Here is a 57,671-nt window from a genome sequence, read left to right on the forward strand (position 1 = left end):
TAAGTAAAAAATATAACATTCCGGTAGCTTCCATTCTCAAAAAAAATAACTTAAGCGATCCTTCAAAGATAAAAATAGGACAAAAAATCATTATTCCTGTAGAAAAACCGGGCAAAAATAATTCGGAAGATTATATCAGCCATGTTATTCAAAAAGGCGATACCCTTTATGCCTTGGCAAAAAAATTCGGAGTTAGTTTTTCGGATATATTAAAATTAAACGGCATCACCCAAAAATCACCCTTAAAAGTAGGCAAAATTTTAAAGATACCTAAGGCTTTTGAACAAGGCAAAGAGCAAGGGAAAAAACAAACCGCAAAACCCAGCACTTCTACAAAACAAGCGGATGCAAAACTTCTTTGGCCTGTCCCGGCCTCAAAAGTTGCGTACTTGTCAGGAAAAATTACCGGAGTCGTTATAGATTCCGTAAAAGGACAAGCCGTAAAAGCCGTCAGTTCAGGAAAAGTGGTATCCACAGGCCCGCACCGAGGCTTTGGACAAGTCGTATTTATTCAATCCAAAACAAAACACATCTATGTTTACGGCGGAATGGAAAAACTTATCGTAAAAAAAGGCGACACAATAGCCGTAGGCCAAAAACTTGGGGAACTAGGGGTTGAGTTATTTACCGGAAAGGCAAAACTTTATTTTATGGTCTACGATAAGAATAAACCCATTGACCCTGCAAAAGCCCCCCGCGGCCTTTAAAAATTTTAATACAAATCTTTTTTATAATTTTATCATTTATTTGAATTTAATGCTCGACTTTTCGGCAAAAGTGTAGTATCCTATAAGTACAATAAAATTGTGCGGAGGAAATTATGAACATTAATATTCAAGCAGTAAAATTTACGATGGACGAGGATCAAAAAAAATACCTTGATCAAAAGTTTAAAAGAATTGAATATGCGGATAATCTTATTACCGATATCCAATGCTTTATCAAACTGGATAAAAAGTTTATCTACGACACAACAATTAACTTCAGGTGGGGAAGCTCTGCCCATGTTTCAACCGAAAACTATGAGTTTGAGGCCGGCGTCAACAAAATGATGGATATTGCCGACCAAAAAGTCAAAAAAGAGAAGGATAAGGTTCAAGAAAAAAAATAAACTTGGATTTAAATTTTTAATTTCTGAGGAGGTTTAATCCGTCATGTTATTACATTGAACAGATTAACCCTCCTTTTTTATTGTTAAATTTTAAATTGAAAAGAAGCAAAAATTCTGCAAACTCGGGTTTACAAAAAAGCCTTAAACGTGTATAGTACAAGATATGGCTAATATAAGCTTTTCGGTGCTCAACCTTTTGGAATTGGACCTTAAAAAACATGACTCCCTTGAATTAACCTGTGTATCGGGACGAATGGGACTTTCCAATAAGATTATAGAACCCAACATAAACCGTCCCGGTCTGGCTCTTTCAGGCTTTTTCGATTCATTTGCAAATGAAAGAGTACAGCTTTTCGGACGCGGAGAATATGCCTATCTTGCCACCCTTACGGAAAAAAAAGACCTATCCACGATCGAAAAAATGTTTTCTTTTAAAATTCCATGCTGCGTTTTTTCGAACGATTTAAAACCGCCTAAAGAATTTTTAGAAATAAGCGATAAGCATAATTGCCCCATTTTAACATCAACCCTTTCTTCAAACGAATTAGCCTTACGTCTTTTAAGAATCTTATCAAATACCTTTGCACCCAAAATTTCAATCCACGGAGTCTTGGTTGAAGTTTTCGGCCTCGGCATCCTAATTATGGGAAGTTCAGGCGTCGGAAAAAGCGAAACAGCCCTTGAGCTCATCGAAAGAGGACACCGGTTGGTTGCCGATGATGTAGTCGAGATTTCCTGCATCAACGGAAACACTCTCGTAGGACGGGGAGCAAACAAGATTATAGGCCACCACATGGAAATAAGGGGTTTAGGGATTATAAACATACGCCAGCTTTACGGAATAGGAGCCATAAGAGAGGTAAAACAAATTCAGCTGGTTGCAAAACTTGAAGAATGGGATGCCGAAAAAGTGTATGACAGATTAGGAACAGAAGAACTTACAACCGAAATTCTTGATGTAAAGATTCCTATGTTGGAAATCCCCGTAAAGCCGGGAAGAAATGTGCCGATTATTTTGGAAACGGCAGCTAAAAATGAAAGATTAAAAAGTATGGGATATTTTTCTGCAAGAGAATTCAGCAGAAATGTGCTCAAATGGATTGAAACCGATTCTGCAAGAGCCCCCTACTACACCGATGATGATACATACTAGGGTAATTTTAAAAACCTTGTTGGTTTTTAAAATTACCCGACGAGTTTTTCATAAGTCCTTATAAATTCAGAAGACTTATGAAAAACATCGCAAATAAATCTAAGGAAAGTCTCTAAAAACTGATGTTTTTAGAGACTTCCGGTAAAAGGAATGATTATGATTTCAAAAACCATTAAGGTTCAAAATCGGGCAGGAATACACGCCCGCCCGGCAGCACTCATTGCACAAAAATCGAACAACTTTTCTTCGGAGATTTTTTTATGCAGGGAAGATGCAAAAATCAATGCTAAGTCGGTAATAGGAATTATTACAATGGCAGCAGCTTACGGCACGGAACTCACTTTAACCTGTGACGGCCCCGATGAAAACGAAGCCTGCGAAGCCATTGAAACTATTTTTAACAATAAATTTGAAGAAGAATAAAATTTTTTACTTTTTATGGAGGAAAAACATGCAATATGATGATTTAAAACGGCATGAACGGCTTTTTTCGGAATACACGGAACTTAGAATTCAAGAAAACACGGCTATGGCGGTAACGGCAGTAAACGGCGATCTTGTAAACAATGTTCAAAGCAAAAAAGCCGGAGTTTGTGCCCGCTCTTTTAAAGACGGAGTATGGGGCTTTGCCTCATCACCTGAACAAACGGATGAAGCAATTGCCTCATCCATAAAATCGGCAAACGAAAACGTCACCTTTTTAGCCAAAAAAGCAGGAACAAATCAAAAAAAACTTCCGGCTTTTACCGGACAAGGAAAGTACGGCAAATATGATTCTGCCAAAGATGCAGACCAAAAAGAAGTTATCGAATTTATAAAAGATCTTGAAAATTATACGGTAAAAAAATATCCTGAGCTGCAATCAAGAACTTTCAGCCTCGGCGCAAACGGCACCGAAAGATACCTTATTACTTCCGATAAGGCCGATGCTCACACCTATATTTCAAGAGCAAACTTATTTATTCAATTGAAGTTAATCTCGGAAGGGCAGCCTGTGGGGCTTTATGAAGTTTTCGGAGGTTACGGCCAGTTTAAAGACCTTTTCGATAAACCTTCTCTTTATTATTCAAAGATAGATAAAATTGTCGAAAACCTAAAACAAAAAGCGGAAGGAGTCTATGCCCTCCCCGGTTTTCACGATGTAGTGCTGGGGCCTGACCTTGCAGGCATTCTCGCTCATGAAGCCATCGGCCACACAACGGAATCCGACTTTGTAATGTCGGGCTCTGTTGCAGCTGATTTTATGAATAAAGAAGTAGCAACGCCTCTTGTTACCCTTGTAGACTTTGCCTATGAGTACAACGGCAATCTCTGCCCTGTTCCGATTTGGATAGATGATGAGGGAGTTGCCGCAAAAGATGCGGTAATCATCAAAGACGGAATTTTGCGCTCCTACATGCATAACAAACAGTCGGCAGCAATCTTCAAAGTAGATCCGACAGGCAATGCCAGAGCAAACGAGTTCTCCGATGAGCCTTTAGTCCGCATGAGAAATACAGCCATTCTCCCCGGAAAGGACAAACTGGAGGACATGATAGCGAGCATTGAAGACGGCTACTATTTTGTACGCTCTTCAAACGGACAAGCCGATTCTACAAGCGAATTTATGTTCGGCGTAGTACTCGGTTATGAAATCAAAAACGGAAAAATCGGCAAAGCAGTAAAGGACTGCACAATAGCGGGAGTTGCCTTCGATATGCTGAAAACCGTAACTATGGTAAGTGACGATATGAGTTGGAGCAATGCCGGCATGTGCGGAAAAAAGCAGCTCATCAATGTAGGAATGGGCGGGCCTGCAATCAAGTGTAAAATCGGAGTAGGAGGACGTGAATAATGAACGGATTTGACGGAATAAAACATGCGGAATTTATCTTGGACGCCCTTAAAAAAGAAGGTGCCGATAAGGCAGCAACAAGGGTTTCAAAAAGCGTAAAAAGCGAAATGAATATTGATGCAGGCCGTTTAAGCCTTTACAGGAGTACTACGGATATTTCCGTTTCGATGACCTCTCTTGTAGAAAGCAAAAAGGGCTATATCGCAGGGAACGACTTAAGCGAAAAGGCTTTAAAAGAAAACGCTGCAAAGGCAGTTTCCCTTTCACGCTCTTCCGAAAAGGATGATGGAAACGATATTTCTCCTATGCAAAAGGGAGAAACTCTTTCTTACGGAGATACGCAGCCCAATAACGAAAAAATGTATGAGAGGCTGAAAGAGTTTTTGGATTATACAAAATCGGCCTATCCTAATTTACAATTAAACCAATGCGTTTTGGATTTTACAAGAAGAGAACAAAACTTTGCAAACTCAAACGGTGTGCGTTTTACTCAAAGCTCAGGCATATATAATTTTTCTGCAATGTTCTTTGCAAAAAATGCAAAGGGAACAAGCAGCTTTAACTATAGCGGAGCCGCTCACCTTAACTTGAATAAGCCTTTAAAGGACTGGGGAAACCTCGATGAGATTATGAGGGAAAACTGCGGACAAACAGTGACCAATCCTCTTTCAGGTTCTTTTGAAGGAGACATAGTAATAACACCGCCCAGCTTTATGGGCTTCGTTGAAATGATGTTAGGGCTTTTTATGAGCGACATGCCTCTCATTACCGGCACGTCTATTTGGAAGGATAAATTAAACCAAAAAGTATTATCGGATTTATTTACCCTCCATTCATTTCCGCGAAAGCCGGGTACCGAACTTGAAAGCCTTTACACGCAAGACGGCTTTAAGGCCGAAAACGAAACCCTCATCGAAAAAGGAGTTTTAAAAGACTTTGTTTTAGGGCTTTACGGCTCCAAAAAAACCGGACTTCCCCGCTGCGTCTCGGGAGGAGAGGGTTTAATAATAGAAGGCGGAAATACGGCAAAGGCCGATATGATTAAGAAAGTCAAAAAGGGAATTTTACTCGGCCGTTTTTCAGGCGGAAGCCCTGCCGCAAACGGAGACTTTTCCGGTGTTGCAAAAAACTCCTACCTTATCGAAAACGGCGAAATTACAAAACCTCTTTCCGAAACGATGATAGCCGGAAACATCGTAAAAATGTTCAGCGATATAATTTCGGTTTCAAAAGAAAAAGTAGACTATGGAAATGCAATAGTTCCGTGGATGCATTCTACGGGAATTACTATTTCAGGAAAGTAAAACGATAAAAAATGTTACCTTCTAAAGAAGAAGCAGAAAGATTACTTGAAGAGGCTTGTTTAAAAAATCCCGGACCTTGGCGGGAACACTCCATCGTTGCAGGCAAGTGCGCACAAAAAATCGCTTCAGCCTGTAAGGACTTGGATCCCGTCAAGGCTTATATCTTGGGACTTCTCCACGATATAGGACGGCAAGAGGGCGTAACCGCCCTAGCCCATGTGATAGACGGCTATGAATATCTTATGAAATTAGGCTATGATGAAGCCGCCCGAGTATGTATAACTCATTCCTTTTCCATAAAAGATATAGAAACCTACATAGGCAAAAATGATGTCGGCCCGGAAGCTTATAAAAAAATAAAAAAGCTTATCGACGAATACGAATATGATGATTACGACAGACTCATCCAGCTATGCGACAGCATCGCCCTGCCTCAAGGCTCCGCAAAAATAGAAGAAAGGATGAGCGACGTCAAAAAACGCCACGGCTATTATCCCCAAGATAAATGGAACAAACATATCGAACTAAAAAAATACTTTGAACAAAAATCCGGCTTGGATATAGATAATCTCGGAATCGGCCCGGAATATAAATTTTAATTTCTTCTTAACTCCCTGTGCCTTCATATTTTTTTATGCTTTTCATAAAGAATAGATAACCGATTATAAATATAATTATGGAATACATCGGTAAAAGAATAAATTTAATATTAAATGAATATTTATGCAAGCTAAAAGCCGCAGGATAAAATGCTATCATTGAGACAGGAAATATGTATGTTAAAATAAACTTGATAAACGCATTATAAATAGATATGGGGTATTGAGCAAAATCGAGCATATCCATTAGGGGCGAAAAAGCTTCTTCTATTTTAGGATATTTTATAGAAAAAGATGAGACTATCAAAAATATGCCGATAATACCGAAAGTTCCTGCAATTAAAAATAAGAATAAGGATAAGATGGTTATTATGCCTAAATTTAAAGTATAAGCCGAATATATAAAAATTGATAAACCTGTAACAATTCCAAAAACTTCAGATAAGGCAAAGTTATCAAAAGTGATGTACAAAAAAGGATTAACCGGAAGAGTTAATACCAAACTTAATTTACCTTGCAGTATATAAGTATTTGAATACCAAAGAGTCCAAGCAAAAAAACAATAAAACACATCAACTGAAATTGTATATAAAGAATAAATCAGCAAACATTCTTCTCTGTTAAACCCTTTTATTTCAAGAGTTTTATTGAAAATAAAAACAAGAACCAATATTCCCATTATAGAATTTAAGACCCTAACAACTAACCATAAAACAGAATCGTTTTTAAAAGAAAGCTGTTCTTTTATTTTTAAGACCAAAAGTTTATAACAATAATTCATCTAGCCGCCCATTATCTCTATTTTTTTTATTGCCCTTCTATGAAAAATACAGGTAAACACCAAAAGTAAAAATATCCAATATAATTGCCTTGATATTAAACTAAATGATTTTAAATTAGTGCTGTTTAAAACCTCAATAGGAATTTGATACAGCACTCGAAACGGTAGATAATTTAAGATTTTTTGTAAAGTTTTAGGAAAAAAATCAAAAGGAATCAAGGAACCTGAAAAAAATAAAAATAAAATATTTTTAATTTGAATAAACCCCTCATTATTACCGTAAAAGAAAACGCACAAACCGACAATATAAGCCGTAAACCAATTAAATAAATATGCACAAAAAGCTGAAAAAATAAATAAACTTAAATTTAGGGCACCGTAATAGATGTTCACGTCAAAAAATAAAATTAAAACTATAAGCAAAGGCAGAGATTTTAATATAAACCTTGCAGTAGCTGCCGCAAAATCTTTTAAAAAGATATTAAGACCGAAATTAATAGGTCTTAATAAAAGAAAAGAAATAGAACCGGTTTGATAGATAGTTTGAAAATATCTATCGGTATTTACACCGATAAAAGAACCGACTATAGTTATAATTGCAAAATAAGAAATATAATCCGTATTTCCTATTTGCGACCAAATTGAAGATTTTATTAAAAATAAAAACAACAAGGAAAATATAGAAAAAATGGCCGATATTTTAAAATACAAGTGCTGTTTAATATTTAAAGAAATAATTCCAAGTAAATATTTCATTCCGGTTTTTTATCCTTGTAAGCCCTGTAATAGTTTAATAAAATTTTAGAAAAATCTTCATTTTCAATTTTTATATCATAAATATTTTCTTTATCATCTAAAGAATTAAAAATTTCTTCCATTGTAACCTGTTTATCAACTTCAAATGAAATACTGTTTTTTTGAAAATCTTTTTCTCTTATATTAAAATTGTTTTGTAGTTTTTCGGTTAAATCAATATTCTTTTTATATAAAAGTGTAACAATTTTAGACTTATCATAATTTTCTATAAATTCATGAGTTCTTATATCTTCTTGTAATTTTCCGTTGTTTAAAACCAATAATCTTTCAGACAGATTGATTATATCATCGGAATTATGAGAAATTAAAATTAAAATAATATCATTATATTGTTTATAAGTTTTTATCAGATTATAAAATTGCTCTTTTACTTCAAGATCCAAACCTATTGTCGGTTCATCTAAAAGAAGGATTTTAGGATTATGAAATAAAACCAAAGCAATTTCACACTTCATTTTTTGTCCTAAAGACATTTCTCTAATGGGCTTTTTTAAAAGGTTTTCAAGCTTAAACAAATCGATAAGACTGTCGAGCCTTTTATTTGCTTCATCTTTTTCGATTTTATAAATAAGCCTAAAAAGCTCTAAAGATTCTCTAAAAATCATATTTTGGTAGAGCTGACTTCTTTGACCGAAGATAACACCTATATTCCGTTTGTATTCTTTTTGATTTTCATAGATATTTTTTTGATTAAATAAAACTTCTCCGCTCGTAGGCCGCAAAATACCCGAAATAATTTTTATCAAGGTAGATTTCCCTGAACCGTTTTTGCCGACTATCGCAACATTTTCATTATTTTCAATCTTAAAAGAAATATCCGTTAAAGCCTTAACCTCAGAATAATCGGCCTTAAACATATCTTTTACGATACCTAAAAGTCCGAATCTTCTTTCTTGAGTTTTATATGTTTTACTAATATTTTTAAGTTTCAGCATAAGTTTACCGCCAATAATTTACAGTATATTTACTGCAAACCCGATACGAATTATATGTATTATGACATATAAAATTTAATCGGTCAAGAGTGAAGGAACATTTGATTTTTATCTTACCAAAGAAAACAAAATAGAATCTTCTAAATTTTCACTATAAAATGTAAGGACATTATATATGTTTTCGGTTTCAAGTAAACTGTTATCTAAAAAAGCAAAACTATAGGGTAAAAAATGCTTTATTACATCCCCCTCTTTTATTTTCGGTTCAGGTTCGGATATAATAATTTTGAAGCCGTTATAATCAATTTCACCCATACAGGGTAAAAATTCTACAGCTTCATTAGTCAAAGGATCTTTTTTATAAGAAACAGAACCTTTGTTACTACAGTTTTGCATAATAGAATCCAACATTTCTAAAAAAAGTATGTCTGTCGGTGTACCAAAAGCATATCCGATTGCTTCCCACCCTGTATATTCAGAGTTAATTAATTCTTTTAAAAAACTTATACCGCCCTTATCAATTAGGTTAACCTTATTATCAACATCCCAATCCATGCCGCCTTTTTTCCAAAAACACCATGATAAAAAAAGAGTCATTGCTCCTCGTTGCCCGGCAGAATCGCTTAAACCGGCAGCACTATTTTTACAAAAAGAATAAGCAACCGTATCTTTTAAGAATTTATTAAAAAATTTTATATTTCCTCCGCTAAACCCGTATCCGATTAAATTTTCAGATAAATGGCTTAATCCTTCATCAAGAAAAATATCCATCCTAGCTGCTTCTAAATTTCCTTCGATTATACGTGAATATGTTTTTGCCGTAAAACTGACAGCATGAGTAAGTTCATGTCCTATTGTTGCGGCTATTGCTTTATAATAATAATTATCGGAAGAATTTCCTGAAGGTATTGCTGCATATATAATATCCGCCTCGTTGCTTGACGGATTATATAAAACAGAATCTTTATCTTTATTATTCTTAAAGAAATCAGCAGAATTGAAAAAACCTAAAGCTTTTTTTTCATCATTTATGGTTTTGCTAAAAATAATGGTTATCTTGCCGTTTTTATCGATATCGGCAGCTTTTCCAAAAATTGTAAAAATTCGATTCAAAATAACATCTTCAACTTCATTAATGCACAAATCAAAAAAACTTGTATTATTTAAAGTATCTTTTGGAATCCAAACATCAATATTGCCGGAACTATAATATTTTTTAAAGGAAATATAATGAGGTTCCTCAATCTGATTTTTAGTATTAACAATATAAAATTTTTTTTCACTTTTATCTTCAATTATATTTTGTAAATATTGAAAAATCGAAATATTCGGCACAAAAGATGTTAAATTAACATTATCCGGACATCGAAATAATTTTAGGTCATCATTATCTTCTAAATTTTGATTTTGATGATTCGAATGATGTAAGTTTCTTTTTTTGATAAAAAAATTATCAGCACTACCGTTTAATGAAGCAATATAGGCTTTATATTTTTGATTTTTAAATATACAATCAAATGGTGTTTGAAGAATGCGGAATTTTGACTTCATCAAGTCTTTATTAAAGCGTTCTAATACGGTTATGGAAATTATTTTTTCATATCCCATAGCTGCTGCTTTTATTGTATGCTTTCCGGATAAGAGATTTACCGAAATTTGGCTGCCGGTACCTAAGTCGCCATTAATCGACGATGTCCAATAAACGAAGTCAATCTCCTTATTAATAGACAATACAATAGGTAAATCATCATAATATACATTGTTTTCTATCGGAGAGATAATATGAAAGATAAAATCATCTGTACTGTATTTATTTTTACATGAAATAAATAAAATACAAAAAAGAAAAAATAAAAGTTTATTCCGCAGCAAAATTAATACCTCCTGTCTGTATTGATGAAACAGAATAATAGTTATATTTTTCAAGTAAAGGATCTCCAAAATATTTTTGAGCAGTTACAACCAATCGATAATTATTATTTTTTTTAAGTGTATTAGCAGGAATTATAATATTACAAGCATTAGTCGCATAGCTATAAACAGTATCAAAGGTATTTTTTACTTCTACCGTATAAATACAATTTTTGCCGCATGACTTCCAAGCAATTTGTATATCATCGGTATTTGAAACAGATTCACCTTTTAAAATAGACTTACCTGAACTATCTTGAAAAACAATTAATTGAGCCGATTCTAATATTTTTTCATGCGGAATGGTTAATTTTTTTTCTTGAGCTGCAGCATTTGTCTTAACATATATTATCACATTTCCGGAAGCAGGAAGATAAGTTTTTTTCCAATAGTAATATTTTGAAGAATCAAATTCCAAAAGCTCTGCGCGATTATATTTATCGATACAAATAACACGGGCAGCAGTTACGGCATTGCCGGTTTTATCTTCCAAAAAAACTTTTACCGTACTTTCATCGGATTTATCTGATTCAATTAAAACTCTTATACCCATTTCATTGGATTTTTCTTGAATTTGCTTACATCCGAATATAATTAACACAAAAATTAATATCAGTTTTTTCATAATTGTTCCTCCTATTTTTTAAACTCTTATTGCACAAAGTTTAGCCCTATTTGTATCAAAGTCGGTATTAAAAAAGATATAGTAATTTTTATATAAAAAAGTTACTTCATCGCCCCAGCCCAAGACTGTTTTATCTACACCTATAAGTTGTCCGGTTTTTATGTCAAAAACACGCAATCCGTCTAAATGGGTTACAATATATGCCCTGTCATTTGCAATAATAGGAAAAGTACTGCTTGTTCCTCCAACAGGATGAAAACCCCACTCAAGTCTAAAATCTTCCGCATTTACACAGACAAGAGAATACACATGCTCTTTTGCTATGTTTATCTGCAAATGTGCATCCCTTGATGCAACAGTAGTATAATAAAATTTCCCTTCATGATACTGAATACCGCATGTATATTTTGAAGGACTTATTAAGGGTTTTGTAAAAATAGGTCCTTCTTCTTCATCATACCTAAAAATTATCTCTCCCGTATTTTTGTTTACTTTTAAAAGGGAGTAATCTAAAACATACAAACTGTCTTCATTAATATAAAGAGAATGGCGAACTAACCCATAAGTTCTTTCAATCATAGTTTCCCACAAAATATTCTTTGTACTTAAATCTATTGCGACAAGAATACATTTTCCATTAGTATAATCAAAATTTGACGTAATAAAATATAAAAAACCTCTATCGATTATTGGAGCAGTGAAATAAGTACATTCCTTATAAATTTCTCTTACATATATTGATTCCGGAAGAATAGTTTGAATCTCATCAATATTATAATCTATTTTTGAAGTATCCAATTTAAAAAATGGAGTAGGTATAGGATCGCTATTACCTCGACTTCCCCAATAAATATCTATACCGTCAGTAACGATATCATTGCTAAATCTATTAAAAATAGCTTCTTTTTCGGTCATTCCTATGCGTACAGCAGCTTCAAGATCGCCGGTTAAATCCGAATGGCAATAAACTACACCGTAGGGCGACATATAATATAATCTGTCACCTATCTTTACAATATTAGAAAAAGAAAAATTTAAAGATGAGTCCTGAAATACCTTTGAAGACTTCCACACATAAGTACCGCTTTCCATATCTATCTTAACAAGTCTTATCTTTTCTTGTATTCTTTTCCCTACATTATTTACTTCGGCAATAAATTCCAATAAATAAAAATATTTACCCTCGGTATAAGCCTGAGAACTAAGCTGTTTACCGTCCAGCTGTAATTGCCATGCATAATCGGGCTTATATACAGGTTCATTGTTTTCTTCTATGGGCTTTCTTTTACCGCCGAATAATAAATCGCAGGAGGTAAAAATTACCGTAATAAACATCAATACACACACTATAGACAGTTTTTTCATAAGTGTTCCTCCTTAAAGGATTTGCGGGTTTAAAATAAACCCGCTATAAATTTCTTACTATCTTTGTCTAGAACCTTCTCTAATCATTTCTTCTATCATTCTTTTAACCTTATCAGGAGGATTTCCTGAATCTTTATAAAAAATTTCAGCATGGTTATAATCAAAGGTAACATAGGGTTTTCCTTCAATATCGATAGATTTTGGATGGATAGTTTTAGGTATAAATTGACTTTCTTTTGCCACCAGACAGTCATGTTCATCAGACCCTAGGAGTTTATTTATATTACTGTCGATATTGCGGCAGTAGTCTCGGGCAGCCGCACACTGGTGGGCATATCTGGGGCTTCCGCTAAATAATCCCCAAATAAAGCAGCATTTTGCAATATGGATTTTTCTGACAACATCCATACCATGACCGAAAGCATCAATTTTTTCCCGAATATTTGCAGAGGCGGGCAGCATATCAAGAGTGTTGTTTTTTAGTCCTACAATATAGCCTACAGGAATCTCATTAGGAATTTTTGAAATATGATTATATGCTGTATACCAGCTGTAAACAGGAGTATAATGCCAACGCAGTGCCCAATATTGCCAGCCCCAACGGTTTGTTACTCTAGTCCATCTAAGGTGCCTTTCAGTTCCTGTTTGAACCTTATATGTATAAGGATTACTTTCTAAAACATATTTCCTTATAAAGTTACTTTGCGGAATCATGTCGCGAATTTCACCCATACCGCTTAATATTTCATCTGATGCTGCCGGTGAAACAGCCTTTAAGCAGGGTTTAAGCCAAGCCATAATACCGTCATTCGGTAAGAATTTATCATTAACAAAATTCCAAATTTTATCAAGTATTTTTCCTTCAGTTAAGAATCCAAAAACTTCTCCTAAATTAAGAATAAGATCAGCAATCGGTATTGCCGCTACAACACCTATGCAGCCCCCATGAATGATCTCAATATCTCGCCGTATTTTAGCGTTTACGGTAGGCAGACTGCCTTCAAGGGCTTTTAAACCTCGGTCTACCCCTGATATGGTAATAACCGCATTCAATCGATTAAACATCTCGGTATCATTATCTTTAAGATAGCCTGCAAATCCCAGAACCCGCAAACCACCTTGACTGTGACCTGCAATTGCAAATTTTTCATTATTGCTATTTTCTTTGATAAAGCCGTATTCATCATTGATAATATCTTGGAGCCCATCCGAAGAAGGCTTATAGTTCAAAAATTGAAAACCCTCAAATTTGTATGTTTTTATACTGCTGTCAAGATTGTTAAATTCGCTTGCCTTTGATTTTGACTCACTCTCTTGCGAAAAAGCAGCTAAAATACAAAAGCTAAAAAACAAAGCTATTATTATTTTTTTCATTTTATTTCTCCCCACATTAATTTTACAATAAGAGTTTAAATAATGAGTCATCTGCCTCATTTATTTTTATATCTTCATATAATTCTATAACCGTTTCTTTATAGCTTAAATCTCCCGGATCACCAAAAATCATGTCTTTTTTCTCAATTACCTCTCCGTTTTGCTGCAATTCAGCAAGTTTTTCGGCACTAATTTCAGGTACATCATCCGCACTATCATAAATAACGGTACAGTCTGAGACTACTTCTATTTTATTAGGATTTTGAACATCTATTTCGGTAAAACTTCCTACTTTTACCGGAACACCGTCTTTTTCTTCGTATACAATATTTGTCTTGCTTGTTATTTTAGTTCCATCCTCCTGAATATATACATTTTCCACTTCTTGAAGAATTTCGCTATTCATATCGAAACAAATACGGGATGATATCAGCTTTTCATAATTATTTTTCGATAAAAGAGCAGGAGGTAAATTTAAAACAAATAAACCTGTTTCAGTATCTTCTTGCATATCCAATGCTAAACGGGAAGCTTCAGAACGGATAAATTTTAAATTTATCCTGCTTAAAGCAGTTTCGGGCTGTAAAAACTGCAGACTTGAATCAATTTCATCAGCTAGCATTAACCTTTTTTCAATAACCTCCGTATTCGGATCAAAAACTATCGCTTCTTTTCCATCGGTAATTATTGATCTAGCAGCGATATCATATTTTTCCTCTGCCGGAAAATCAATCCGTGTAAGAATTCTTTCCCCAATCGTTTTAATTGATAAGAGGTAAGTTTCCTGAAGTTTTGGATGTGTATCTGTACGGTTATTCATACTATGAACCTGCACATTTGCCTGAAAACTATCAATCGATGAACCTTTTTTAGAATTCCATCTGATAGTTACAGGATTCTCATCAAACAAAGTGTGTTTGCCGGGATTATTCACCTCATTTCTACATGCCACGATTAGACCAACAATCAAAAGAAAAAAGTAAAAAAATCTCTTTTTCATATAAAAACCTCCATACTAAAAACAGTATGTAAGATTTTTTTTATCCGTCAATTCAAAAAACAACAAAGAACCTAAGTTCCATAAAAAAGAACTTAAGTTCCGATAAATATCCTATATTTTAACCAATTATTTCATACTTTTCGACAAAAATAAGGAATTCGGCATAGTTGTTTATATTAAGCACCTGATATATTCTAGTCATTTCCTTTTTTATAACGGATTCTGAAACACAAAGTTGTTCGCCAATTTCCTTAAAGGATAATTGCATGGAGGCTAAAATAAAACACTTATTCTGCCGGACTGTTAAATCCAGTTGTGAAATATTAAAAATCTCTTTTTTAGTGTAATATTTTTTTAAATCATGAGCAAAAAAAACTAAACCTGCGGCTATGAGTATTAAGACTATGGCAATATTAAAAAGGCTTACTTTTAGTAACTCTATTCCAAAATTTATATATTGACAAATAAAGGCAAAAATAAAAAAAGTAAAAATAAAAATAAATTTTAAAATGACATAATTTTTAAAGAAATTGCATTGCAATAAAATCAATATACTTACACAATAAAACAGTAATCCAAGTATATTTCCGCCTGCAAATATATTAACAAAAAAAGCGATACAGCCAATCAATGACCATAAAAGGCTGTATTTTGGTTTAAATATTAAAATCAAAAATACAAAAAAAATAAGTATATTTGATATAAATATCATCCTATCGCTTGGAAGAATTTTAAAGTACATCAATAAAATGATGTTTAACATAATAAAGCAAAAAGTAAAAGCCAAATATCTTGATTTTTTTATCAAATTTTGGGAATAAATAATTTTTTTAAAAGATGTCCAAATTTTCTCCACCATAACTTATAGTATCATATTTATGTTAATTTTACAAGAATAAATTCCTACATCAAGCTGCCGAGTTTTTCGCGGATGAATTCGCTTTTTTCTTTTAGGCCTATCTTGCCGGTTTGGAGGATGAGGACATTCGGAGATTTGGGGTCGAGGCTTACACGCCCTGCAGATTCTTTTATCATGCGCAAAAGTTTATCTACCGAGATTTTTGATACGCGTGCAAACTCTATGCGGACGGCGGCCCTTCTTTCTTTTAGGCTTGCAATTGAAAGATGATTACAGATAATTTTTATTTCGGAAAGAGCCAAAAGACTTTCCACTTCGGAAGGTGCGGGACCGAAACGGTCAAGAATTTCGGAGTAGACTCTGTCGAGGTCTCCTTGAACCTTAACGGCTGCAATTTTTTTATAAACTTCCATTTTGGTTTCGGGACTTGAAATATAGGAATCGGGGATAAAGCCCGAGTACTCAAGCTCGATAACGGATTCTTGAACGGGCTCATAATCTTGGTTTTGAAGTTTTTGAACAGCCTCATCCAAAAGGCGCAAATATAAATCGAAGCCGACGGAATAAATATCGCCAGATTGTTCCCTGCCCAAAAGATTTCCGGCTCCTCTTATTTCCATATCCTTCATCGCAATTTTAAAACCGGAACCGAGCTCGGTAAAGTCTGAAATAACTTGAAGCCGCTTCATCGCAATTTCGGAAAGGGCCTTATCGTCAGGATATAAAAGATAGGCGTAGGCTTTTTTATCGGAGCGGCCTACCCTCCCCCTCAACTGATAAAGCTGGGAAACGCCGTACATGTCGGCTCTATCTATGATGATGGTGTTGGCATTCGGAATGTCGATACCGTTTTCGATTATGGTGGTTGCAATTAAAACCTGAAAGCCGCCCATACTAAACCGTTCAAAAATTTCTTCCAGTTGGTTTGGAGACATTTGACCGTGGGCTGTTTCAATCATAATTTCGGGCAAAAGGGATTGAAGCATAAAAAGAGTTTCATCCAAACTTTCAACCCTATTATGAAGATAAAAAACCTGCCCGCCCCGGGAAGACTCACGTCTTATAACCTCGGCAACTTTTTCTGCATTGAACTCGGCGATAACTGTTTCGACAGGCTTTCTGTTTTGAGGAGGAGTTGCAATTACGCTCATGTCTCGTATTTTTAAAAGCGACATGTGAAGGGTGCGCGGAATGGGAGTTGCAGAAAGAGAAAGACAATCCACATTATGCTTCATCTGTTTTAATCTTTCCTTATCCTTAACACCGAAGCGCTGTTCCTCATCGACAATCATCAAACCTAAATCCTTAAATACAACATCTTTTTGAATTATGCGGTGAGTTCCGATCAAAATATCAACTTCGCCCTTTTTTAATTTTTCCAAAACTTTTTTTTGTTCTCCCTTTGGAACAAAACGGGAAAGACGGGCCAGCTTTACGGGAAAGTTTTTAAACCTCTTATCTAAAGTTTCAAAATGCTGTTCCGTCAAAATAGTTGTAGGAGACAAAAAGGCAACCTGCTTTCCGCTCATAACGGCTTTAAAAGCCGCACGCATTGCAACCTCGGTTTTACCGTAACCTACATCGCCGCAGATAAGCCTATCCATAGGAACAGGCTTTTCCATATCCTCTTTTACTTCGGCTATGCAGGTAAGCTGGTCATCGGTTTCTTCATAAGGAAAGGCAGCCTCAAAGGCCGTCTGCCATTCATCGTCTTTTTGAAAAGCAAAACCTGTGCTAGCCTTTCTTTTGGAATAAAGGTCGATGAGTTTTGCCGCTATATCTTCAACCGATTTTTTTACCTTGTTTTTTCTGTTCTCCCAAGACTTAGAACCGAGGATATCGAGGTGAGGAGCTTCCCCTTCGTTTCCTATATAACGCTGAACAAGGTCGGCCTGCTCAATCGGAATAAAAACGGTTTCATCGTTTGCATATAAAAGATTTATATAATCTCTTTCAGTGTCTAAAATTTTAACACGCTCGATACCGCGGAATTTTCCTATGCCGTAATTTGCATGAACAACATAATCTCCCGGATTTAATTCGATGAAGGTATCGATAACGGAACTCTTTGCAGTCTTTACCGATTTTGGAATTCTTCGGCGGCGGCCGAAAATTTCGTTTTCGTGAATTACCAAAATTTTTAAGTCGGGAATCCCGAAGCCGCCTGAAAGGTTATAGGGCAAAATCTCTATCCGATCTTCGTGCAAAATTTCTTCGATACGGAGAGCTTGGTTATCGCTTTCGGCAAATACAAAGATAGACCAATTATCGTTTAAAAGATTATTTAATTCTTCCCGCAAATAAACTATGTTCCCAAAAAAACTGCGGGGCGGATCGGTTTTAAATTTAAGAGTTTTTGTTTTATCTTCTTGTTCGGCTAGAGTTCTAAAATAAATCGACTTATTATATTTTTGTACATTGCTTTCAAATTGAAGTAAGATGCGTTGAGGTTCGGGATATTCGGAAATCAGGGCCTTTCGTTTTTCGTTTTCGTCAAATTGAGTTTTTGTTTTTTTATAAAGCCCCATGTATTCTCTAAGTAAAACTTCGGAAGAATTTTTTTGTCTGTCATAATCGGCATAAAAAACAGGAATCTCATTTAGTTCCGCGTATTCCAAAACTGAAAAGCTTTTTTCAAATGCAAGCGGATAAAAAATTTCTTCTCCCTCAAAGGTTTTATATTCTTTTAAGGCATCGACAATCTTTAAAATGTTTTCGGAGAACTCCGAATAGGTTTTTAAATTTTTTTCCAAGCAATCGATGCGCTCGTCATTCCAGATAACTTCTTTTACGGGATAAAGGTTAATCTTTTTATGTTCTTCTAAAGAACCTTGACTTGCTATATCAAAGCTCTTTATTTTTTCTACCTTGTCAAAATCAAATTGAATTCGGTAGGCTGTTTTTTCGGAGCCCGAATTGGAAGCAAGGCAGATATCCAAGACTTCACCGCGCAGGGCAAACTCCCCCCTCACGCTTACACGAGGAACCCTTGTATACCCCCAAAGGGTTAAAAGTTCCGCAACGCTTAAAATATCCAAACTTGAACCGGCAGAGATTTCTACCTTGTTTTGTTTTAAATAATCGGCCGGAGGAACCGGAGTTAAAAAAGAGCGCTGACAGCTAATAAAAACGGGAGGCTTATTTTTTGTATAAGATTCATTCCCGGATTCCAACAAACGGATCAGCACTTCGGCTCTTTCCGAAAAAACGGGAGCCGTCGGCGAAATCGGCCTATAGGCAAGAGAGCCCCACCAAGACAAAACAAAATTTTCTATTCCGGAAAAATCCAAGTCGGCCCTTACGGCCTCAGCTTCCTTTTCGGTAGGCACTACCACGAGGACGGGCTTACGGGTTTTGTACAAATACTCCGTTAAAAAAAAACCGAAAAGTCCTCCAGAAATTCCCGTAATATTATAAGGGTAAGAATTTTCATCTATCTCATCAAAGGCATTTTTCATATCCTTCCATGAGCGGATAAAGCTTTGTAAAGAATCTATTAGAGGCTGAGGCATTTAAATTTTTACCCGTTTGAGGGCTTCGGCTGCTTCCTTAAAATTAGGACGGAGCTTTACAGCAGTTTGATAGGCAGCAAGGGCTCCGGCTTTTTCTCCTGCAGCTTCACGGACGATTCCAAGCCTGTACCACCAAAGTGCATTAGAAGGCTCCAAGTGAACCGAAATAGAATAAGCTATATCGGCCTTGTGATACTTTTTGGTATTTCGGTAAATTTCGCCGACAAAAAAATGGGCAACGCTTATACGCTCTCCGTTGGGAGCCATTTCGATATACATTTCCATGTTCCGCAAAGAGTCCTTATAGTTTCCAAGGAAAAACTGAGCCTCTGCCAAAGTTTCAATAATTCTGGCATCCTTTCCTACTTTTAGAGCATCATTACATATTAATTCAGTGTCCTTGTATCTTCCCAATCGAAAAAGACACCACGTATATACGGCATAAGAATCCATGTTTTTAGAATTTACCTTTAATTCGTTACGGCAAATTTCGATAGCAGATAAATAAGCAGTCCTGGCATCATCCCGTCTCCCTATAGAATCAAGACTGCGGCCCTGCCTATAAAGCTTTAGAGCGTCAGGTTTATCTTGTGCAAAAAGAAAGCCGGCCTCCGTAAAAAAAAGGCCTGAAGTAAAAATAAAAGTTAATAGAATAAATTTAAAACGTTTTCCGGTTATCATAATTTTCTCCGTATAGTATTTTACATAAATTTTTATTTTATTCAATCGGGGCATGAGATTTGAATATTATAAACACTTACTTTCCCTTATAAAAACTCTCATGACTATATTCACACCATTTTTCATACATTTCAATATACCGCTCTTTGATAAAGACTTGTATTTTTCTTAATTCTTTATCGCTGATAACTCCTCTATTCTGAATTACTGTATCACCATCACTTTTTACAAAAAATTTAGCTGAACTTTCCTCTGTCAATTTTGAATCACTTGCGTGAACATGAAAAGCTTCAATAATACACTTAGAAGTAAAGTATAAATAATATCCTGCGACTTTAAAAGAAAAATATTTAGGCATATCAATCTTCCATATATTTTAAACAACTTTCTAAATATTTTTTTGAAACAACTATTTCAATATCATCCATATTAGTTTCAATTAATGTCCCGTCTTGTTTAAATAATGCGGCACCATAACCTTTATTCAAATTAAAAACTCTTATTCCTTCAGGGATCTTTTTAAAAGCAAAGCCATTAGCAATTACATCAGCTTCGTCAGCAATCTTATGTAGATCAGGCATACTTTACCTCCACTTTTTGGATTGATGATAAAAATTTTTCGGTATCAATATACAAATTTTTCAATATCGGAATTAAATCTATATATTCTTCTTCAAATTCAGAATTATGAGCATATTTAGCTGAAACAACAAGATATCCCTTATCCCAAGTAAGAACTTCTCCATATCTTTCCAATGAGTATGGCGCTATAAATTTCAGCCTTTCATCACCAAAAGAAAATATTGTATAGGAATCTTCATTACTTAAATAAGCAGTAGTTCTTTTTTTCATACATAAATTATAGCATAAAATTATATAATCAACAAGCATATAATTTTGTTGAGAACAGTATTTCAGCTTAATACACAAACTTATCTTCTTCGTCTTTTAATATGGCAACCCTGCCCCGCTCTGCTTCATTTTTAACTCGGGCTAAGAAGAGGTCGACGGCACTGTTCAAGTCGCGTTTAAGAACAGGCCCCATGTACTGCTCTTCATCGAGCACCAAAGAAGCTCGGCTCTTAGACATATTTGCTAAAATTACTTTTCTGAATTCCTCACTTTGATTATGAATTAAAAGAGCCAGTTCTTTGTCGGCCATGGGAGAAATAAGATACTGAATGTGTTTAGGATACATGTTTATAACATCATCGAGGGTAACGAGTTTACGCTTTATAGTTTCGGTCAAACTTTCATCTTCAAGATCAAGGGAATCCAAGATACTCGAACCCGTCTCATAATCCAGTTTACGCAAAATATCGGCCAAGACGGAAACCCCGTCAACTGAGCTTGTGCGGTTTAAATTTACATCGGCAAGTTTTTTCTTTAAGGCCTCGCTTACCTGATTGAGAACTTCTACATCTATTTTTTTAAGCTTTGCAAGACGCAAAATGATGTCTTTTTTTTCGTCTTCATCTTCGATGGAACTTATATAGGCAGCGGCCTGCTTAGGCTCCAATTGCGAAAGAACTATGGCCTTTGTAGCCGGAAGCTCGCCTTGCAGTATTCGGCTCAGGCGGTCCTTATCCATACCTTCAAGATATTCAAAAGGCACAGGCATCTTGTGAGGAACGGCAGTCTCAAGAATTTCTTCAGCCCTGGCCTCGCCGAAGGCTTCGGTTAAAATAGTTTTGGCCGTATCGACACCGCCCAAAAGGTTTTTGTTTTTATTGTAGATATAGTTAAATTCGTTTAAAATATCATAGGCTTCTTTTTTATCTATAGATTGAACGGTAACAAGCTCGGCTACAACCTTGTCTATTTGTTCTTTGGTAAGCTGCCGTAAAACATCGGCAGCCTGCTCCGCTCCGATTATAAAAAGAAATTTGGCAACCTTTTTATAAGAACTTTCTTTTTCCGTACTTTCAGCAATGGGAACTTTTATAAGCCCCTTCTTTAACATCTGACTTTCAATATCGCTCATAAAAACCTCGGGGATTATTATAGCACGGATTAGACCAAAAAACAAGGGTGAAACGGAATGTGTGTCTACCCTAATTTACTTTTTTAATTTTACCTTAATAATTTTTCTCTTCCGATTGACTTTATTTTACGATTTATTCATAATAAGATCATGCTTAAAGATGATGCTTTAATTTTAAAGACTGGAAATTGGGAGCCTCAAAATAAAAAGAGGCTTGAAAAATTGATAAGAGAAAAGGCCTTTAACGGAAACTATGCAGTTTTCGACTGGGATTTTACCTCAATTTTTTACGATACGCAGGATAACCTTTTTGTGTACCAGATTGAAAATTTTAAGTTTAATTTAACCCCTCACGAATTTAATCGAACCATAAGGGCAGGAATTCCTCAAGATGAGCTTTTGCCGCATACGGCAAACCTTGAAGGCAGGACCTTAACTGCGGGGGAGCTTTCCGACGATTTAAACGAGAGATACGATTTTTTATATAAAAATTATTCCGGCTTTGGCGGAAAAATGAGCCTTGCAGAAATTACCTTAACCGAAGAGTTTATAGATTTTAAAGCGAAGATGCTGGTTTTGATGCGCGGAGCGGCCTCGCTTTGCGGAGTAGACATCGGCCAATCGGTAAGCACAGGCATGACGATAGAAGAACTTTCAGGCCTCACCGAGACGGCAATAGACCAAGGCTTAAAGGACGAAATAAAAACCTATACCGTAAGATCCTCATCGGTTTTAAAAGGAAGGTCAGGAGAAGTAGAAGGCGGCTATAGAAAGGGATTGCGCATTCAGGAAGAAATGCAAAACCTCTTTTCGGCCTTAAGGGAAAACGGAATCGAAGTCTATATTTGCTCGGCATCCCAAGAAGACAATGTCCGCGTATTTGCTTCATACCCAAAGTACGGGTATAATCTTGACGCTGAAAACGTTTTCGGAAAGAGAAGGCTTTTTGATGAGAATAAAAAGCTTACGGTTATGGACGACACTTCTATCCCTGCAACAAGGCGGGAGGGAAAGGCAGAAGCAATCAAAAAACTGATTGCCCCCAAACACCAAAACAAGGCTCCCGTTTTAATAGCAGGAGACGGGGACGGAGACTTTTTTATGATGGACGCCTTTAAAGATGAAGCCTTAATCTTAATCTTTAACCGCAGCCCCAAAAAGGAAGCAAAAATATTTCCGCTTTTAATGAGAGGGATTAAAGACAGAGAAAAAAGCGAAGCGGGAATAATTGTTCAGCACAGAGATAACGGGAAAGGCCGGTTTATTTCAAAGGCCCCGGAAGAAGAAAGGCCCTTAGACAGCCTGCCCGAAAAATAATTCGATATTTTCTTGGCAAAAAGTTTTTTTATGGAGGAAAAGATGAAGTTTGACGATTTTTTTGAGCTTATGAAAAAGAGGCAAAGCTGCAGGAGCTTTGATTATTCCAAACCTGTCTCAAAGGAAGACCTGGTTTCTATTTTGGAAGCAGGAAGGCTTTCGCCCTCGGCCTGTAATTCCCAGCCCTACGAGGTCTTCGTTGCCCAAGGCGAAAACGCCAAAATAATAGCAGAGGCTAAGATGGTTTCATTTAACAAGTTTATTGACGAGTGCAATACTTTTTTGATAATAGCAGAGGATAATTACAGCCTTCCTGCAAAGATAGGTTCAATGATAAAGAAGGTTGACTTTAAGGCCATAGATATAGGCATCTTAACGGCCAACCTTGTAAATGCCGCCTCAGTCTTAAATTTGGAAACCTGCATCCTCGGCGTCTTTGACGAAAAACGCATCCAAAAGCTCATAGAGCGAAGAAAAAGAATCCGCCTTGTCATCGCCCTGGGCTATCCCAAAGAAGGATACCCTTTAAGGGAAAAGACAAGAAAGGACTTTGACGATAACATGCACTTTTTATGTTAAAAGTTAAAGTTTATAATTTTATATAAAAATTTAAATTATCAAAAAGGAACCGTTATTACGGGCTCGCCAGCTTACCATTACTGTCCACTGACCACTGTTTGGAGCCTTGAGGCGTTACTCTAAACCGCTTATAATTTTCAGGACTGCCTGAAGATAAGGCTCCCGTCAGCACAGCTTCCCCCAGCAAATAATTATTCGGAGTAATGCGGGCGGCAACATTTTGTGTAAGGATTCCTTCAATTTTTATCTTTTGATTAGACAGTAAATACACATCATTTTTACCCGGTTTATTTAAATCGCTCCCTGATGAAGGTGTAATAACGGCATTACCGGTCATACTGATCCAGCCGCCGACACTATATACCCCGCCGCCATTAACTCTTGCCTCATTACCGGTTATGCTTCCGCCTTTCATATTTAATTTACCATCTCCTCTAATATAGACACCGCCGCCATCATCACTTGCAGTATTTTTATCCTCTGCACCTAAACCGCCGATAATACCGGATTCAAGAGTACACTCAGCATCATGAAGATATATTCCGCCGCCATGCGCTGCAGTATTTCTCTTGATAGCAGAAGCACCTTTTATAGTTAATTCTCCTTTAAATGAGAAAATACCTCCTCCATTCCCGCCGGCGGTGTTATTCTGAATGATACAGCTTTCAATAGTAAGACTTCCATCGTCATCAATATAGATACCGCCGCCGCCATGTACTACAGCGCAATTTTCGATAATACAATCTTCCATAAATAAATTACCTTCTGAGTAAACCGCTCCACCGCCTCTAGTATCTTCTGTTTTGCCGTTTTTAAGAGTCAGGCCTTTAAGAAACAGAGTTTTACCTCTTTCGACATTAAATATACGGTGTGCATTTGTTCCAAGTTCATCTCGATTTGCATTTAGTATATCGGTATTCCTGCCGGTCACTCCTACTATTGTAAGGTTTTTATCTATTACGATTTCGCCGAAGCAGCCTGCTTTATTTATTGCTTTAAGCTCGCCTCGTATCATGACGGTATCTCCGTCTCCGGCATTTTTTACGGCATTTTGCAGTTTTTCCCAGGTATCAACTGAGGAAGCCCAATATTTAAGATCATTTTCGATATCGGCTAAAAACTGTTTACACCCTGCCAAAATAACAAGTGAAATTCCTATAATTAAAAATAATTTTATACGCATATTTTTCCTCCCCACTTCGCTCTTCGCCATTCGCACTTCGTACTTCGTTAAAATTCCCAACCTACAGACAGAGACGGCTGTACTATGTATTTGGGAAAACCTGTTCTAATAGGAACTATATGATCGACATTTAATTCGACATATAATTTTTTATAAGCATAAACCTGTAAGGCTGTTCCGAAATTTACGGCCGGCCCCCAGTACCAATATTCGGGGCTTTTAAGTTCGGCAAACACAAATTTTGTGTTTACCATAAATGCACAGCCCATTCCTAAATGAAAATCAAAATTGAGAAGATTCCTTATTATCGGCTTCATATAAACAGCCTGTACCGCCGGCAAAATAAATCCTGAAGAAAGGGTATATGCTTCTTCTTTATTTCTTAAATACATTCCCGAAAGGCTAAGGTTAAATCCGAAATTTCCGTAAAAACGTTTTATCGGCACAAGGCTGAACCTTAAAATACCGCCCAAAGCAGCAAAATTCTTTTTAAAATATTTTTTTAATAATTGATTACCTGCAAATCCGTTAAAGGCATAACCGCCTGAAAGGTAAATATCCATCATTTTTTGAAATGCAAAAACAATTGTTTGCTTTGAATCTTTTAATCCGCTGGGATCGGTAACAACAACATTATACTTCCCCGGATTTATCTTTAAAACATTAAACCTTATCTTAGCCTTAGTTCCGCTAGGGTTTATCTCTTCAATTTTACCCAAGATAGGACTCCCCCATTCTTTTTGAAGAGCAAAAACAGTTTCCTTCCTAAAATTCTTACCGGAAAGGCTTACAACATCAAAGTTGTCTTCATCAAAATATACTGCATTGGGGGAAACGGAAGATGTTTCGGGCTGATAGGCTAAAAGAATATCAAAATACCGGTCGGCACTTACGGTATCGGCCTGACCTAAAAGGTTTATAACCTTTACCCTGTATCGATAATTTCCGTGAGACAAAGAAAGCTCGATAGAATTTTTCTTTAGTTTCCTTTTATCTGTGATAATCCACTTGCCGTTTTTTTCTTTTTTTTCAAGTTCAAACTCAAAATGCAAGATGCCTTCTACGTTTTCCCAAGAAAGGGTCTGATAAAAAACGGCTTTTTTCCCTTCTGTTTCAATAATATAATTTTTCTTTACATCGGAGCTTCCCGATGTATCGGCTTCAGTTTTAACCGTACCGTCTTGAGCAAACAGACACAAAGAAAACAAAAGCATAAAAAATATTGCAGGATATTTTTTATTCGTTAACGTTTTTTTATCTTCCATAAAGAACTCCCGTTTCATCGGTTTCTACATTATCTTTTTTTGGTAAATCGATGTCAAACCGCCTTTTTGAAACATGACCGGTTTGGAAAACCAACCCGCTGTCCAATTTTCTTTCTGCAATAACTTCGACAAAAAAGATTCCGCGGGATAAACGCTGAATATCTTTAAATTCATATACAAGATCGCTTCCCGCTTTTGCCTTAATTTCCGTGTTTAAAATCATTCTTTTTTTATCGTTATATATTTTTAAAATATAATGAGTTGCCTTATCAACAGCCTTCCATTTAAAAACTATACTTCTGTTTGCCGAAAAGAACGAAACGCCTAAAACTTCTTTGTCTTTTGGGAATATAAATTGAGCCTTAGCCAGGGGCGGAATCGGTAAAACCGTAAAGGCTGCATAGTCTTTGGATGAAATATCGAAACCGTCTTCCGTTTCGGCCCTTACCTTCCATCGGTATCTTCCTGCCGTTAAAGGAGGAAGCTGAACCTTATAACCAGCATCTTTTAATGTAAACACCGGAGTCCGCACACCGATTTTTTCCAAAATAAATTCGACTCCTACAGGCGGATGAGCCGATGACCATTCGGCCTGAGAAGGATTAAGAGCCGCCTCTATACCGTCAATCTTATCACCCGGTGCAGGTTTTATAAGTACCACAGGCTGCAGATGCTTTGCCGTAAAGGTATGGGCTTGCGAAAGACCGAACATTCGGCTCGAATTTAAGCCGGCATTTGCAAAAGCCTGTATATTCAATATATAGTCCCCGTCTTCAAATTTGTTCATATCGATTTCAATCTCGGTATTTAAAGCAAAAAGGTCTTCATATAAGGGAACGGAATCCGAAGTCCTGTCTGTAAGTTTTACCTGATAATAATCGGCACCTTCAACCGGCTTCCAGCCGAATTTACTTTTATGTTTTGGAACGATTACAATATTTTTCTTTGCATCGCTTAAATCAGGCTTATCGAGAAGAGGTATTACGTTTAGTTTTTTTACCTCGGATATATATTGCTTTCCGTCCAATTCGCTATAAACGCGCCAATACCATTCGCCTTCAGGCAAGCTGACTCCATCGGTTCCTAAACCCTTAACCGTTTTATTGACCGTAAGTTTTTTAAAATCCTTGGTATTTGAAACCTGAAAAATCTGCTCCGAATCAAAATTAGTCTTCCATGTAAAGAAGGTATCTCCTGTTAAGGCATCAAGTAAATTATAATCATTAGGAGGAAAAACGGAGCGTAAAATAATCTCCGAATCCATGGTTTTAAAAGACGCAACATCGCTTATACCTATCTCATTGTCCTTTGCATCAAGGGAGGCAACCGTCATATAGTAATCGCCGTTAGGCAAGAATTTTGAAGCTTCTTTTAACTCTATATAGCTTGTTATAACGATGTTGTCTATAAGAATATCGGTCATAGCCTTATCACGGGCTATCTTTACCCTGTATTTTGCAGCATCCAAATTAGGTTTCCAAGAAAAGGTAAGACCCTTTCCTTTCGAGGTATCCATAATACTTTTCATGTGAAGAAGCTCTGGCTTTTCGCCCTCTTCGGTTTTTTTGATATAAAAAACCGAAACTGCAGAAGCTTGGGCCGTAAATGAAGAATCGAACCCGTATTTCGGAACTACGCGCCAATACCATGTTCCCTCCGTCAGCTCTGACAAGGTAAAAGATTCGGAGCCGGAATTTTTACTTATTACCGGATTTTTCATTTCCTTATTGTCTGCAATTTCGACAGTGTAGAATGAAGAAAGTTCATTTCCTTCCCACAAAAATCTGATATGGGGAGGATTAGCATTATAAGCAAAGGTCTTTTCCGATTCGGGCAAAAGGGCTGCAGGAGCCGGAGCCTTGATGACCGTAAGTTTTCCCGATAAGGTCTCTTCACTTTCAACGCCCTCCTTGGCCGAGTATAAGCGCCAATAAAGAGCGCCGGAATCATGCTTAAGCGTAAATTCCTTTAAGCCGCTTACATCATATTTTTTTGTATCTATGCTGAAATTGCTTAAAGGCGAGGTTTCAAGAAAAATTTCTTCATCATTGGAAAAGGAAGATTGCCACTTAAATTTAATTTCAAGTCCAAAATTATCCCGCGACTGATTTAAAAGTCTCGTACTTTTACCCGGACTTATCATAACCAGTTTTGCCTTTTTTCCCTGCTGTAAGACAGAGCCGGCTTCTAAAATTTCTTTTTCTCCGGTTTTATCTCCCGTAAAAGAAACGGAGCCTTCTTCTACAGCAAGCTGAAGGCTTTCTTCATCGGTTTTTTGAACATGTAATACCGAGCCTTTTTCGATGCTTATATCTGCATTATCCGATTTTAAGCGTAAATTATTGTTTGCCGTTTTTGCCGACACCGAGCCCGAATTCAGATTAACTTGGAGCTCCTTATTTTTGCCGAAAATTTGAACCATGGTATTTGAGTCTATCTCAACCACATTGGCCTCTTCTTCCTCTCCAAAAAAATGAATAGTTGCAGAAGCTTCATTAGCGGTCCTTATCGTATCCCCGTCATAAAGGTAGGAATTTTGAACCGGACGATCCCAGACAGCCCTATCATTGAATTTGCGCTGAACCGTTCTATATTTATACTTAACGGCAGCTATAGGTGTATCCGAGCGTTCAAAGGTTCTGTTCAGCTCCCTTACAAACAAAAACAAATCAAAAAATATAACCAGCAGGGATACTGCAACCACAGCGAGGTCTAAGAGCTTACTGTTTGTTTTGGGCTTGAATGTTGTATTTCTTTTCGTCTTCATTTAAATCCACCTTATTCAAATCCGGAGTAGGAATTCCCAGTTTTTCTCTAATTTGAGCCAAGCTCTTAGGTCCTTTCTCTCCTGCACCGGGAATACCTGTTTCTTCAGGCATATTTATAACCGCAAACATTCTTAAAGGAGCCGATTTTCCTTTAACCGTAACGGACGGCATTTCTTCAACCAAGACCTTATCTTTTACAAGGTTATAAGTGTTTTCGGTAATAAGAATATCCGTACCCAAGGGTTTGTTTAAGGCTTCGGTTCTGGATGCAAGGTTCACGGCATCTCCTATTACCGTGTACTCCATTCTCTTTTTTGAACCTATCTGACCGGCAACAACGGGTCCTGAGTTAATACCGCATCCTATACGGATAATAGGCTTTTTGTCTCCGCCTCTTCCCCTATTAAAGATAATCAGGGCAGCCCTCATCCTTAAAGCAGCCCTTATACAGTTCAAGGCATCTTCTTTCGGACTTCCTGCACTTGTGGGAGCACCCCAAACTGCCATAACCGCATCTCCTATAAATTTGTCTACAACTCCGTGGGTATCGTTTACACATTCTACCATCTGGGTCATATACTCATTTAAGAACTCTACAACCTCATTCGGTTCGAGTTTTTCGGAAATAGCCGTAAAGGATCGGATGTCAGAGAAGAATATAGTCGTTTCCTTTGTTTCTCCTCCAAGAGCAAGCTCTCCTTTCATGGCAAGCTCTGCAATTTCCTTGTTTATAAAGCGGCCGAAAGAGTCCTTAAGCCTTTCTCTTTCAGCCAAACCCTTGCCCATCCTGACAAAGCTCTTTGTTAAAAGACCTATTTCATCCTTTGTCTTAGCCTTTAGATCAAGCTCATAATTACCCTGCTCGATTTCGCCGGCTGCGGCAGCGAGCACCTTAACAGGCGAGCTTATCGATTTTGAGAAAAACCAGATAAGAAGGATTGCAAGCGCCAAAACCGCAACACCCAAGGTAACGTTTTTAAAGGTTGATCTTAATACGGGCTCCAAAACCTTATCGGCCTCGGCCGTGGTAAGAACGGCAAGATCTGCTATCGAAAGTTTTTTATAAGCCCCGAACTGTTTTTTTCCTTCCTTGTCGGTAAAAAGGATCTGCCTGTTCATATCTCCTTTTTCACGCATCTCCAAAAAGAGTTTTGAGTCCCGCACATTAATTCCGTTTTTGGTAAGCTCAAAATCGGGGTGAATTAAAATATCGCCTAGGTTGTTTACAAGATAGGTCGTTTGGAGTTTTCCCGTACCTATGTGCTCGGATAAGGTTTCGGCAGAAAAGAAGACTATCAAGCTCTGGTCCAGGCCTTTCTCTTTGTACGGATAAAAAAGAACAAGTATGGGTTCTCCAAAAAAAGGAGAAGCGTTCACGACCTGACTTATTCCTTTTTCGGCTTGAATAGCCGTTTCCATTTCTTTTTCGATAAACTCGTCTATAACCGGAGGTTCAAGCTCACGGGAAAGGAAAAAATTGGTACTAACGAGTTTTCGATAAAGACGTTTATCCATTCTTGAATCGGTAACTGCAATTGCCGCTACCTGAGGATTTCTTTCAAAATAAAAGTTAGCCGTCTGTTTTGCTATGCCTGAACCGGTTTCAGTCGAATTAAGAACATCCAAGAACAAAAAAGCATTTGCCTTTATTGAATACAACTCTTTTTCTGCGGCAGCCCCGGCTTGAAAATTAACGGTTCTATTACTCTCTTCAGACATGGTCTGAATATCCTCGCCTACAAACCAAGACACAAGTCCCGTTATAGTTCCCAGAGAAAATATAACCAAAATCGAAATAATGGTTATCAGCTTGGCACCGATCGAGAATTTGACCTTCTCGTTTAAGTCCTCATTTTTTAACATAAAATTCTCCCAAAAACATACTATACATGCATGATACATTCTATCACAAAAAAGGAAAATTTTCAATAAATCGATAAATTTTAATTGACCTATGTATAAACAACTTATATAATTAAAAAATATAGAAGGAGGCCCCAATGAACCCCAAACAAACCTTAATTCAAACTAAACTTTTCGCCTTTGAAGATAAAAAATACAAGGACTTTAATAAAAAGCTGATTCCTAATATTGATGAAAATACTATGATAGGCATAAGAACGCCTGTCTTGCGTAAATTTGCAAAGGATTTTTTTAAGGCAGAACCGGAAACAGTCTCGGCCTTTATGAAGGATGTGCCGCACAAGTATTTTGAAGAAAACAACCTGCACTGCTTTTTTATCGAAAATATAAAAGATTTTGCTGAAGCGGTAAAAGAGACCGAAAAGTTTTTACCATACATCGACAACTGGGCAACATGTGACAGTTTTTCTCCCAAACTGTTTAAAAAATACCACGACGAAATTTACAAAAAAATTTTGGTATGGATAAAATCGAAGCATACCTATACCGTAAGGTACGCTATAGGGCTTTTATTATCGAATTATCTTGATGAGCATTTTAAACCCGAAATGCTTGAGCTTGTTTCACAGGTCAGATCCGATGAGTACTATATCAATATGATGATAGCTTGGTACTTCAGCATTGCCCTCGTCAAGCAATACAAAGCAGCCCTTCCCCACATCAAAGAAAAAAAACTTGATACCTTCACCCACAACAAGGCTATTCAAAAAGCAATCGAAAGCTATCAAATTCCTAAAGAGATAAAGGAGCTTTTGCGGGGGATGAAGGTGAAAACACAATAAAAATTCTTTTGATGCCCTTGCGGCCAAATAAAATTTTTGTTCGTCTAAATCACAATCTGCAATTTTGCTTTAAGAGCATTTTGCAATTCTTGAGAGAAATTCAGATTGGCATTTTCGGCCGCTTCTGCAAGCCAGGCGGGGAGAGATACATTTTTTCGTACAGCCCTCGAATATGTCATAGCTCGATATTTTTTCGTATCAGCCTTTATAATAGAAAGTATATCATTTTGGGTATGTAGAATTTTTTTCTGAGGTGTCGCATTAGGAATATCAAAGCCTTCATCTTCTGCAACACAAAGCCAGGCCGACATTGCATCTTCCATTTGCTTCATCGCATCCTGTAAGTCTTTACCGGTTGTTATGCAGCCTTTGAGGTCAGGTACTCGTGCATATACCGTATCCTTTTCTTCCGTGAAAATAGCAGTATAAACATATTTCATTTTTTAGCTCCCTGTTCAATCTCTTTTTGAATGTACCGCAAGTCATTTTTATTAAAACTATGCCTTTTAAGCGGAATAGAACATCTTAATTCGATATTGCAATATATATCGTGATTTGCCCCATGCCGTTTTAAAAAATACCCTGCTTTCTCTAATGCTTTTATTGCTTGCATTCGTTCATTCATATTATAATTATACACAATTATTACACATTCCGTCAAGATTATTTTCTCTCCAAAATTCTCAAATTCAAGGCTTGACAACTTAGAATTTATACACTAGTATTATATTTATATTAAAATTAATCTTGTAAAAGGACACAAAAAAAAGAAGTTAAATATGAAAAAAATATTGATAATTTTTTTCTGTATTATGTTGGTTTCTGTAAATATTTTTGCAGAATCTAACGATTTATCAAACGGAAACGGTAATGGAGGAAAAAACAAAATTGGGGCATGGCTGGGATTTCCTTTTATTGGTTTATCTTATTCACATGAATTTAATGATTTGATTGAGTTGGATGTACTTGTAGGGATAACAGGTCTACCATTTATAAGCAGACAAATAAACTTTAGAACAGGACTTCTTTTTACAGTATGGGAACCTGTAATTAACGTAGAAAAATGCCCTCTTACAATCGGGCCCGCTATTGATATTAATAGTTTCATGTTGTTGATACTGCCTGCTTCTCTCGGAGTTACACTATTAAGCCCTATACGCTGGGAAGTAAATTTCCGAAGTGCTCCTTCATTTAACTTATTTATAGAAGCTGCACCGGCTATAGGTTTCTCATATGCATTACCCTATACACATGGAACAGGTATGGTTATAAGCTTGCAAAATATGCAGATAAACGATAAAGTCTCTATTCACTGGATACCTCATATCGGTCTTGGGCTTCGATACCGCATTCCGAATAAAAAATAAATAAATCGTAGGCATATTTTAAAGTTCCATAAAAATACGCCTAGTAAACAAATCACTCGACACTCAACCATTAAAAATTCTTTGAGTTATTATTGGCCTTTGCGGTTAAATAAAATTTTTCTACGGCTAAATCACAATCTGCAATTTTGCTTTAAGAGCATTTTGCAATTCTTGAGAGAAATTAAGATTGGCATTTTCGGCCTTGTAATTTAACCATGCAGGAAGTGTAACCGTTTTTTTTACCGACTTTTCGGAGAATTGTCTGCGCCATTTATCCGTGTCAGCTATAACATAGTTTACAAATCCGTCTTTTACTTTTACATCAGATATATTACTGGGATTTGGTATTGCTTGATTATTATCTTCATAATGAACGAGCATCATAGCTATGGCATCCTCTGCCATTTCTATAGCTTCAGTTATTGTATCCCCGAATGTAAAACAGCCGGAAATATCCGGAACTCTCACTCCTATTTTCCCCTCATCGTTTTCAAAAATAACAGGATATGTATATTTCATCCTTACCTCCACGTCCTATTTAATACCGGCTTCCTTTAAAATATTATGTGCAGTTCCTTTTGGAATATCACCTTTATGACGCGGTATTGCTATCATTTTTCCGCTTTCTTTGTGAATTGCCTTATCATGCTTTGCTCCGGCTATTATTTCATATCCGGCCTTTTTTAACAGCTTTATGATTTCATTTGATGTCATGCTTAGCCTTGGTCAAGATTATAGCACGTGCTAACACGTATTGTCAAGTTTTTTCGCAGTTTAGTCTATAAAAAACACACTCAAATTCTTTGCATTCTTGGCGAGCTTTGCGGTTAAATAAAATTTTTGTTCGGCTAAATCACAATCTGCGAGCTCTCCCCCCTGTCTTGAATTTTTCCCACGCTTCAAGTATACTTAATTTAAAATCCATCGGAACTTAAGAGGTTGTCTATGAATATTTACCGATTTTGTGTTAAAAGTAAAAAGGACTTGCACTTTCAAATGCCCAAAAATGAGGAGCTCTTAAAGCAGGCCCATGTTCTGGGCTTTAAGACCGTTAAAGAAATAAGTACGGAAAACCTTTATTTTGTACGCGGAAATCTTTCAAATGAAGAAAAGAAAACATTAGCCGACTTCTTGTTTTGCGATGAGCTTTACGAGTACAGCCAAACCGCAGACTTTAAAATAGAAGAAAAAAATAATCTTTTCCACATTGAAACAGCCTTAAAACCCGGTGTTACGGACTCCTCCTCACGCGAGGCCCTGAGGGCCGTAAAAGAACTCGGCATCCGAGGCGTTGAAGAAATTACCAGCGGAAAAGCCTACGATATTTATGGAGAACTTACCGAGGCCGAAATAGAAAAACTTGCAAAAAATCTTCTATGTAACGATGTTATAGAACAGTACAAAATAGGCTTTGTAGAGCCTTCCTGGGCCCATGAACATGACGGAAAAAACGGGCCTAACACAAGCGTTGAAACCATAGACATAGCCTCCATGAGCGATGAGGAACTTTTAGCCCTTTCAAACGAAAGACGGGCAGCCTTGGATATCCACGAGATGAGGGCTATCCGCGAGTACTACAAGGAAGAAAAAAGGCCTTGCACCGATGCGGAATTTGAAATGATAGCCCAAACTTGGAGCGAGCACTGCGTTCATAAAACCTTTAAGGCAAAAATAGACATTGACGGGGCATCTCTCAACGATGAGCAAAAAAAAGCCTACCCGGATCTTTGCGTAAACAGCATAATCAAAACCTATATCAAAAAAGCCACCGATGACATCAATGCCCCTTGGGTTCTTTCTTCATTTGTGGACAATGCCGGTATAATCGAATTTGACGACAAATACGAGGTTTCCTTTAAGGCAGAAACTCATAACCATCCTTCTGCCATTGAGCCCTTCGGAGGGGCTAACACGGGAGTCGGCGGCGTTATAAGGGACGTTATGGGCGTTTCGGCCCGCCCCTTTGCCGTAACCGATGTCCTCTGTTTCGGCCATCCCGACACTCCGGCAGAAAATGTTCCCAAGGGGATCCTTCATCCTAAGCGCATAATTTCAGGCGTTATCGAAGGAGTTAAGGACTACGGAAACAAGATGGGCATTCCGACCGTAAACGGAAGCGTTCACTACCACGAAGCCTACGCTTCAAACCCCTTAGTCTACTGCGGATGTGCAGGTATCGCCCCCAGGGGTAAACACCGAACAACCCCCTCGGCAGGGGATCACATTGTTTCTTTAGGCGGAAAAACCGGACGAGACGGTCTTAGGGGAGCCACCTTTTCTTCGATGGTAATGGATGCAAGCACAGGAGATGTTGCAGGCTCCTCCGTTCAAATAGGCGAGCCCATAATTCAAAAAAAGGTTGGGGAAGTACTCATCGATGCTCGCGATCAAGGTCTTTATTCTGCAATTACCGACTGCGGAGCCGGAGGTTATTCTTCTGCCGTAGGCGAGATGGCATCTACCCTCGGCTGCGATGTAGACCTTGCAAGAATCCCCGTAAAATATCAAGGGCTTGCTCCCTGGGAGCTCTGGCTTTCGGAGGCTCAGGAAAGAATGGTCATCGCCGTTCCTCATGAAAAGCTTGAAACCTTGCAAAAGCTTTGCGATGCAAACGATGTGGAATTAACCGACCTAGGCCGTTTTACCGGAGATGCGGTTTTAAAGGTGCGCTTCGGTGAAAAGGAAATAATAAATCTTTCATGCGGCTTTTTACATTCAGGCCCGCCGCAACGAAAGCTCAAAGCGGCTCCTCCCAAAGAGGGAAAAACTCTTATAAAATATCCCGAATATAAGGAACCTGATCTAAACGAGGCTTTAAAGGCTGTGGTAAACCATCACGCCGTAAATTCAAAGGAAGATATAGTAAGGCTTTACGACCATGAGGTTCAAGGCGGAACAATCCTCCGCCCCTATGACGGCCCCGAAGGAAATGTCCCTCAGGATGCAGCCGTTATAAAACCTGCGGAAACGGAAGGAAAAAAAGCCGTTGCAATCTCGAATGCCTTAAATCCGAGGCAGGGCCTTTTGGATCCTTATGCAGCTGCAGCAAGTGCGATAGATGAAGCTGTCCGAAATGCCGTTGCAGCCGGAGCAGACCCCGAAAAAACAGCCATCCTCGATAACTTTTGCTTAGGCGACCCCAACCGACCCGAAACCATGTGGGCACTGATCGAAATGGCACGCTCTTGTTACGACACGGCTCTTGTTTTTAAGACCCCATTTATTTCGGGAAAAGATTCCTTCAATAACGAGTACCTGACCTCGGAAGGAGAGAGGGTTTCGATTCCGCCCTCGCTTTTAATCTCGGCGATGGGAATAGTTCCCGATATCGGAAAAGTTCCCGGTTCCGACTTTAAAAAAGAAGGCTCTGCCATCTACCTTATGGGTAAGCCCCAATTCTCTTTCGGAGGCTCGGTCTTTGCAGAACTTTTCGGCATTCCTCAAGGGGAAAGCGGAGAAGTTCCGCCCTTTAAAAAAGAAGCGGCAGAGCTTTATAAAAAACTTCACTCCAACATAATGAAGGGCTTGGTGCTCTCATGCCACGACTTGAGCGAAGGAGGCCTTGCTGCCGCCCTATATGAAATGTGTTTAAGCGGAATAGGAGCCGAGCTGAGCAGTGACTTTCACACAAAACTGGGAGCTTCAAAAATTGCAAGTCTCTTTGGCGAAACCACCGGCTGTCTCCTTGTAGAAGTAAAAGAAGAAAACCGTTCAGCCTTTGAAAAGGAAATGGCGGGCTCTGCAATCTACGAGATAGGAAAAACCGGAGGAAATGCCGGCTTAAAACTTTAAGGGAAGTTATTAAGTAGTTTTAAGTGAGGAAATATGAGCGGAATCGATTTAGAAAAAATAAAAGAAGAAACTCTAGCTGCCTTAACCGAACTCCTTGAGGCCTCATCCTTAAAAGCCGGGGATATCCTGGTCCTCGGCTGCAGCACAAGCGAGGTTTCGGGAGGAATTATCGGGAAGGCCTCAAATGAAGAAGCCGGAAGGACAATAGTTTCCGCTCTGCTTTCAATCCTTGAGCCTAAGCGAATCTTTTTGGCCGTTCAAGGCTGCGAGCACATAAACCGCGCCCTTGTCATCGAAAAAGAGGCTCAAGAAAAATACGGCTTTGAGGAGGTGTCGGTAGTTCCTGCCCTTCACGCAGGAGGAGCCGCCTCCCTCGCAGCCTATACTCTTTTTAAATCCCCCGTCATGATAGAGCACGTAACAGCCCATGCAGGCATTGACATAGGAGACACCGAAATAGGAATGCACGTAAGGTTTGTGCAAGTACCCGTAAGACTTAAAACCAAGTACATAGGCTCGGCAAGACTCACAGCCCTCAAAAGCCGCCCCAAACTAATAGGCGGAGAGAGGGCTGTGTATGAAAGAGTGTAATTTACCAAGTCTCAGTTTGCCACTCTGCAATAGTCCTTTTTTCTTCATCAAAACCGGAACCAACGGCTATGAGTTTTTTACCGCTGCCCGAATATTTACCTGCATAGTTTTTCTCTTTGATTTGTTTTACGGCATTTTTTGCCGCAGCGTCTTCAGCTGTACCGTTTGAGGTAAGCTTAAACTCGAAGATATAAACCTTATCTTTGAATTCTACAACACAGTCTGCCCTTCCTGTTGCACAATGAACTTCAGTGTGTACAAATTGATTCATAAGAGCAAAAACGAGGTAAACGGCAGTCTGATAATTTTGTTCACGGAGGGCTAAATCTTTTTCGGTTAAATTATCGTAAGGTATGCCTGAAATTATCCCCTTCATCTTTTGCATAAAACCGTCTACATTTCCTGCTTCTATTTGTTCGTAGAATTCCCAGATTGAAAGCCCTGTTTTGTCGGGTCGTATCGAGGTGTAAGCCGGCATCAGGTTATGCAAAAAGCCGTAACGCACCTCGTCGTTAGGGAAGCCTAAGCAATAAAGACGCGAAAACTCATTGTAGCTTTTAATTGTCAAATACCCCGATTGAAAAAGTATCGGTATCGGAAGAATCGGATCTGCTCGATAATCGTTAAGCCCATGTTCGTCCAGATGAACATTTCCGTCCAAATCCGGAATATTGTAATAAGCTTTTTTTAAATAGTCGACCAAGAAGGTCGGCGTTCCTGTTGCAAACCAATAGCTCCTCATCGTACTGTCCGCAAAAACATTCAAAAGGCTGAAAGGGTTGTACATATTTTTTCCGTTCTCGGAAAATTTATAACCGTCATATCTTTGCTTTAATTTTGCAAGAGCTTCCTCATAAGTCAAATTATTTTTTTCGGCAAGGGCAGAAATTTCAGGCTGAAAATTCGCTTCAAGTTCTTCTTGCGAAATTCCGCAGACAGCCGAATAATCAGACAATAAACTTAAATCCCGTAAATTATTTAAATCGCTGAATATGCTTACCTTACTGAACTTCGTTACTCCCGTTAAAAAGGCAAAACGGATATATTGATCGGCACTTTTGATAACGCCGTAAAAGCCCTTCAATATTGTGCGGTATATTTCGTTTAAGGCTTCATCCTTCCACATAGTTTGAAGAAGGGGCTTATCGTATTCGTCAATGAGGATGACAGCCTGCATGCCGGTTTTTTCGTAGGCTGTCCTTATCAAATTTTGAAAGCGGTCAGGGAGATCAAGGCCGGTACTTCCGTATATATTTTCATACTCTTTTAAAAAAGAATCAAGTCTGTTTAAAAGCCCTTCCCTTATATCGTAGATGCCTATGTTAAAATCCAAATAGAGTACGGGATATACCTGCCAAATTTCTCTTTTACCCTTTTCACTTTCTTCAAGTTTTTCAATGGTTAAGCCCTTAAAGAGCTCTTTTTGACCTAAAAAGTAAGCCTTAAAAGTTGAAAGCAAGAGACTCTTCCCGAAACGGCGCGGCCGGCTTAAAAAATGAACCTTACTACCGTCAATCAACTTCCAAATAAATTCAGTCTTATCGACATACATAAAGTCTTTTAAACGCAAATCTTCAAAACTTTGAACGCCTATGGGCATTTTTCTTATTGTACTCATACCTTGTATTATATCAAAAAAATACGAAACTGACAATTAAAAGCTGCCGGAAAATAAACAGGCTACTCTTTTTCTCCCGAATACGAAAGACCTTCTTCTGCGTATTTTTTTAGCAGACTTGCGGCTAGTTTTTGGTTTGTGATAACAGAAGGGCCGCCTATACAGCCTCCTTCGCAGGCCATAACCTCTACAAGGTTGGGCGTAGACGAATCGTGAGAAAGCTCTCCGCTTTGAATCTTTCCATAAGAGGAAAGCTGTTTCATTCCTTCCTTGTTAAGACCGTTTATAAGTACGGGGCGAAGGTTTTCAGGTCTTTTAAGGCGGACTCTTACAGCTTCGGCAACGCCGCCTGAGGCTGCAAAGCCCCTTCCCGACGAGGTCGGAGTTATTGTTCCGGGCAGGGCCTCTTCCTTGGTAATGTCTATCTCCTTGGCGGTCAGCAAGGCTCCCAATTCTTCTATCGACAAAACATAGTCTACAAACTCATCTTCCAAGCCCTCCCTCCTCTTTGCAAGGCAGGGGCCTATAAAGACTGTAACACAGTCCGGATCTTCTTTTTTTGCCAATTCTGCAGTATAGTGCATCGGGCTTCTTGTATCCGAAATACATGGAACAAGGGCAGGAACGTGTTTTCTTACGGCCCTGACATAGGCGGGGCAGCAGGAGGTGGTCATTAAGATATGGCCGTGCTCCATTCTCTCTTCAAATTCTAAAGCCTCTCGGTCGGCCGTTATGTCGGCTCCTATAGCTACCTCCCAAACCTTGTTGAAGCCGGCCTTTTTTAAGGCGGATTCAAGCTGCCCGGGAACGGCCTTAAACTGGGCAGCAACAGCAGGAGCATAGAGGGCAGAAACCTTCTTCCCGCTCATTAGATGCTTTATGACATCCACAATCTGTCCCTTATCCATCATAGCACCGAAGGGACATTCTCTCATGCAGTTTCCGCAAAAGATACATTTATGATAGTCGATTCTTTCTTTGCCGTTTTCGTCCTTTGAGATGGCACCGACAGGACAGGATTCTTCACAAGGAACGGGAATTTTTATAACGGCATGGTAGGGGCAGTTTTTTAGGCAAAGACCGCAGTTAATGCACTTTTCTTCATCGATGCGGGCCCTTCCGCCCGAAATCGCTATTGCATTTTTGGGACAGTTCATCATGCAGGGACGGGCAACGCAAGCCTGACAAGCGTTTGTAATCATAAATTTGCTTTTTACGCAGGCATTACAAGCCTCATCCAAAACGGTGAGCATGGGCCATGTCGGTTTTTTTCTTTCCAAGGCTTCTTTTGCAAATTCCGCCAAGGTCTTCTCTTCATCATAGTTTTCCAATGAACAACCGAGTCTTGCAATTACACGATGACGCATTATTTCCCTGTCATGAAAAATACAGCATCTTATAGGCGTACTGTTTCGCGGAACCATTTCCCTCGGAATATAGTGTACCCCCTCTTCAAGTTTTCCTTCAAGCTGAAGTTTTGCAATGCGGACAAGGATTTCTCTTTTGATATTTGATGTGTTATTATTTATGTTAAGCATACTCTCCCCTAAGATTTAAAAAGGCACGATAAATGTATATAAAAAAATATCTATATAGTCAAGGGGGAGAAACACGGAAATCAATTTTGTAATATTTTTTTGATAAATTAAAAAAAAGCATTTACACAGTTTTTTGGACAAGGCCTATTTTTTAGTGTACCTATTTATTATTTTAGTAGCTTTTTTATAAATTGTCTAGTGTAAAACTTGGATTCTTTATCTTAGTTCCCTTACTTTTCATTTTATTACCTATATGCTCCCTCATTTTATTTCTTTAGATAGCAATATCGGCATAAGTTGTATGTTAAGTTCATCATTATTATCGAAAATGTTGCACGAGCTAATCCTATCGTTCTTACATAGATACCTTTCATTGAGTTTGTCATAAAGCCAAATACATGTTCTACTCTCGCCCGTATTTTTGATTTTTTTCTGTTACTGATTTTTTGTTTTTTACTAAGAGGTTTCCCTCTTGCTCCTCTTTCACAAATTTGTCCTTCTATTCCTTTCGCTTTTAAAACTCTCTCTATTTCTTCTCCTATATAGGCACTATCTGCGTATAATCTTTCATCTTCCCTTTCAACTAAATTTTTTAACTCTCTACTATCATGAACATTGGCTGCTGTTACCGTCGCTTTCAATATAAGCTTACTTTTTTTATCTATTTTTATATGATCTTTATAACCGTAATAGCTACGTTTGTGCTTCTTTGTCCACCTCGCATCACAGTCTTTTTGCGATAATTTTGCCTTATTTTGTTTTTCTTGCCATTGTTCAGGAATTTTTCCGTTTTTGATTTGTTCATTTTCATCTTTGCTGTTATGCTGTATCGGAGCTTCTACTATTGTCGCATCTATTATCGTTCCCTCTTTTCCTATTAAGTTATTTCTAGCTAATTCTTTTCCAAACTTTTCAAATAACTTTTTTGATACTCTCGCTTCAATGAGTTTTTCTTTAAAAAGCCATATTGTTTTTGCATCGGGTACTTTATCTTTTAATTCCAATCCTAAAAATCTCATAAAGGATAGCCGATCGTTTATTTGATATTCCGTTTGATCATCACTTATGTTGTATAATTTTTGTAAGATTATTATTTTAAACATCAGTACATAATCGTATGCAGGTCTTCCGCCTAAACTTTTTGGCTCTTTGGTTAATGCTTTTTTTAATAGTGGTTTGAATATTTCCCAATTTATTTTTTCGTTTAATTTTTCAAGACTATCTCCTAACTTGCTTAATACTCTTAAACGATCTTCTTCATCAAATAATCCTTTTTGTTTCATACCTCATTTTATCATCTTTTTAATCTTTTTTAAAGGGGGTTTTTAGAGGTGCCCATTTATAGATACTTTAAGCGAGACCAATGCAAGACTGGATTATTTTACCGACTTTTCAAAGGTAAGAAAAAATACGGCAAAAATTGAATATATCGAAAAAACAGGATTGGCTGACATTCTAAAAAATAAATCAATCACAAACCTTGTTGACTATGTATTCGGAATTGAAGTAGGCCTTGATACAAATGCAAGAAAAAACAGGGGCGGCGATAATATGGCAAATTTGATTGCTCAAACTTTTAAAAAAGCCGAAATAAAATTTAACACAGAAGTAAACAGCTCAGAATTTAGCGACATTCAAAGCCTTGGTCAAGATTTAAAAAGATTTGATTTTGCAGTTTCTACAAAGAAAAAAACTTATCTTATTGAAACAAATTTTTATAATGTCGGAGGTTCCAAATTAAACGAGGTAGCAAGAGCATATTCTGAAATAGCACCGAAAATAAACCAATACCCTAATTATGAATTTGTTTGGATCACTGACGGAAAAGGATGGCTTTCTGCAAAAAATAAATTGGAAGAAGCATATTCAATTATCCCAAGTATTTACAATCTTTCAAATCTTACGGAATTCATACAAAAAATAAAAAATGAGTTGTAAAATTAATGTTAAAAGCTTTTTATAAATCAATAAATCATGATTTTAATCTTTTACAAGGTGACAGCATCGAGATTCTGAAAAATTTGGATTTTCAATTTGACATGATTTTCGCCGATCCGCCTTATTTTCTATCAAATGACGGCATTTCTGTCCATAGCGGAAAACAGGTCAGCGTAAATAAAGGACTTTGGGATAAATCGCAAGGCTTTGTTAGAGATAACGAATTCAACTACCGCTGGATAAGTACATGCCGTGAAAAGCTAAAAGAAGACGGTACAATTTGGATTTCCGGTACATATCATAATATTTTTTCTGCTGCACAAATGCTGACGGAATTAAATTTTAGAATATTAAATTGTGTTACATGGGCAAAGACAAATCCGCCGCCCAACCTATCCTGTAAATTCTTTACCCATTCTACCGAATTTATTCTTTGGGCTAGAAAAAATAAAAAAATTACACATTTTTATAATTATGAGCTGATGAAGCAAGTAAACGGAGGAACACAGATGAGGGACTTGTGGAGCTTGCCCGCCATAGCAAAATGGGAAAAATCATGCGGAAAACACCCTACACAAAAACCTCTTCCTTTATTGGCAAGAATAATTCTTGCATCAACAAAGCCTAATGCATGGATTTTAGATCCTTTTACAGGATCAAGCACAACAGGGATTGCATCAAGTCTATTGGATAGAAGGTTTTTAGGAATAGATAAAGAAATGGAATTTCTAGAACTTTCAAAAAAACGCAGAGAAGAAATTGACAATCCTCAAACAAGAGAGGATTATAAAAATAGAATTTACAAATATTCTGATAAACCTATACAAGATATAATCGAAATACAAAATAAAGAACCATATTACGGACCGGATTTGCCCATAGCTTAAATTAATTAACCTAGCCCTTGCACAAATATCTCTATTATGTTATTATAGATATGTAAAGTCTGTAAAATTTTGCAGAAAGGAGTTTAATATGAACAAAAAAAGATTAAGTTTAATTATTGGTTTGTTGGTTTTGGTTACATTTACACTCAGCTTAGCCGGATGTGATATTGTTTACAAAGCATATCGGGGAGACTACGAAGGAGGAATAACCGGCGACCTTGTAGGAACATGGTCCGGGAAAGTCGGTAAAAAAGGTGCATTTTCAGGAACCTGTAAAGTTACAGTAGATGAAGGAACCGGCCCTATTACTGCCGAATATTCTATGACAGGGGAAGTAAGTAAGACAGGTAAACTTAAAGGCTCTGCTACCAGAACAGGCACTCTCTATACTAAAATAGAATTTGAAGCTCAAATAACAGGAATAATCGTTACAGGCACATGGAAAATGCCGGAAGGAGCTCAAGGTACATTCACAGGAAAGAAGAAGTAAAAAGGAATTTACTATGAACAAAAAAAGATTAAGTTTAATTCTCAGTGCATTGGTTTTATTTACACTTGTGCTTAGTTTGACCGGATGCCCCACGTCATGGTATATAGAAAGATATGCCGGAAAGTATAGCGGTACTTTTACTGATAAAACAGATACAGGAAATTGGTCAGGAACGATAGATGCTTCCGGAAGATTTTTAGGAACTTTTACTACAGGAGCCCATAGTTTTGAACTCGAAGGGAACGTAGATAGACGCGGAAACATTTCAGCAAAATCGGACTCAGGTTCCAACATCTTTGAAATTAAAGGAAAAATTAAATTCAAAAAAGTTTCCGGTTCCTGGTACATAAATTCTGACGAGAAAGGAACTTTCACAGGGAAAAAAAATTAATTCTCTTAAATAAAAACCTTAAATTATTTACAAAAACGCATCTTTTAGGCTATGCCGTAAGGGTGCGTTTTTTTACTTTTTCACGCCCCTTGCTCATTGCCCCTTATTCTGATATACTCAAAATTCAAAACATCAGTGCCTTATTTTGGAGGAAAAGATGAACATACTGCTTATCGGATCGGGAGGAAGGGAACACGCTATAGCTTTAAAGCTAAAAGAATCCCCCTCGCTCGGTAAACTTTTTATAGCGCCCGGAAACGGGGGGACGGCTCTTTTGGGAGAAAATGTTCCGATAAAGGCCGAAAACATCGAAGGTCTTGCCGATTTTGCTCTTTCTGCTTCAATAGACCTTGTAATTGCAGGGCCTGAGGTTCCCCTATGTTTAGGCCTCGAAGACCTCATAAAGACAAGAGCAAAAGAGCAAAACAAAAAAATTGCCTTTTTTGGGCCTTCAAAGGCTTGTGCCCGATTGGAAGCGTCCAAAGATTTTTCAAAAGAAATGATGAGCCTCCTCTCAATTCCTACTGCAAGATATTCATCCTTTACCGATTTTCAAAAAGCAAAAGAATATATTGAGGGCTTGAACTATCCCTTTGTTATCAAGGCCGACGGTCTTGCTGCAGGAAAGGGCGTTATCCTCCCTGCCTCAAAAGAAGAAGGCATAACCGAGCTTAAAAATATAATGATAAAAAAACAATTCGGCTCATCGGGCGACAAGGTCGTTATAGAAGAACGCCTTGAAGGAGAAGAAGTTTCCATCCTCGCCTTTTCGGACGGAGAAAAAATAGCCGTAATGCCGCCCTCTCAAGATCACAAGCGCTTAAAGGACAATGATGAGGGACCCAACACAGGCGGAATGGGCGCATACGCCCCTGCCCCAATTTGTTCATACGAGACGGCTCAAAAATATGCAGAGCTTACGATTCTTCCTATTATAAAAGAAATGAAAAAGAGGGGCACCCCCTACATCGGAGTCCTCTATGCAGGCCTCATGCTCACGAAGGAAGGTAATGGCTTTGCCCCCAAGGTGCTTGAATATAACTGCCGTTTCGGTGATCCGGAAACTCAAAGTTTGATGCAGCTTTTTGACGGAGACCTCGCCTTAACTATGAAGTCTTGCGCGGAAGGAAGACTCGAAACGGCAATGCCTAAATGGAAGGAAGGCTATGCGGCAACAGTAGTGCTTGCAAGCGAAGGCTACCCTCTTTTTTCATCAAAGCCGGTAGAGTTATCAAGCACAGAGCTGCAAAGTAATGCTGATGTAAGCGTAATACATGCAGGCACAGCACTCAAAGACGGCAAAATTTTTACAGCCGGAGGAAGGGTGCTTTGCATAAGCTCAAACGCTAAGAGCTTACAAAGGGCCATGGATAAGATCTATGCAAAAATAAAAACCATAAACTTTCCCGGGGTGCAGTACAGAAAGGATATTGCAAAACGCGGACTGGAACATTTAAAATAAGCTTAAAATATAAAATAAAAAGGAAAAAAGAAAATGAACGAAACAAAAGATAAAAGCCAAGAGCTATCCAAAGATAAAAGCTCGGTTTACAGTGCCTCAGGCGTAAACATTGATGCAGGAAACGAAGCTGTCCGCCTGATGAGTCAAGCGGTTAAGTCAACCTTCAATAAATCCGTCCTTTCGGATGTAGGCTCCTTCGGAGGTCTTTTCGGTACCGAAGAGCTTTTTAAAATGAAAAAGCCCGTCTTAGTAGGCTCAACTGACGGGGTCGGCACAAAGGTAAAAATTGCCGCAGAGGCCGGCATCTATACAACGATAGGCCAAGACATAGTAAACCACTGCATTGACGACATCCTCGTGCAGGGAGCAAAGCCCCTCTTCTTTTTGGACTATGTCGCAAGCTCAAAGTTGGATCCGCAAATGATTGCCGACATAGTGGGAGGCATGGCAAAGGCTTGTAAAGAATCCGGCTGTGCCCTCATAGGAGGCGAAACTGCTGAAATGCCCGGCGTTTACATGGAGGGAGAATTCGATATAGCCGGAACCATTGTCGGAGCAGTAGACCAAGAAAAAATTCTTCCCAAACAGAACATAAAAGAAGGAGATATCCTCATCGGTCTTGCCTCGGCCAGTCCACATACAAACGGCTACTCCTTGATTAGAACCGCCTTTAAAGGCGTGGATCTTAATAAAGTCTATCCCGAATTAAAGGCTCCCTTACATGAGGTTTTGTTAAAGCCTCACCGCTCCTATCTTAATGCAATCTATCCGATTTTGCAGGAACATCCCGAAATCGTAAAAGGCCTTGCCCATATCACGGGCGGCGGTTTTATCGAAAACATTCCGCGGGTTATTCCTTCAGGACTTGTCATAAAGGTAAAAAAAGGCTCGTGGCCCGTTCCGCCCCTTTATCCCTTAATCCAAAAACTGACAGGAGCAAGCGAGGACGAAATGTACAGGGTTTTCAATATGGGTATCGGAATGATAGCCGTTGTTTCCCCCGACACAGCAGAAAAATACCGCTCCCTTGTCGGAGAAGACTCATGGATAATCGGTAAACTGGAAAAGGCTCAAAATCCTCAAAGCAAGGCCGAAACCGTTTTAGAATAATTTTAAATCAATTCGATATAAAAATTTCTATATTTTTTTATAAAAATACTAGACATAAAATCGTAAATGATATATATTACTCGACTCACTCACTCAAAATCAATGGGAATGCCGATTCAATGGTGTATAATTTGGCAGCCTGTGATTAAAATAATTTATAAATTGTACATCATTTTTTTTAGGAGACTGATATGAAAAAGCGATTTTCTATGCAGAAAAAATTATTGACTATTTTCGGACTGCTAATTTTTGTGGCAGGATTTACACTCGGAGTTATAGGCATCCGTGTTGCACGCAGAGCAGTTACCGAAAAAGTAGAAATTCATCTTACCGACAAAGCAATAGATACGGCTGCTATAATTGACGGAAGAGTTAACTCATTTTTTCAATTTCTGGAAGGTATTGCAAGGCTGACCGAGATTCGAAGCAATTCTCTTTCTTATCAAGAAAAAACGAATATCCTGATACGGGAAAAAGAACTTTATCCTATTTTTGAAGAACTGTACATTGTCGATAAATTCGGAATTCAGCATCACTCTGACGGCAACAAATATAATTATTCAAAAAGCCGGTGGTTCAAAGAAGGAATAACAGGGAAAAACTTTTCTGCGGAACCTTATATCGATAAAACCAACGGCAATAAGTTGTTCATAAGTTTTGCCATACCTGTACATGATGATAACAAAAATATCATCGGTGTATTGGGAGTGGATGTCGCAGCTTATCAGCTGACAAAAGATATAGACGATATAAAGGTTGCACAAACAGGATATTGCTATATTTTAGGCCGAAGCGGTAACATCATTGCACATAAAAATTTTGATCTCGTACAAAATATGGCAAATAACCGGGAGAAGGCAAAGACCGATGAATCTTTTGCCTCTATAGCCTCCTTCGAAAAAATTGCAACGGAAAATACAAAACCTTCTATCGGGTATTATAAATACGATAACACAAATAAGATAGCGGCTTCCGCCAAAATGAAAACTACAGACTGGACGGTTATAGTAAACGCTCCGGTATGGGAGTTTATGGAAACGGTTTCGATACTGAGAACCAGAATGATGATTATCGGATTCAGCATTTTATTTGTAAGTCTGGCTTTGGTATTCTTTGTTGCTTTCAAAATGGTTAATCCGATACAAAAAGTTGTCGATGCACTCAAAGACATTGCTCAAGGAGGAGGAGACTTAACCGTCCGGCTTCCCGTATTGGGTAATGATGAAGTAACCGATCTATCGGAATATTTTAACCAAACAATAATAAAGATAGGCTCTTCTATTAAATTGGTAGAAAATAGCGCTGATGATATGACCAATATAGGCTCGGATCTTGCAAGTAATATGACAGAAACAGCAAGTGCAGTCCACCAAATCAGTGCCAACATTGACGGCGTAAAACAACAGGTTCTTGCACAAGCGACAAGCGTTACCGAAACGGCCGCAACTATTGAACAGATAATCCGAACAATAAAACAACTTAACGGCAACATCGAAAATCAGGCTGCAAGCGTAGCGGTATCTTCTTCCGCAGTTGAACAAATGGTATCAAATATAGCTTCAATAACTCAAACTCTTGATAAAACCAATGATGTAATTAAAACCCTTGCAGCTGCAACTGAAGACGGCAAAGAAACTGTTGCCGGAGCCAACAGCGTAACAAGTAGAATTGCCGAAGAATCGGGAAGTCTTCTTGAAGCTTCAAATGTTATTCAGCACATAGCAAGTCAGACAAATCTTTTGGCCATGAATGCAGCCATCGAAGCGGCTCATGCAGGCGAGGCAGGAAAGGGATTTGCCGTCGTCGCAGACGAAATCAGAAAACTCGCAGAAGAATCAAGCACTCAAGGTAAAGCTATCACCGAAACCCTCAAAATACTTTCAGGAGAAATTGATCTCCTCTCCGAATCTTCTAAAACTGCAGAAGAAAAATTTAATACCATCTTCAGTCTTTCCGATCAGGTAAAAAATATGAGTCAAAATCTTATGGATGCAATGAGAGAGCAAGAAAACGGAAGCCGTGAAGTCTTAACCGCAATACGGGACATAAACACAGTAACTCATCAGGTAAACGACGGTTCCGCCGAGATGCTGAAAGGCGGCGAAAATGTTGCTTACGAAATCCAAAAATTGGACAAATTAACCAGAGTCATTACCGACAGCATGAATGAAATGGCAGCCGGAGCGGTTCAAATAAGTAACACGGTACAGGGAGTAAACGAGATAAGTCAAAAGAATAAACTAAGCATAGACAATCTATCCAATGAGGTAAAGAAATTTAAAGTGTAAAAAACTTTAAAAAAAGGATTAATCTAAAACAAAGAGCCTTTTCTGCCGATAATGAACCGATATGAACTCGATAAAAATACCGCGAAAGATTGAAATCGGCGGAAAAGGACAGGTTAAAAAACTTACTCTTGGAGGTTCTTCCCCAATCTTGCTTCAGACCATGTGGAAAGAAAGCTTATTGGGTGCGGACCTCTATGCTATTACAAAAAAACTAAACGAGTTCGAGCAATTAGGCTGCGATATTGTACGTTTCGCGGTTCCCGAAATGGATTCGGCAGAGCAATTTGTAAAACTTACCCGATTGACTCCGATGCCCCTTGTGGCAGATATTCATTTTGATTATAAGCTGGCCCTGCGCTGCATGGACGGGGATACTGCAAAAATACGCATAAACCCCGGCAACATCGGTTCAAAGGAAAAAACTGAGGCCGTTATACAAAAAGCAAAGGATACCGGAACTGCAATACGCATCGGAGTGAATACAGGCTCGCTGCCCTCGGATTTAAAAAAACAAATAGAAGAAGCAAAGTCAAAAAAAAATTTAAGCGGCGATAAAAAATCATTTGAAGATGAAATTTCACTTCTGAGAGCAAATGCCTTAACCGAAGCCGCCTCAAGGGAACTCGAAATTTTTGCAAAAGCAGATTTTAAAAATGCCGTAGTATCGATGAAGGCTTCCAATGTCCGGGAAACGGTTATTGCAAACGAAATCTTTGCTAAAAAATTCGATAATCCCCTTCACCTTGGAGTTACCGAGGCAGGCCCCCTGATTCAGGGCATTGTAAAAAGCACGATAGCCTTTTACAGGCTTTTGGAGCAAAACATAGGAAGCACAATAAGAGTAAGCCTTTCCGATTCTTGCGAAAATGAAATTATAGCCGGAAGAGAAATATTAACCGAATGCGGCAAGCGGCATGGCGGAATAAGGCTCGTATCCTGCCCGCGATGCGGAAGAAAGGGCTTTGATGTTCAAGCCTTTGTAAAGCGCTGGCAGACAAGACTCCTTTCAGAAAAAAAGGATATAAGCATTGCAGTGATGGGCTGTGCGGTAAACGGCCCCGGAGAAGGCAAACATGCAGACCTCGGAATTACCGGAGCGGAAGACTCCGTTATAATATTTAAACATGGAGAAATCACTAAACGCTTGGATTTAAAAAAATTAACCGAAGAAGAAAAAATTGCGGCTGTAGATAAGGCCTTTATAGAGGAGCTTCAAAGTATATGAAAAAGAGAATAAAATCTATTTTTATTGCATTATGTATTTTCGGTATTTATCTATCGGGCTTTGCAATTGAAGCGGCGGATAAAAACGAAAAGCCGTGGCATCTTTTGGAACAAGCAAAAATTCAAATGGAAAAAAAAGAATTCGGTCTTGCACTCCATTTAACTAATAGGGCGAGAGATATTCACAAAGAACAAATGGAAGCAAAATATGCTTATATGTTCAATGCTCTAAAACCAAAAAGAGTAAGACATGAAGGAGACAATATCTCTGATGTCTACGAAATTCTACATAAGAGAGAAGACTATGATGCATGTAAAATCCTCGACGAAATATTTTTAACTCATCCTCCGATATTCTTCGATAAGTCTATCTCAAAATTAATGACATGGCTGGAAAAGCGTAAAGCCTTCCCTGAAACGGATTATCTTGCAGGTCAAATTTACTTTTCCGAAGGAGATTATGAACAAGCCATGCATTATTACAAAGAAGCATGGAAGGCTCACAAGTTTTTGGAAATTCCTGATGCACGTTTTAATATAATCTATTCACTTGCAGATACATCAAAACTTCTGCACAAATACGATGAGCAGGAAAAATACCTTTTGCTTGTTTTAACCGAAGACCCGATGTATGGAACAACAAATTTAGAAAGCGATCCTCTTCAAGCTATGATCAAAACTATAACTTCAGAAAAAACGACGGAAAAATTCTTTTTATTATACCGTAACAGAAATCCGATAGCATTAAAAGCCTATATGGATCTTACCGAGATATATTCTGAAGCAGGCAAAACAAGAAGAGCTCTTGCAACGGCAGTCCTTGCTTCAATAATCACCATAACAAACCTCGACGATATAATATCCAAAGACGATTATAATTACGAGTATACCGAATTTGCAAGTCTGCTTCATAAGCTCAACCGTAAACCTGAGGTTTTGGTATGGGCCGAAAAACAAAACTTTTGGCGCTCCTTTATGAATCTTGCAGACTGCCTTGCAAAAAACGGAAATATAGAACAAGCATCTTATCTTTATTCAAAATTAGCCGAATCGATTCCTTCGATCAAGTACGCACAAGAAGCCGTATACAAAAAAGAACAGCTAAACAAAAAAATATTTATAAGAGCAGATAACTAACTGTAAGCTTCAATTATAATTTTTAAGCAAAATTATAATTGAAGCGGTCCAAAAGAGGCTTATCCTCTATAAGTTTTTTATAAAAATTATCCATAAGTTCTGCGGTTATTTGTATCGAATTATTGTAAAGAGAAAAAAGTTTTTTGTTGGTTATCTTACTTTGAGGATGATCAGCAGTTTTCATAATATGCCCGTTTAAAAAATCATATAGACCTAAAAGTTTAAACAAAGTCAAACGTATCTTTTGTGAAAAATCTGTAGGCGCATAAAAGAAATGTTTTCCTTTCTTAAATGTAGAAAACGACAATAAAATATCGTCAACAGTTAAAGAAGGAAGAAGGCAGCGGTAAATAGCAGCTACCGCTTCAGCCTCTTTTTTTGTGATGTTAATATATTGGTGAGCCTTATACTTAAAAGGAGGTTTTCCGTCCTCTTTTAATAAAAATTTTTCAAACTCCATTTCTATTTCCGCATGATTCAGATTCATTTCGGTAACCATCGAATTTACATAGGGATGGCAACAGCTGTCAAGCCCGAAATGTCCGACAAAACCCATGATATACGAAAATTCATCGGTATTAGGCCGAATTGTTATCTTGTTTAAAACGGAATTAAAAAAATCCGTACAATTTTTATTGTGTATATCACTTGCAAGATCCAAAACGGGATTATCGTTCTTTTTAAAAGGTTTATGAAAATATAAAAAATCGGGTCCCTGTAAACCTAAATTATACAAATTTCTATTCGAAATTACACCTTTAATCTCTGCAGGCAAAAGATCAAAAACCTTTTGCCCATGAGCATAATGTGAATAAAAATCCGGCATAAATACCTCCAAAATGCGGAAAACCGGACAAAAAGTTTAACATAAAACACCGGCTCTTTAAAAATAGTATAAATCAAAAAAAGTCTATTTTCAAGCGCAAATGAAGATAAAATTAAAAAAAACGATTAAAAAAAAGCTAATCAAGAACCTCTACCTATATCCTCCATTGTGTTTGAGCTCTTTAAAAAGACTTATCACTATCAGTATTATTATAATCCCCAAAGGAAAAGCCGCTATAATCGAAAGACTTTGAAGCTGGTTTAAATTTGTTCCCACAAGAATCAAGGCAGCCGGCAGCATTATAAAAACTATAGCCCAAAAAGCACGCAGGCCCTTTTTAGGTTCGGCATGTTTTTCCAAATTAGTTTGAGAATAAGACGCTATTACCAAAGTAATTGCATCAAAGGTACTCGAATAAAAGGCTATCATAGTAATTATCAAAACGCCCAAAACAATTTTTGCATATGGAAGAGTATTAAGAATTTGTAAGATAACTTGAGAAGCCTCCATTTCTTTTATGGCAGAGGCCGCATCTAAAATTCCGTGCGATTGTAAATGAAGCCCGTAATTACCTAAAATTATAAACGAACAATAAGTTCCTGCTATACCGCATATAAGCCCGCCTATTATGGTATTCTTTATTGTGCGGCCTTCGGAAATTGTTCCGATAAAGAAAGGAGTTGCAACAAACCATGCTATCCAGTAGGCCCAATAAAAGATTGTCCAGTTTTGCGGGAAGCCTGCCCCGCCCTCTCCCGAAATACGCAAAGGATCCATCCATGTGGACATAGAAAAAAAGTTTTGAATAACCTTTCCAATGCCGGTTATACTTGTTTCTATTATATAGATTTTAGGCGAAGCTATAAAGACAAGGCCGAGAAGAACACAAAAAGACACGACCGAAATTTTTGCAAGCTGAGAAATTCCTCTTAGCCCCAATAAAACCGCAGCTGTGTATACGGCCGCTATTATAAGAAGAATTGAAAGAGTTAAAAGTTTTCCTTGAGGAATTCCAAAAATGGTAGAAACAGCCAAAGACAAAAGAGGCGTCGCAAGCGAGAAGGTTGTAGCAGTTCCTGCCAATAAACCTATTACCGAAAAAACGTCTATCATTTTGCCTATGGGGCCGTCAATCTTATCCCCGAAAATCGGGCGGCAGCTTTCAGAGAGCTTTTGCTTTGTTCTTCCCTTTACATGAAGCATGTAGGCAAAGGCGACGGCCGGCACTATATGAAAAGCCCAAGGTGTTATTCCCCAATGGAACAGGGGATAAGCAGATGCCCAATCCTGCCTTTCTGCAAGCGAAAGGGAAGATAGACCGAAAGGGCTTTCACCGAAATAATAGGCCCATTCTATCAAAGACCAATAAAGAATATCGGCAGCCATGGTCGAAGTAAAAATCATGGAGCCCCATGCAAAGTTCCCGTAACGGGGTTTTTCAAGGTTTCCAAGTTTTACCGTGCCGAAACGGGAAAAGGCTAAACCTATGGCGGTAAAAACCAAACCCAAGCCGAGTAAAATATAAAAAAAGCCCAGTTTATTTACAAAAACATACCAAAGGGCATCCACAACCTTCATCGATTCTACAGGAAAAAACAAAACCAAAACCGTCAAACATATTATTACCACAAGGGGCAATACCGTAATAAGCCAGTCTATTTCGTTTTTGCCTTTTAACTCAAGAGCCTTTACGCCCAATTCATCTTCAGTGTTCATTATTCATTATCTCCTTTACTTTTTTATAATAATCTTTTGCATAGCGGTACATCTTCAAGCCGTAATCGCCAAAACTGACTCCCAGAGACTCTTTATAACAAGTCCAAAGGGCCCATAAAAAACCTGAAAGAGCAACATAGGAATAAATACGGATTCTTTCCTCTTTTTTCACAGGTCTTTCAAAATAAAGCTCCATTAAATGCTCAAGCTCTTCGTTATCGTAGTAGGCATAAATGGCAAACATAGCCAAATCGATGAGGGGGTCGCACATGGCAGCATATTCCCAGTCAATTAAATGAACATCGTTTCCGTTTATTATAAAATTATCCGGAACGAGATCTATATGACTTAAAACATGAGGTTTTTCCATTTGTTCGACTATTTCCAAAAGCTCGTTCATTAAGAGTCTGACTTCATGGTAGTCATGATAGAAAATTCCGTTTTTTTCGTTTGTAATTTTTTCGTAATAATCTATCCGTTCATGTAAATTAAAAGAATGAGCAACCTGTAAGCCGGATTCGTGGAGTCGGCGGGCAACTTTTACACATTTTTTAAGATCTTCGGCGTTACGTGCATCAGCAGTATGAGAATTCGGAATAAATTTGGTAATCTTCACCCCTTTTTCCGGATCAAAGTAAATAATCGAATCGCTTAAGTTTAAAGAAGAAATAGCATTATAAACTTCATACTCTTCTTTTCTGTTGATAAGGGCTTCGGTTCCCTCTCCCGGTATTCTAAAGATATATTCTTCACCTTCAAATTCGAACAAAAAAGATTTATTTGTCATTCCGAATTTTAAAGGTTTTAAATTGGTGATACTGTGCTCAGGACGCTTAAACACATTCGAAATAAGCTCAAGCCATTTGTCATGGGAAGAGATCAGATAAGAAGAATCAAAAAGACGGATATCGTCAAGGGATTCAAATTCATAAACCTGGTGTTCACCCTGTTTGTTTGCAAACATATCGAGTTCTTTGATGTTCCTCATGTAAACATCTTCCCAGTACCAGTCATCTGTATCCTCATTTTTATAAGCCGTTTCAATCATCGGGCGAATTTTATCGGAAAAATCTTTTGAAAAATAAACAGGCCCGTACATAACCCAGCCGTTTCTCCCCCCGACTTTAACACTCATAATCTTATCGTGCAATCCCAGCCGTAAAATCCACTCCGATGTTTTTCCCATAACCTTAACTGCCGAATACCATGAATCATACTCATGGGAATGATACATATTTTCCCTAAGCCAATTATCGCTTGAAAGAATGTAGGTGTTTTTTAATTTATCCCTTACATGATACAGGGTAGAAAGATTGTTTTTACTCTTAAAATCGGGATTATATACAAGTTTGACGCCGTACTTGTCTATCAGGTATTCAAAGGTTTCCTTTAGATAGCCTACGACTATAGTTATATCGTTAATACCGGCAGCCTTTAACTGTTCAATCTGCCTTTCTATCATCCTTTCCCCAAAAACTTCCAGCAAGCCCTTAGGCGTTGCATAGGTTAATGGAACAAAACGCGAACCGAAACCGGCAGCCATAATAATCGCATTATCTACCCTGCACTCTTCAAAGGCATTTAAAGCCTGTTCGGTAAGCCGTTTTTTTCCGAAAGGCGGAACCCCGTCGGTATTCAAAAAGCCGTCATGCTCCATATCGAACAAGATTTTATTCACATATGCCAAGGATATCTTTAATTTTTTTGCAATATCCCTCTGAGGAAGATCCTTATCCTTTTGCATAAGCTTTATAATTTGAAAATATCTTCGTTTCATGCCTTATATTATACAAAAATAATGTTCAAAGTCAATAAGTTTTGCATAAAAAAGTGAACATTATTTTATACGTAAATATCTTGACAAGTTGCAATTTTGATTGTATAGTTAAGTTCACTTGCCGTTATAGATAACTTTCGGCAAGTTTATATCGCTATATGCGTAAAAGGAGTGTAATCACACTATGGAACAATTTTTACAAAATCTTACAAGCCTTGTTTCTTCGGCTAACGGATTTATTTGGGGAGTTTACTTCCTCATTCCGCTTCTATGCGGTACCGGTTTGTTCTTTACAATCCGGTTAAAAGGTGTTCAGTTTACAAATTTCGGAAGAGGCTGGAAGCGTCTTTTCAGCAACTTTTCATTAAGCGGTAAAGAAGCCGGAAAGCACGGTATGAGCTCTTTTCAGGCTGTTGCTACAGCTATTGCTGCTCAAGTAGGCACAGGAAACCTCGTAGGTGCCATGACAGCCCTCATCATGGGCGGCCCCGGAGCTATTTTCTGGATGTGGCTTGCAGCTCTTGCAGGTATGGCAACAAACTTTGCAGAAGCAGCTATCGCCCAAATTTACAAGACAAAGGATGATTCCGGACAGACAGTAGGAGGCCCTGCATACTATATTTCTGAAGGTCTAAAAGGAAAATGCGGAGCAGGATTCTCCAAATTCCTTGCAGGATTCTTCGCAGTAGCCATCATCCTTGCCCTAGGTTTTATGGGCAATATGGTTCAGGCTAACTCTATTTCCGATGCTTTCCAAAACGCATTCCATGTTCCCACATGGGTAACGGGCGCTGTTCTTGCAGTTATCGCCGGCGTTATCTTTATGGGCGGCGTTAAACGAATTGCTTCGGTTACCGAAAAAGTAGTTCCTATTATGGCCATTGTATACATTGTAGTAGGTCTTATCGTTGTTATTATCAATGCAGCTCAGATCCCCGAAATGTTTGCCATGATCTTTAAGGGAGCTTTCAATCCCAAGGCTGTTTGGGGCGGCGCCCTCGGCTTTGGAATGGGAAGAGCCGTACGTTACGGTGTTGCCCGAGGTCTTTTCTCGAATGAAGCAGGTATGGGTTCTACACCTCATGCCCACGCTGTTGCTGACGTAAAACACCCCGTAGAACAGGGCGTACTCGGTATCGTTGCAGTATTTATCGATACCTTCATCGTTTTAAACGTTACGGTATTTACCGTTTTAAGCTCAGGCGTTGTAAAATTTGAAGGAAGCGAACCCACAATGAAGGGAATTAAGCTGGTTCAAGAAGCCTTCTCTCAGCACTTATTCGGCTCAACATTCGGCTATCTCTTTATTGCAATCTGTCTTTTGTTCTTCGCTTTCTCAACCATCATCGGCTGGTACTATTTCGGCGAAACAAATATCAGATACTTATTCGGAACAAAGGGACTTATCCCCTATCAGCTTTTGGTAGTTATCTTTATCTTCGTAGGAAGCTTACTTAAGATTGACTTGGTTTGGGAATTGACCGACTTCTTTAACGGAATCATGGTTATACCCAACCTTATAGCCTTGCTCTTGTTAAGCGGAACCGTTGCTAAAGTCTTAAACGACTACAACAAGGGTCTTCCCTTCGACGCAAGCCAGTATAAATAAATACTAAAACAGGGCAGCGTAAGCTGCCCTTTATTTTTCTTATAAAATACCGATATGCAGACAAATTCACAAAATAATCAAAGAATCATTATCACAAATAATCCCCGGGTAAAGACCTTTTATGAGGAAGACCGGACAGGTTTTAAAAACAGATATACGCTCAGATTTTTAGATTCCAGAGATGCAGTCTTTGAAGAAGTCAGAAATCTCATCCATTCCAACTGGAAACTTTTAAACCACGCAATGGCA

At 38.0% G+C, this 57,671-nt stretch carries 53 protein-coding genes (2 of these 53 cut by a window edge); 24 read left to right on the plus strand and 29 right to left on the minus strand.

The genetic code is table 11. The features are described 5' to 3' along the window. The 7 genes from E4O01_RS07280 to E4O01_RS07310 form a co-directional block, all read left to right on the plus strand. A protein-coding gene (locus E4O01_RS07280; protein WP_253695115.1) for a M23 family metallopeptidase crosses the window boundary here: on the plus strand, positions 1-707 show its 3' portion. Its footprint begins 109 nt before the window's first position; only the last 707 of its 816 coding nucleotides appear in the window; its start codon lies off the left edge, out of view; its stop codon occupies positions 705-707. 113 nt (positions 708-820) lie between these two features. Beyond that, on the plus strand, positions 821-1,111 hold the full coding sequence (locus E4O01_RS07285) for an HPF/RaiA family ribosome-associated protein (protein ID WP_253695116.1): 291 nt from the start codon (positions 821-823) through the stop codon (positions 1,109-1,111). Positions 1,112-1,274: 163 nt separating this feature from the next. Further along, positions 1,275-2,264: an HPr(Ser) kinase/phosphatase gene (hprK, locus tag E4O01_RS07290; RefSeq protein WP_253695117.1), complete on the plus strand. Its 990-nt coding sequence runs from the start codon at positions 1,275-1,277 to the stop codon at positions 2,262-2,264. Positions 2,265-2,420: 156 nt separating this feature from the next. Further along, positions 2,421-2,687: an HPr family phosphocarrier protein gene (locus tag E4O01_RS07295; protein WP_253695118.1), complete on the plus strand. Its 267-nt coding sequence runs from the start codon at positions 2,421-2,423 to the stop codon at positions 2,685-2,687. Positions 2,688-2,715: 28 nt separating this feature from the next. Then, positions 2,716-4,098, plus strand: a complete 1,383-nt coding sequence (locus E4O01_RS07300; RefSeq protein ID WP_253695119.1) for a TldD/PmbA family protein — start codon at positions 2,716-2,718, stop codon at positions 4,096-4,098. Then, positions 4,098-5,402, plus strand: a complete 1,305-nt coding sequence (locus tag E4O01_RS07305) for a TldD/PmbA family protein (protein WP_253695120.1) — start codon at positions 4,098-4,100, stop codon at positions 5,400-5,402. The genes E4O01_RS07300 and E4O01_RS07305 overlap by 1 nt, the downstream gene beginning before the upstream one ends. An 11-nt stretch (positions 5,403-5,413) precedes the next feature. After that, positions 5,414-6,001, plus strand: a complete 588-nt coding sequence (locus tag E4O01_RS07310; protein WP_253695121.1) for an HDOD domain-containing protein — start codon at positions 5,414-5,416, stop codon at positions 5,999-6,001. Between the two features lie 7 nt (positions 6,002-6,008). Here E4O01_RS07310 and E4O01_RS07315 read toward each other — a convergent pair whose 3' ends face one another. The 15 genes from E4O01_RS07315 to E4O01_RS07385 all read right to left on the minus strand — a co-directional run bounded on the left by E4O01_RS07315 (position 6,009) and on the right by E4O01_RS07385 (position 21,844). After that, complete coding sequence (locus E4O01_RS07315; protein WP_253695124.1) at positions 6,009-6,782, minus strand: ABC transporter permease; 774 nt, start codon at positions 6,780-6,782, stop codon at positions 6,009-6,011. Beyond that, on the minus strand, positions 6,783-7,538 hold the full coding sequence (locus E4O01_RS07320) for an ABC transporter permease (protein ID WP_253695126.1): 756 nt from the start codon (positions 7,536-7,538) through the stop codon (positions 6,783-6,785). After that, positions 7,535-8,533, minus strand: a complete 999-nt coding sequence (locus E4O01_RS07325) for an ABC transporter ATP-binding protein (RefSeq protein ID WP_253695127.1) — start codon at positions 8,531-8,533, stop codon at positions 7,535-7,537. Before E4O01_RS07325 ends, E4O01_RS07320 begins: the two co-directional genes overlap by 4 nt. A gap of 108 nt (positions 8,534-8,641) precedes the next feature. Next, entirely contained in the window at positions 8,642-10,405 is a 1,764-nt protein-coding gene (locus E4O01_RS07330) for a hypothetical protein (RefSeq protein WP_253695129.1), read from the minus strand. Then, a complete protein-coding gene (locus tag E4O01_RS07335) occupies positions 10,392-11,069 on the minus strand; it encodes a hypothetical protein (protein WP_253695131.1) in 678 nt (225 codons plus the stop codon). The genes E4O01_RS07330 and E4O01_RS07335 overlap by 14 nt, the downstream gene beginning before the upstream one ends. Positions 11,070-11,087: 18 nt before the next feature. Further along, on the minus strand, positions 11,088-12,434 hold the full coding sequence (locus tag E4O01_RS07340) for a PQQ-binding-like beta-propeller repeat protein (RefSeq protein ID WP_253695134.1): 1,347 nt from the start codon (positions 12,432-12,434) through the stop codon (positions 11,088-11,090). A gap of 57 nt (positions 12,435-12,491) precedes the next feature. Next, on the minus strand, positions 12,492-13,808 hold the full coding sequence (locus E4O01_RS07345) for a hypothetical protein (RefSeq protein ID WP_253695136.1): 1,317 nt from the start codon (positions 13,806-13,808) through the stop codon (positions 12,492-12,494). Between the two features lie 22 nt (positions 13,809-13,830). Beyond that, positions 13,831-14,808, minus strand: a complete 978-nt coding sequence (locus E4O01_RS07350) for a hypothetical protein (RefSeq protein WP_253695139.1) — start codon at positions 14,806-14,808, stop codon at positions 13,831-13,833. A 118-nt stretch (positions 14,809-14,926) separates the two neighbouring features. Then, positions 14,927-15,520, minus strand: a complete 594-nt coding sequence (locus tag E4O01_RS07355) for a helix-turn-helix transcriptional regulator (protein WP_253695141.1) — start codon at positions 15,518-15,520, stop codon at positions 14,927-14,929. 191 nt (positions 15,521-15,711) lie between these two features. Then, positions 15,712-19,179, minus strand: a complete 3,468-nt coding sequence (gene mfd, locus E4O01_RS07360; protein ID WP_253695143.1) for a transcription-repair coupling factor — start codon at positions 19,177-19,179, stop codon at positions 15,712-15,714. After that, positions 19,180-19,860 carry a tetratricopeptide repeat protein gene (locus E4O01_RS07365; RefSeq protein WP_253691321.1) on the minus strand — a complete coding sequence of 227 codons (681 nt, stop codon included), beginning with the start codon at positions 19,858-19,860 and terminating at the stop codon, positions 19,180-19,182. It abuts the gene before it with no gap. Between the two features lie 76 nt (positions 19,861-19,936). Beyond that, positions 19,937-20,218 (minus strand): DUF4160 domain-containing protein, encoded by a 282-nt coding sequence (locus E4O01_RS07370; RefSeq protein WP_253691323.1) that lies wholly within the window; start codon positions 20,216-20,218, stop codon positions 19,937-19,939. Position 20,219: 1 nt separating this feature from the next. Further along, positions 20,220-20,441, minus strand: coding sequence for a DUF7723 family protein (locus E4O01_RS07375; RefSeq protein WP_253691324.1), 222 nt, complete (start codon positions 20,439-20,441; stop codon positions 20,220-20,222). Beyond that, positions 20,434-20,712 carry a DUF7724 family protein gene (locus E4O01_RS07380; protein WP_253691325.1) on the minus strand — a complete coding sequence of 93 codons (279 nt, stop codon included), beginning with the start codon at positions 20,710-20,712 and terminating at the stop codon, positions 20,434-20,436. The genes E4O01_RS07375 and E4O01_RS07380 overlap by 8 nt, the downstream gene beginning before the upstream one ends. A gap of 67 nt (positions 20,713-20,779) precedes the next feature. Then, entirely contained in the window at positions 20,780-21,844 is a 1,065-nt protein-coding gene (locus tag E4O01_RS07385; RefSeq protein WP_253691326.1) for a flagellar motor switch protein FliG, read from the minus strand. Positions 21,845-21,994: 150 nt separating this feature from the next. Here E4O01_RS07385 and E4O01_RS07390 point away from each other — a divergent pair, with 150 nt between their 5' ends. Together E4O01_RS07390 and E4O01_RS07395 are read left to right on the plus strand one after the other, a co-directional pair. Further along, positions 21,995-23,161: a haloacid dehalogenase-like hydrolase gene (locus E4O01_RS07390; protein ID WP_253691328.1), complete on the plus strand. Its 1,167-nt coding sequence runs from the start codon at positions 21,995-21,997 to the stop codon at positions 23,159-23,161. A 42-nt stretch (positions 23,162-23,203) separates the two neighbouring features. Continuing rightward, positions 23,204-23,740, plus strand: coding sequence for a nitroreductase family protein (locus E4O01_RS07395; RefSeq protein ID WP_253691329.1), 537 nt, complete (start codon positions 23,204-23,206; stop codon positions 23,738-23,740). A 55-nt stretch (positions 23,741-23,795) separates the two neighbouring features. Here E4O01_RS07395 and E4O01_RS07400 read toward each other — a convergent pair whose 3' ends face one another. The 4 genes from E4O01_RS07400 to E4O01_RS07415 are packed head-to-tail and all read right to left on the minus strand — an operon-like array spanning position 23,796 to position 30,819. After that, complete coding sequence (locus tag E4O01_RS07400) at positions 23,796-24,923, minus strand: right-handed parallel beta-helix repeat-containing protein (RefSeq protein WP_253691331.1); 1,128 nt, start codon at positions 24,921-24,923, stop codon at positions 23,796-23,798. A 47-nt stretch (positions 24,924-24,970) separates the two neighbouring features. Beyond that, positions 24,971-26,188: a fibronectin type III domain-containing protein gene (locus tag E4O01_RS07405; protein WP_253691332.1), complete on the minus strand. Its 1,218-nt coding sequence runs from the start codon at positions 26,186-26,188 to the stop codon at positions 24,971-24,973. Then, on the minus strand, positions 26,178-28,955 hold the full coding sequence (locus E4O01_RS07410) for a FecR domain-containing protein (protein WP_253691333.1): 2,778 nt from the start codon (positions 28,953-28,955) through the stop codon (positions 26,178-26,180). Before E4O01_RS07410 ends, E4O01_RS07405 begins: the two co-directional genes overlap by 11 nt. After that, a complete protein-coding gene (locus tag E4O01_RS07415) occupies positions 28,909-30,819 on the minus strand; it encodes an adenylate/guanylate cyclase domain-containing protein (protein WP_253691334.1) in 1,911 nt (636 codons plus the stop codon). The genes E4O01_RS07410 and E4O01_RS07415 overlap by 47 nt, the downstream gene beginning before the upstream one ends. 137 nt (positions 30,820-30,956) lie before the next feature. Here E4O01_RS07415 and E4O01_RS07420 point away from each other — a divergent pair, with 137 nt between their 5' ends. Then, positions 30,957-31,661, plus strand: a complete 705-nt coding sequence (locus E4O01_RS07420; protein ID WP_253691335.1) for a DNA alkylation repair protein — start codon at positions 30,957-30,959, stop codon at positions 31,659-31,661. 44 nt (positions 31,662-31,705) lie between these two features. Here E4O01_RS07420 and E4O01_RS07425 read toward each other — a convergent pair whose 3' ends face one another. Together E4O01_RS07425 and E4O01_RS07430 are read right to left on the minus strand one after the other, a co-directional pair. Further along, positions 31,706-32,101, minus strand: a complete 396-nt coding sequence (locus tag E4O01_RS07425) for a type II toxin-antitoxin system HicB family antitoxin (RefSeq protein WP_253691337.1) — start codon at positions 32,099-32,101, stop codon at positions 31,706-31,708. Then, entirely contained in the window at positions 32,098-32,274 is a 177-nt protein-coding gene (locus E4O01_RS07430; protein ID WP_253730226.1) for a type II toxin-antitoxin system HicA family toxin, read from the minus strand. The genes E4O01_RS07425 and E4O01_RS07430 overlap by 4 nt, the downstream gene beginning before the upstream one ends. Before the next feature lie 166 nt (positions 32,275-32,440). On the opposite strand from E4O01_RS07430, the gene E4O01_RS07435 reads away from it, so the two are divergent. After that, the gene (locus E4O01_RS07435; RefSeq protein WP_253691338.1) at positions 32,441-33,028 is read left to right on the plus strand and encodes a hypothetical protein; all 588 of its coding nucleotides are present in this window, start codon (positions 32,441-32,443) and stop codon (positions 33,026-33,028) included. A 126-nt stretch (positions 33,029-33,154) separates the two neighbouring features. Here E4O01_RS07435 and E4O01_RS07440 read toward each other — a convergent pair whose 3' ends face one another. Both E4O01_RS07440 and E4O01_RS07445 read right to left on the minus strand, forming a co-directional pair. After that, complete coding sequence (locus E4O01_RS07440) at positions 33,155-33,547, minus strand: type II toxin-antitoxin system HicB family antitoxin (protein ID WP_253691340.1); 393 nt, start codon at positions 33,545-33,547, stop codon at positions 33,155-33,157. A 15-nt stretch (positions 33,548-33,562) separates the two neighbouring features. After that, positions 33,563-33,742, minus strand: coding sequence for a type II toxin-antitoxin system HicA family toxin (locus E4O01_RS07445; protein ID WP_253683984.1), 180 nt, complete (start codon positions 33,740-33,742; stop codon positions 33,563-33,565). Positions 33,743-33,973: 231 nt separating this feature from the next. On the opposite strand from E4O01_RS07445, the gene purL reads away from it, so the two are divergent. Both purL and E4O01_RS07455 read left to right on the plus strand, forming a co-directional pair. Next, the gene (purL, locus tag E4O01_RS07450) at positions 33,974-36,820 is read left to right on the plus strand and encodes a phosphoribosylformylglycinamidine synthase subunit PurL (RefSeq protein WP_253691348.1); all 2,847 of its coding nucleotides are present in this window, start codon (positions 33,974-33,976) and stop codon (positions 36,818-36,820) included. A gap of 33 nt (positions 36,821-36,853) precedes the next feature. After that, the gene (locus E4O01_RS07455; RefSeq protein ID WP_253691350.1) at positions 36,854-37,411 is read left to right on the plus strand and encodes a TIGR01440 family protein; all 558 of its coding nucleotides are present in this window, start codon (positions 36,854-36,856) and stop codon (positions 37,409-37,411) included. 1 nt (position 37,412) lies between these two features. On the opposite strand, the gene E4O01_RS07460 is transcribed toward E4O01_RS07455, so the two are convergent. From E4O01_RS07460 to E4O01_RS07470, 3 genes are all read right to left on the minus strand, one after another. After that, positions 37,413-39,029, minus strand: coding sequence for an ATP-binding protein (locus tag E4O01_RS07460; protein ID WP_253691351.1), 1,617 nt, complete (start codon positions 39,027-39,029; stop codon positions 37,413-37,415). 62 nt (positions 39,030-39,091) lie between these two features. After that, a complete protein-coding gene (locus tag E4O01_RS07465; RefSeq protein ID WP_253691353.1) occupies positions 39,092-40,567 on the minus strand; it encodes a 4Fe-4S dicluster domain-containing protein in 1,476 nt (491 codons plus the stop codon). 266 nt (positions 40,568-40,833) lie between these two features. Continuing rightward, positions 40,834-41,850, minus strand: a complete 1,017-nt coding sequence (locus E4O01_RS07470) for an IS5 family transposase (RefSeq protein ID WP_253691355.1) — start codon at positions 41,848-41,850, stop codon at positions 40,834-40,836. A gap of 88 nt (positions 41,851-41,938) precedes the next feature. Here E4O01_RS07470 and E4O01_RS07475 point away from each other — a divergent pair, with 88 nt between their 5' ends. The 9 genes from E4O01_RS07475 (at position 41,939) to E4O01_RS07515 (ending at position 51,494) form a co-directional block, all read left to right on the plus strand. Continuing rightward, on the plus strand, positions 41,939-42,505 hold the full coding sequence (locus E4O01_RS07475) for a type II restriction endonuclease (RefSeq protein WP_256484162.1): 567 nt from the start codon (positions 41,939-41,941) through the stop codon (positions 42,503-42,505). 5 nt (positions 42,506-42,510) lie between these two features. Further along, on the plus strand, positions 42,511-43,392 hold the full coding sequence (locus E4O01_RS07480; protein ID WP_253691359.1) for a DNA-methyltransferase: 882 nt from the start codon (positions 42,511-42,513) through the stop codon (positions 43,390-43,392). Positions 43,393-43,480: 88 nt separating this feature from the next. Further along, complete coding sequence (locus E4O01_RS07485) at positions 43,481-43,882, plus strand: hypothetical protein (RefSeq protein ID WP_253691361.1); 402 nt, start codon at positions 43,481-43,483, stop codon at positions 43,880-43,882. Positions 43,883-43,895: 13 nt separating this feature from the next. Next, positions 43,896-44,273 (plus strand): hypothetical protein, encoded by a 378-nt coding sequence (locus E4O01_RS07490; RefSeq protein ID WP_253691362.1) that lies wholly within the window; start codon positions 43,896-43,898, stop codon positions 44,271-44,273. A 157-nt stretch (positions 44,274-44,430) separates the two neighbouring features. Beyond that, the gene (gene purD, locus E4O01_RS07495) at positions 44,431-45,735 is read left to right on the plus strand and encodes a phosphoribosylamine--glycine ligase (protein ID WP_253691364.1); all 1,305 of its coding nucleotides are present in this window, start codon (positions 44,431-44,433) and stop codon (positions 45,733-45,735) included. A gap of 33 nt (positions 45,736-45,768) precedes the next feature. Continuing rightward, entirely contained in the window at positions 45,769-46,845 is a 1,077-nt protein-coding gene (gene purM, locus E4O01_RS07500; protein WP_253691366.1) for a phosphoribosylformylglycinamidine cyclo-ligase, read from the plus strand. 191 nt (positions 46,846-47,036) lie between these two features. Next, entirely contained in the window at positions 47,037-49,133 is a 2,097-nt protein-coding gene (locus tag E4O01_RS07505) for a methyl-accepting chemotaxis protein (protein WP_253691368.1), read from the plus strand. A gap of 61 nt (positions 49,134-49,194) precedes the next feature. Continuing rightward, a complete protein-coding gene (ispG, locus tag E4O01_RS07510; RefSeq protein WP_253691370.1) occupies positions 49,195-50,358 on the plus strand; it encodes a (E)-4-hydroxy-3-methylbut-2-enyl-diphosphate synthase in 1,164 nt (387 codons plus the stop codon). Beyond that, the gene (locus tag E4O01_RS07515; RefSeq protein ID WP_253691372.1) at positions 50,355-51,494 is read left to right on the plus strand and encodes a tetratricopeptide repeat protein; all 1,140 of its coding nucleotides are present in this window, start codon (positions 50,355-50,357) and stop codon (positions 51,492-51,494) included. The genes ispG and E4O01_RS07515 overlap by 4 nt, the downstream gene beginning before the upstream one ends. Positions 51,495-51,516: 22 nt before the next feature. On the opposite strand, the gene E4O01_RS07520 is transcribed toward E4O01_RS07515, so the two are convergent. The 3 genes from E4O01_RS07520 to E4O01_RS07530 form a co-directional block, all read right to left on the minus strand. After that, entirely contained in the window at positions 51,517-52,320 is an 804-nt protein-coding gene (locus E4O01_RS07520; protein WP_253691374.1) for a zinc dependent phospholipase C family protein, read from the minus strand. A 150-nt stretch (positions 52,321-52,470) separates the two neighbouring features. Further along, entirely contained in the window at positions 52,471-54,036 is a 1,566-nt protein-coding gene (locus E4O01_RS07525) for a BCCT family transporter (protein ID WP_253691376.1), read from the minus strand. Further along, positions 54,026-55,813, minus strand: coding sequence for a sugar phosphate nucleotidyltransferase (locus tag E4O01_RS07530; RefSeq protein WP_253691378.1), 1,788 nt, complete (start codon positions 55,811-55,813; stop codon positions 54,026-54,028). Before E4O01_RS07530 ends, E4O01_RS07525 begins: the two co-directional genes overlap by 11 nt. 184 nt (positions 55,814-55,997) lie before the next feature. Between E4O01_RS07530 and E4O01_RS07535 the strand changes: the two genes are divergently transcribed. Both E4O01_RS07535 and E4O01_RS07540 read left to right on the plus strand, forming a co-directional pair. Beyond that, positions 55,998-57,422, plus strand: a complete 1,425-nt coding sequence (locus tag E4O01_RS07535; RefSeq protein WP_253691380.1) for an alanine/glycine:cation symporter family protein — start codon at positions 55,998-56,000, stop codon at positions 57,420-57,422. Between the two features lie 54 nt (positions 57,423-57,476). Next, positions 57,477-57,671, plus strand: partial view of a GrdX family protein gene (locus E4O01_RS07540; RefSeq protein ID WP_253691382.1) — the 5' portion only. It continues 201 nt past the right edge of the window; 195 of the gene's 396 nt are visible here — the first part of the coding sequence; it begins with the start codon at positions 57,477-57,479; its stop codon lies beyond the right edge, outside the window.

It is taken from the genome of Treponema sp. OMZ 790, from assembly GCF_024181285.1.
Classification (GTDB): Bacteria; Spirochaetota; Spirochaetia; order Treponematales; family Treponemataceae; genus Treponema_B.

What these genes read in the sequence shown, in the direction of transcription:
- E4O01_RS07430 (WP_253730226.1), bottom strand. Translation starts at nt 32,274, where the DNA reads ATGCAAGCAATAAAAGCATTAGAGAAAGCAGGGTATTTTTTAAAACGG.
- E4O01_RS07285 (WP_253695116.1), top strand. Translation starts at nt 821, where the DNA reads ATGAACATTAATATTCAAGCAGTAAAATTTACGATGGACGAGGATCAA.
- E4O01_RS07365 (WP_253691321.1), bottom strand. Translation starts at nt 19,860, where the DNA reads ATGATAACCGGAAAACGTTTTAAATTTATTCTATTAACTTTTATTTTT.
- E4O01_RS07415 (WP_253691334.1), bottom strand. Translation starts at nt 30,819, where the DNA reads ATGTTAAAAAATGAGGACTTAAACGAGAAGGTCAAATTCTCGATCGGT.
- E4O01_RS07445 (WP_253683984.1), bottom strand. Translation starts at nt 33,742, where the DNA reads ATGACATCAAATGAAATCATAAAGCTGTTAAAAAAGGCCGGATATGAA.
- E4O01_RS07435 (WP_253691338.1), top strand. Translation starts at nt 32,441, where the DNA reads ATGAAAAAAATATTGATAATTTTTTTCTGTATTATGTTGGTTTCTGTA.
- E4O01_RS07340 (WP_253695134.1), bottom strand. Translation starts at nt 12,434, where the DNA reads ATGAAAAAACTGTCTATAGTGTGTGTATTGATGTTTATTACGGTAATT.
- E4O01_RS07310 (WP_253695121.1), top strand. Translation starts at nt 5,414, where the DNA reads ATGTTACCTTCTAAAGAAGAAGCAGAAAGATTACTTGAAGAGGCTTGT.
- E4O01_RS07400 (WP_253691331.1), bottom strand. Translation starts at nt 24,923, where the DNA reads ATGCGTATAAAATTATTTTTAATTATAGGAATTTCACTTGTTATTTTG.
- E4O01_RS07525 (WP_253691376.1), bottom strand. Translation starts at nt 54,036, where the DNA reads ATGAACACTGAAGATGAATTGGGCGTAAAGGCTCTTGAGTTAAAAGGC.
- E4O01_RS07455 (WP_253691350.1), top strand. Translation starts at nt 36,854, where the DNA reads ATGAGCGGAATCGATTTAGAAAAAATAAAAGAAGAAACTCTAGCTGCC.
- purL (WP_253691348.1), top strand. Translation starts at nt 33,974, where the DNA reads ATGAATATTTACCGATTTTGTGTTAAAAGTAAAAAGGACTTGCACTTT.
- E4O01_RS07460 (WP_253691351.1), bottom strand. Translation starts at nt 39,029, where the DNA reads ATGAGTACAATAAGAAAAATGCCCATAGGCGTTCAAAGTTTTGAAGAT.
- E4O01_RS07440 (WP_253691340.1), bottom strand. Translation starts at nt 33,547, where the DNA reads ATGAAATATACATATCCTGTTATTTTTGAAAACGATGAGGGGAAAATA.
- E4O01_RS07520 (WP_253691374.1), bottom strand. Translation starts at nt 52,320, where the DNA reads ATGCCGGATTTTTATTCACATTATGCTCATGGGCAAAAGGTTTTTGAT.
- E4O01_RS07505 (WP_253691368.1), top strand. Translation starts at nt 47,037, where the DNA reads ATGAAAAAGCGATTTTCTATGCAGAAAAAATTATTGACTATTTTCGGA.
- E4O01_RS07395 (WP_253691329.1), top strand. Translation starts at nt 23,204, where the DNA reads ATGAAGTTTGACGATTTTTTTGAGCTTATGAAAAAGAGGCAAAGCTGC.
- E4O01_RS07535 (WP_253691380.1), top strand. Translation starts at nt 55,998, where the DNA reads ATGGAACAATTTTTACAAAATCTTACAAGCCTTGTTTCTTCGGCTAAC.
- E4O01_RS07425 (WP_253691337.1), bottom strand. Translation starts at nt 32,101, where the DNA reads ATGAAATATGTTTATACTGCTATTTTCACGGAAGAAAAGGATACGGTA.
- E4O01_RS07300 (WP_253695119.1), top strand. Translation starts at nt 2,716, where the DNA reads ATGCAATATGATGATTTAAAACGGCATGAACGGCTTTTTTCGGAATAC.
- E4O01_RS07335 (WP_253695131.1), bottom strand. Translation starts at nt 11,069, where the DNA reads ATGAAAAAACTGATATTAATTTTTGTGTTAATTATATTCGGATGTAAG.
- E4O01_RS07305 (WP_253695120.1), top strand. Translation starts at nt 4,098, where the DNA reads ATGAACGGATTTGACGGAATAAAACATGCGGAATTTATCTTGGACGCC.
- E4O01_RS07515 (WP_253691372.1), top strand. Translation starts at nt 50,355, where the DNA reads ATGAAAAAGAGAATAAAATCTATTTTTATTGCATTATGTATTTTCGGT.
- E4O01_RS07380 (WP_253691325.1), bottom strand. Translation starts at nt 20,712, where the DNA reads ATGAAAAAAAGAACTACTGCTTATTTAAGTAATGAAGATTCCTATACA.
- E4O01_RS07375 (WP_253691324.1), bottom strand. Translation starts at nt 20,441, where the DNA reads ATGCCTGATCTACATAAGATTGCTGACGAAGCTGATGTAATTGCTAAT.
- E4O01_RS07410 (WP_253691333.1), bottom strand. Translation starts at nt 28,955, where the DNA reads ATGAAGACGAAAAGAAATACAACATTCAAGCCCAAAACAAACAGTAAG.
- E4O01_RS07530 (WP_253691378.1), bottom strand. Translation starts at nt 55,813, where the DNA reads ATGAAACGAAGATATTTTCAAATTATAAAGCTTATGCAAAAGGATAAG.
- E4O01_RS07420 (WP_253691335.1), top strand. Translation starts at nt 30,957, where the DNA reads ATGAACCCCAAACAAACCTTAATTCAAACTAAACTTTTCGCCTTTGAA.
- E4O01_RS07325 (WP_253695127.1), bottom strand. Translation starts at nt 8,533, where the DNA reads ATGCTGAAACTTAAAAATATTAGTAAAACATATAAAACTCAAGAAAGA.
- E4O01_RS07320 (WP_253695126.1), bottom strand. Translation starts at nt 7,538, where the DNA reads ATGAAATATTTACTTGGAATTATTTCTTTAAATATTAAACAGCACTTG.
- E4O01_RS07295 (WP_253695118.1), top strand. Translation starts at nt 2,421, where the DNA reads ATGATTTCAAAAACCATTAAGGTTCAAAATCGGGCAGGAATACACGCC.
- E4O01_RS07350 (WP_253695139.1), bottom strand. Translation starts at nt 14,808, where the DNA reads ATGAAAAAGAGATTTTTTTACTTTTTTCTTTTGATTGTTGGTCTAATC.
- mfd (WP_253695143.1), bottom strand. Translation starts at nt 19,179, where the DNA reads ATGCCTCAGCCTCTAATAGATTCTTTACAAAGCTTTATCCGCTCATGG.
- E4O01_RS07315 (WP_253695124.1), bottom strand. Translation starts at nt 6,782, where the DNA reads ATGAATTATTGTTATAAACTTTTGGTCTTAAAAATAAAAGAACAGCTT.
- E4O01_RS07485 (WP_253691361.1), top strand. Translation starts at nt 43,481, where the DNA reads ATGAACAAAAAAAGATTAAGTTTAATTATTGGTTTGTTGGTTTTGGTT.
- E4O01_RS07405 (WP_253691332.1), bottom strand. Translation starts at nt 26,188, where the DNA reads ATGGAAGATAAAAAAACGTTAACGAATAAAAAATATCCTGCAATATTT.
- hprK (WP_253695117.1), top strand. Translation starts at nt 1,275, where the DNA reads ATGGCTAATATAAGCTTTTCGGTGCTCAACCTTTTGGAATTGGACCTT.
- purD (WP_253691364.1), top strand. Translation starts at nt 44,431, where the DNA reads ATGAACATACTGCTTATCGGATCGGGAGGAAGGGAACACGCTATAGCT.
- E4O01_RS07385 (WP_253691326.1), bottom strand. Translation starts at nt 21,844, where the DNA reads ATGAGCGATATTGAAAGTCAGATGTTAAAGAAGGGGCTTATAAAAGTT.
- E4O01_RS07345 (WP_253695136.1), bottom strand. Translation starts at nt 13,808, where the DNA reads ATGAAAAAAATAATAATAGCTTTGTTTTTTAGCTTTTGTATTTTAGCT.
- E4O01_RS07355 (WP_253695141.1), bottom strand. Translation starts at nt 15,520, where the DNA reads ATGATATTTATATCAAATATACTTATTTTTTTTGTATTTTTGATTTTA.
- purM (WP_253691366.1), top strand. Translation starts at nt 45,769, where the DNA reads ATGAACGAAACAAAAGATAAAAGCCAAGAGCTATCCAAAGATAAAAGC.
- E4O01_RS07370 (WP_253691323.1), bottom strand. Translation starts at nt 20,218, where the DNA reads ATGCCTAAATATTTTTCTTTTAAAGTCGCAGGATATTATTTATACTTT.
- E4O01_RS07490 (WP_253691362.1), top strand. Translation starts at nt 43,896, where the DNA reads ATGAACAAAAAAAGATTAAGTTTAATTCTCAGTGCATTGGTTTTATTT.
- E4O01_RS07390 (WP_253691328.1), top strand. Translation starts at nt 21,995, where the DNA reads ATGCTTAAAGATGATGCTTTAATTTTAAAGACTGGAAATTGGGAGCCT.
- E4O01_RS07480 (WP_253691359.1), top strand. Translation starts at nt 42,511, where the DNA reads ATGTTAAAAGCTTTTTATAAATCAATAAATCATGATTTTAATCTTTTA.
- E4O01_RS07470 (WP_253691355.1), bottom strand. Translation starts at nt 41,850, where the DNA reads ATGAAACAAAAAGGATTATTTGATGAAGAAGATCGTTTAAGAGTATTA.
- E4O01_RS07465 (WP_253691353.1), bottom strand. Translation starts at nt 40,567, where the DNA reads ATGCTTAACATAAATAATAACACATCAAATATCAAAAGAGAAATCCTT.
- ispG (WP_253691370.1), top strand. Translation starts at nt 49,195, where the DNA reads ATGAACTCGATAAAAATACCGCGAAAGATTGAAATCGGCGGAAAAGGA.